This is a genomic window from Microcoleus sp. A006_D1 (genome assembly GCF_036702805.1).
Lineage (GTDB): Bacteria > Cyanobacteriota > Cyanobacteriia > Cyanobacteriales > Microcoleaceae > Microcoleus.
The window spans coordinates 57,672-115,342 of sequence record NZ_JAUBVZ010000005.1; the positions used below are offsets into that span (position 1 = coordinate 57,672).

Genomic DNA, 57,671 nt, shown 5'->3' on the forward strand with positions numbered 1-57,671 from the left:
GATTGGTGAGGCTTGGCTCGTTATTGATAATAACTAGCTGTCGCTTAACGTTAGTCATCGGAGCGTTTTGTTCACTTATCATACAGCACATCCCTAAGTTTAATTGAGTTATAAGATTGTTCTAGTTATGCCTTTCCGCTGCTATCTTAAGTTTAATGCCATTTGATAAAGTTCTACATCTTCACTATTGAGAGCTGCTGCTCTAAGAGTGCCTCTCGCGGCTTCTGCCAACCCAAAATCACCAGTTATTATGACCGAAAAGGTTGACACCGAAACCATAATTTAGTGTTTGGTTGAAAATCGGCACTCAAAAGTTATTCGATTTTGCATCTGCGATCGTCCACCATACATCCAATACCTTATATTGCAACTCCCGGGCTAACTTTTTTGGCCTGGGGGGGTTTCTTTTGCATAGGGCAATTTCCGTCGGTTTGTACAGACTAGCATCTATGGTTGTGTGTTCCCGTCAGTCTAGTCGCACATAAAAAAGATCGATCGCAAATTATTCTGCCGAGTGGCTGTACTTTATCACAATTAAGACTTACGCACAATTCTTTGTAACGCTGTCATCTTGACGGTTCCAGTACCGCCGGGAGGCAAGGTGTTACGTGAGTCGTACCAATTTAGTAGATTGGTGGAACTTTTGACTAACCAAGAAAAGTCATAGAAGACGATTGCAGTCTCGATCGAGGGGATTGACATCGATCCAGATTGTGATAATCTGGCAAAACTAGGTATAGTCTGACGAAGCGACTGCTGCGATCGTGCCCGAGAGCTTCGACAATCAAAATTTTAGGTAGCGAAAAAAAGAGGCTAGATGAACACTGAGACTGCTGTGACGGAGTTGGAGAAAGGTAATCAACTTCTAGAGGAAGGGAAACTAGAGGAAGCGATCGCAGCTTACCGCCGTGCTATAGAACTCAATCCTGACATCTCTTGGTCTCATCACAATTTAGGGGAAGCTCTAGCAAAACTCGGTCAATTCCAGGAAGCGATCGCAGCATACCGTCGCGCGATCGAACTCAACCCGGATTTCTCTTGGTCTTATCACCACTTGGGAGATATCCTCGATCGACAACAACAGTGGGAGGAAGCGGTGGTTGCTTTCAGCAGGGCGATTGAACTCAATCCTGAACATTTCGGGTCTTACTGCGGGTTAGGGCAGAGTTTGGTTAATTTGGGTCAGTTGGATGAAGCGATCGTGGCTTACCGTCGTGCCAGTGAGCTTGAGCCAGTGACCGATTGGATTCAGCATAGACTAGGGGAAGTGTTACAACAGCGGACTGAAGTGGATTTGGAGGGGGAGATTGCCTCGTACCATCCTGCTGTTGAACTCAATCCCGATGACGTTCAAGTGTACCGCAAGCTCTTAGAGATTGAGCCAGATAACTTGGAAGTATATTTAGAGTTAGGGAATGCCTTGGTCAAACAGGGGAATTTAGAGGAGGCGATCGCACTGTATCACAAAGCGATCGAACTTAAACCCCAAGAGGCTCTAATTCACCACGTGTTAGGAGAAGCTTTAGAACAACTAGGTCATCTAGAACAAGCAGTCGCCTCATACCGGCGGGGGATAGAGCTGCACCCATATTTTGTATCGGACGAACAGTTAGGAAAAGCTTTGGCTAAACTCAGTTATCTGGAGCAATTTCCCCCTGATGACACAGCATTTTTGCAACAAACCTGTCAACTCAACGATGCAGATTTTGTCGGAGAGCTTTTCCGAATCTATCTTAAACGCTATCTCAATGATGAAGGCATTGCAGGTTTTCTCGATATGATTCGATCGAGCGGTCGATCGCGCGAGCAGGCGATCGCCGAAATCGTCCGACCGTCAATAGAATTTCAATCTCAATACGAAAAGTTTTTCACAGCTTCAATTGAGGAAGTCCACTGGCATTTAGGAACCTTCTTTGCACAAAAGGGCAAATGGGATGAAGCGCTGAGTGCCTTTCACAAAGCACTGGTTCTAAAACCAGATATAGCCTTAGCATACAGCCATTGGGCTAAAAATTTAGCACTAAAAAACAAACATGACGCACAGGTAACTTTAAGAGCAACATTTTTGAACGCCTTGCTCAATAAGTCTTATTCAGCGGAGTTTTACGATTGTTTAGGTCAACTATTAGCACTCACAAGTCAGACGGGGGATGCTGTCCAGGCTTATCAAAAGTCACTTTTGATTCAACCAGATTCTCCAGATTCCGGCGAAATTTATGTCGCTTTAGGAAAGCTACAACAACAACAGAATAAAATAGAAGAAGCGCTTCAATGCTACCAACGCGCCATAAATATAGACCCTCAACAAGCGCAAATATATATTTATATAGGACATTTTTTGTCGGAGCAAAAACAATTTTATGCAGCTCTAAAATTCTATAATAAGTCCCTAGAATGTCAACCTGAACAGGGAGAAGTTTATATTTATATAGGACATTGTTTTTCAATTTTGAATCAAAAAGATGAAGCAATAAAATATTATCTCAAAGCTATTGCCCAACCCAATATTCATCATCACGCCTACATAGCATTAGCGAATTGCCTTGCCGAACAAAAGCGATTTGATGAAGCGGTCTTCTATTTAGAACAGTTGCTGGATATAGAACGGCCCGGAACTTATGTAGACACCATAAAAACTTTAGCAAATATTAGAATTCAACAAGGTAAAGTAGAAGAGGCAAATGCCTGTTTCCACAAGATACAGCCAATAACTACTCCGCAAGGATATTGTGTTTCAACCCAAGAGTGGGTAACTGAATCTAAATGGAATGCAACTAAGTATATTGATATACATCCCAGCCATCAAGTCAAAATAAATGCACCTAAAACAATAGATACAGATGTCCATCCTGTCTTAAAAAACTGGACTAAATTTGATTCGCCAGCTACATTCGTTGCCACAGTACCAGAAGGAAGATATTGTCAACTTGATGAAAGGAAGACAGCTTACATTGCACCCGACAATCAGGTATTGCTGGATGTTTCTAGTTTTATTTGCCCAGAAACAATGTCAGAAATAAACCTTTTTCCTATTCATGAAATAGACGGTACAGTAGCAGTTTTGGCAGGCAATACAAGTGCTATCTACTATCACTGGATACTTGATACGCTGCCCAGATTGGGGCTGATAGAATTAAGCGGCATCGAACTGGAGAGTATAGATAAATTTGTCGTTAGAAGTTATGAGGCGCCCTTTCACAAAGAAACACTGAGTATGTTAGGAATTCCCGAACATAAAATCATAGAGAGCCGCAAGTACCCTCATGTAAAAGCAGATAGGTTAATTGTTTCGTCTTACCCAGGCATAGTTTGCTGTCCAACTAAATGGGCTGTAGATTTTCTCAGGAGGAAATTTTTGCCTGCCACAGCCATATCAAAATCAGAACAGCCAGAGCGTATATATATTAGTCGAAACCTTGCGCCTACTCGAAGAATCATTAATGAAGATGAAGTTTTAGAAGTTTTGAATAAATTAGGGTTTGTAACTATCAATGCCGAATCTATTTCGCTAGCTGAAACTGGTTCATTGTTGAGGGGTGCTAAGGTTGTAGTCAGTATGCACGGCGGTGGAGAGACCAACCTGATATTTTGCAGTCCGGGAACCAAGGTGATAGAAATTTTTACACCTCACCACATGGCCATATGTTACTACATTCTCAGCCACCAATTAGAATTAGATTACTACTACTTGATTGGAGATAGTATTGAATGCTCTTACTTGCGTCAACTTATTTACCAGATAGATGGTTTTGAAGATACATTTGTCAATATTGACTCACTAAAAGCTTTGCTCAAGATGGCTGGAGTGACTTAGAAGTATCGCACATTCCGCTAAAAAGGTGAAAAAACTCTGTTTCTTGCCAGATACAGAGTTGAGACTTTTCTGAGTTCCGCCGTTGGCGGAACTTCAGATTAAGCCCATAAAAGATAACTTTCTCTCAAAACGGGAATACAAAGATAATTGCGGTTTGTCAGTGCAGCTCCTTCTCTAAAAGCCCGAACTACATCAGGACTCCAAGTTGTGTCGTCTACAGCTATAACCCCAGAGCAATGAGCAACAGTTTGTATGTCTTGCAGGCAGGCTTCATAGGTATGTAAACCATCTACAAACGCAAAACATAACTGCTTATTTTTGATTTTAGCAATAGTTTCAGGCAGCAAAGAATCTGAGCGCACAATATCTATGACATCTCTATATTGTTCGGTCGTTTTCAAGAAAGTTTCGTACTCCCCACCATGACAATTTTGAGTTCCCAGTTGCCACGGATCTAGAGCTATCATTCTTCGGTTATATTTCTTAGCTACTTCAGCTAGCTTAACCGTTGTTCCACCCAGAAAACAGCCAATTTCAATAAAGTCACCAGGCCACCCTTTAGCACAATATTCAGCCACGCTAGCTATCCTTGCACTTTGATGGATTGAACCTTGTAGAGCCAAAATCACATCCATGCGTTCTTGATGTATTGTTTCCCAAAGTATACCGATCAAGTTCTTGACATGAGCGCTGTAGTAAGCGAGGTTTTTTTCTGTGGGGTTCTGCATTTCTCTAAGTTGAACTTGTGTTTGCTCCAACAAGGCTTCGGTTTGCCTTAACTTATACTTGACTTGTTCAAGTTCGTCTTGATGTAGTTGTTCTGGCGACTGAATTTGTTCTAGTTCCATCTGTATTTGAACTCCATTGTATTTGGGTTAGATCGAGTATTGAAATTTTCGGTCTCTTTGTTTCAAATTCATTGTAATACTCAATTGTTTGAGCTGCAAACTACTTATAATTTTTCCACTTCGCCTCCACCCTGATCCGCACCACATCCATCTTGCATTTTATACTTCGCCTCCCAGGCTAACTTTTCCTTTGACTTACGCGGATTGCCATTCCTAACAGCAATCTCCATCGGTCTGTAGACTGGTATCTGTTATCCAATGTTCCCGCCAATCCAAACCCGCACAAACAAAAGCTGTGTGCAGAAAGTTTTCCATTAAACAGAACACCAGAACGCGCAAACAAATTGTAGGCATCAATGTATTTTACTTTGTTTTAATATCGATCGCGCCAAAATTCACTCATTCCCACAGCCTCCAAGGAGCATCACCATTATCCCTAAGTTCGTTCCAATATTTATACTCGCCGTAGGTATCATCGCAAAAAAAAAGAAACCTTCGTGCTGGTAAGCCATCAATTGCCCCGGGGCAGCTCACCGCCCTAGAGGCTCTCACTCTACTATACAATCATTTGCCTCCAAATAATCAATACGGTGTAGGAACGGCGGGGTCGAAAGGGGCTGCTTGCTCGTCGATCGCACTATATCTCACCTACCTCGATCGATCGCCCGCCCGATCGCTCCAGCATTAACAGCCTGTTTGCGTCAGTACCACATTACAATACTTTTGCAAAAAAGAGCGTCCGATCCTGCTGTTGGCTGGATAAGACCCGTAGGGCGTTGGCAGAGAGTTAAACTGCTGCTGTAGAGCTTCCTCCTTTTCTGTATATTGCACTCTACCTTCTAGCCGCTCCAGCATTTCCCACACCAACTCATTGATTTCTTCTGGGGTGTTATCTACTACTTGAATGCCCCAGGAGTAAAGAAGTTTGCTGTTGAGGTTGAAAAAGAATCGAGGAGCTAGTGCTTCTGCAAAGGTGAGATAGCGGTTTTCAACTTCCGACCAGGCGAGCTTCGGAATAAAGAGATCCTGATTCGACTGGGGACGCCCGGAGATAGGCCAAGTGTTGGTAATGGCGCTGGGAACGCCAAAGACCAAGGGAACACAGGCGAGACCTGAAGAACTACCCAGAAAGAAGCGACAGGAAGTGCACAGAAAAACATCCATCCAATCGCTTTTTACAGCATTGTGAGCGTAGTCAATTACGTGTTTCATCGGTTGCAGCGGTTTCATGGTACGGTCGCCCATGCGGATGACCCAGCCGCCGCGCGCTACGATCGACTCGATCGCTAATGAGTAAGTATCAACATCAGCACTGCGATGAGTAATCATTCCTTCTGCGCGGAAGCCATCTTCTCGAACGTGGAGACACACAAACCAGGCATTTTTAGGCACACCGAGGTCTTGCAAACAGTTCCATCCTCGCTCACAATCAGAGGGCGATAGGCTCAGCAGGGGCGGTTTTGCTTCTGTTTGCCACTGTTTTTGCACTGCTGAGAAAGCATAACCTAGATCTACCATCTCTCCGCTGGCAAGTTTGATGTGGTAAAGCGTATATTCCAAACAGCGCATCGTCTTCGCTAATGGCAGCAGGCGATCGATCAGGGAGGGATCGGTGATAATGTGGAGATAGCGCCGCCAGTAGTTGAGCAAACAGGGATTGATGACTTGTTCGGGAGGCGCTAAAAGAATTGTATGGTATTGAGGTCGCCAGCCTAGAATGCCCATTTTTATATAAATGTCTATATTGAGAGCTAGGTGGCCGATCGCTCCTAACCAAGGCCAGCTTGTAAAATATTCGGGCGTGATGAAGCGGATACCCAATTTTCCGAGGGGATGCTTTTCAAGCTGAGAGTTATATATGTCGATCGCGCGTTCAGTCGAGCTGATGGATTCGTGTAATTTACCCACATCGTAAAAATTCCAGCTCATTTTCATGTGAGCTTCTACTAGCTTGAGATAAACTTCTGTCCAATCTGGTTTGAGGGCGATCGCTCTTTGGTAAATCTCAATTGCTTCTTCTAATTTACCTTGCTGTATCAGTAAGTTTCCGAGGTTGACAAGCGCCTCTAGCTCAAGAGAGGGTTTGTTTTGCTTTTGAAGCGCCTCATCTAGTTCGGCTTGCTCTATGAGTAAGTTGACTAGGTTGATATGTGATTCTTCTCGGTCAAAGTTGAGGGCGAGCGCTTTTTGATAAGTCTCAATTGCCTCTATCCGTCTGTTTTGCTGTGTTAATATTTTCCCTAATTGGCTGTAAAGTTCAGCATTTTCTGGGGCTAGGTTAATGGCTTTGCGGGTTGTGGCGATCGCTTCTTCTATCTGCTCTTGTTTGGTCAGGCTTTCTGCTAAATAGCGGTAGGAATCCTTGACTGATGGGTTGAGCTTAATCGCCTGAAGGTAACAACTGTCTGCTTCATCCCACCGCTGCTGTTTTGCCAAGGATTCCGCAGCTTGACAGTAGAAGGCTGCTGCTTCTTCGCTACGGCCCTGCTTGCAGAGGGCTGCCCCTAAGCTGCTGTAAAATTTATAAAAATCTGGGGAAAGCTCAATGGCGCCACGGTAGGAGGCTATCGCATCTTCCCACCGGCACAGTTTTGCCAAGGATTCCCCTAAATTGTAATAAGACCAAACCGAGTTAGGGTTTAGTTGAATAGCGCGATCGTAGGAAGTGACCGCTTCCTCCCACCGGCCAAGCTTAGCTAAGGTTTCCCCCAAGTTGTGGTGAGACAAATAAAAATTGGGGTTTAGCTCAATTGCTTGGCGGTAGGAGGCGATCGCTTCTTCTAAGAAGCCTTCCTGTTTAAGTTTGTTTGCTGTCTGAAAATAACTTGCTGTCATTAATTACCGAACTATCAACTTCTGTTTCTGGTAGCGAACCTTTCATCAACCCATCTAGAATACAATGACAGATGCACAAATGGGTAATTTCTGCAAATCCATAGGCCATTGTCGGGACGTAAAAGTTGATATTTCCTAATTGACGGAGGGGATTATCTGGCTTAAAGGCTGAAAGGGTGATGACGTGGCAGCCCATTTTAGTCGCTTGACTAGCCCCAGCTATAATATTAGCCGACTTTCCAGAACTGCTGATGGCAAATACAATATCCCCCGCTTGGGCAAATGTGGCAATCGGTTTGCTGAAAACTTGTTCGTAGCCGAAATCGTTGCTGATGCAGGTGAGGAGAGCTCCGTCGTTGAAAGCCATTGCCGGAAAGCCTCCATTTCGCCAGTAATCTATTGCTTGGTGACTTGCTACCGCCGCACTGCCACCGTTGCCAATGAAAATTACTTTTTTTTGCTGTTTGCTTTGTTGAGAAACTAAAGCGGCAGCCCGACTAATTGCTTCGGGAAAGGTGAGGGGCCCAGATGATTTGTCAGTCGCTTCAAAGCTTTCGCTTAAAGTTGCAAGTTGGCGGAAGTAATCGGTACCAAAGGGTAGTTTTGAGGCAAAAGTTTGCATAGTTTATGTTCGATGCTTGAAGTTTTAATTAATCAGAAACAGACCAATTTATTTTTTTTGCTGTGAATTCCTGCCAAGCTACAGTTAGTTCGGGAGAAGCAATGGCTTCCACAACTTGTGGCAGCATCCGAGGAATTTTAGGCACTAAAAGAAGTTGAGTCAATTCCTCAAATGTAAATAGCTGCAAGGCTTGCCCTTCGGTTAAGGTTAATTCGCCAGTCTGTACTGTCAAGGGAATGCCAAAAATATAGGTTGTGCAAGCTCGTTCGGGTGCTTCCCAAGTCAGCAGGTATTTGGGTTCGGGTGGTGTCCAGCAGAGTTCTTCTTCGATTTCTCGCTTCATGGCTGCGGCTGGAGTTTCCCCTTCGTCCACAGTACCGCCGAACAGTCCCCAGCGATCGGGATAGATGATCTCAGGTATATTGTCTCGCAGTTGCAGTAACAGGCGACTTCCTTGATAGAGGAATGCTTTGGAAACCTCAAGTGTGACGGAAGAAGGGGTGTTTAGCAGCATAAATTTTAGGTTTTTCCCAAATGTTCAAACCATGCTTTTGTGGCTTCCTGAATGGAATCAGGTGTCCAGACTGGTGCTTCTTGCCAGAGGTCAATGTTTGCTAGCATCTGGGCTACGCCTTCTGGGAAAGGAACTTTTGGCTGCCATTTCAGAAGAGTTTGCGCCTTGGTGATGTCTCCCCAGGTGCAGTCTGGTTCTCCGGGGCGCTTGGGGATGTGGACGATGGGGCCGCCTAATAGTTCCACTAATGTTAGGACACTTTGGGGGTTGCCGGAGCCGATGTTGATGATTTCACCCGTTACATCCGACGCTGCTGCGGTGACAAAGGCTTCTACCACATCGCTGACGAAGGTGAAGTCTCTGGTTTGGGTGCCGTCTCCGACGAGGGTGAAGGGTTGACCTGCTAATTTTTGAGCTAAGAAGACCCCGAAAACAGCACCGTAGGCCCCTGTGGTTCTGGAACGCGGCCCGTAGACGTTAAATAAGCGCAGGGAGATGGCCGGGAGGTTGTAGACTTTAGCCCAGTGCATGACCATTTGCTCGCCTAAATATTTGGTCAGGCCGTAGGGGTGTTCGGGAGCGCAGGGATAGGTTTCGGGTGTGGGATATTGGTCGGGGATGCCGTAGCAGGTGGAAGATGCGGTGTAGAGGAACCGTTGGATTTTGGCGTGGCGGCAAGCGTCTAGCAGGGCAAAGGTTCCGTGAACGTTGGAGTGGTAGTATTCACTGGGGTTTTGAATGGATGGTACGAGGTCTGCCAGTCCTGCTAGGTGGAATACCCAGTCTATTCCTTCTAGGGTTGACGGTGCGATCGTCGCTACGTCTTGCTCGATAAAGTTAAAGGTCTTGTAGGTTTTGGCTTGTTCTAAGTTGGCGAGCCGGCCTACAATTAGGCTGTCGAGGCCTGTGACGGTGTGGCCGAGGGAAAGCAGGCGATCGCATAAGTGGCTACCGATAAAACCGGCGGCACCGGTTACTAGGCAGTGTTTAGAAGTAGTCAATCTGTTTCTCCTTAAATCTTGACATCATTTGACTTGCTGGAATTTTACAATAAACCCATCTTTTACAAGCTTTGGATCAATTCCCAATACTTGTTTCCCGCTTCCAGTTCCAAATTAAAGATTTCCCTGAGCATTGAGCGTGCCATATTCCACTGTACGTCTTCTGGATTGACGCGATAGCGTCCCAGATATTCTGTACAGATTCGCCTCAATGCACGGTAAATTTTAGTTTCAACCGTTGAAGGACTAAAGTTGTGTGTACCAATAAAGCTCATTAGGGTGTCTAGAGCCACATCAGTGGCAGAGTTCAAAATACAGAAATAAGCATACTTGAGAGTAGCTAGTTCCAAGCTTTCACCTTTGTAGCGATCGCATACCCAATCGTACTTCCTCAGCCATACACCATCTGTACCAATCAAAGCTCCATAGCGATCGTTATCTGGAACTAAGGGATTGGGATTGCGAAACAAAGCATGGCGGGGCACTCCCCGACCGAAGTAATCAAGATTTAGAAAAAAGAAATCCCGTGCTTGTAGATGATTGAAAATTTCTGGAAAAAGAGGAACATCCTTGTAAATCTGCTCAAATAGGACTTCTACCCGCACACCAAGTACGTGAGATGAAATCTGCCTTTCTGCTCCTTCTAAAATTTCTAATTCAGAACCTTCTGTATCAATTTTAAGAAAGTCAATATCTATTTGCCGATCGCTTGCCAGACTATCGAGAGATGAAGTTTTAACACTAATTACAGATTCAATTTCTCCTTCACCTGGTCTGTATCGCTTGAACCATTCTGAGTCGAGATTGGGCGGATAAAAAGAGCAATATCCCCGGTGTTTGGTGATATAAAAGTCTCTTTCTGCTTCTTCTTTTGCCAGCGCCAGCTCAATGACTTCAAAACCCGGTCTAGAATTATACTGTCTCAGGCGTTCTGCCTCTTCCGGGTCTGGCTCAAAGGTCAGGTAGAGTAATTCTCCAGCAAATCCTGACCAAGATGGGTGCATCCCATAACGACCACCCACATCAACGACGATGGTCGTGCTTTCATGAGGTTTCATACAAACACCTATTTTGAACAGCTATTGTAGCAAGCCTTACATACTTTAGGGAGATTTCCGTCTAAATGAGAGCGTCTAAAGGCAATCATTTGTTCGCTATTCCACTCCTCTGTTAACTTTCGCGCATCCCCCAGTTCGTAAACTTCAGGATTGGCAACCATACAGCAAGGAACTATTTTCATGTCCGAGGAGATATAAAGGCGATCGAACGGCCAGGGGCAAAGTTTTTTGGGGTCGGTGGTATCATATTTTTGGTCAATGAACCAGAAAGTAACTTCGACGTTGTGTTCTTTGCCAATAGCAATCAACCGTTCTGCCATTGACAAATCGAACTGTCGGTGAATGTCTACTTTTTCGTTAACTTCTCGCCACTCGTCTTGACCCCAATCATTCACGTCAAGAGACAAAGTTAAACGCTCAAAACCTAAGTCAGCAGCTAGGACGGGAAACTGTTCCAATTCGGAGAAATTATCTTGCTGAACTACTGTCCACATTCGAGTGCGCTTGCGGTTAGTGTCACGACAATACTCATTTAGTAAGCGACAATTTTCTACAACTTTTTCAAAACGACCCCCTCGGCGAATTTTTTCGTAAGTCTCTTTCGTAGTTCCATCAACAGAAACCTGTAATTCACTGATGTCTGCATCTATCAGTCGCTTATAATTGTCTTGGAAATGCAAGATTGAAGCATTGGTGGTTGACCTTACCCAAATATTTTTGGCTCTGGCATACTCAATCATTTCAAAGTAGCACTTGCCCAGCAATGGTTCGCCCATTCCTTGCAATTTGATTTCAATCAATCCGTACTGGCTATCAATCAGGTCTTTGTAATCCTCAAAAGACATATCATCAGCCCGCTGATAACCCTCCCAATCACTGACCTGGCACATTGTACAGTGATAATTACAGCGACTTACATTTTCAATGTCAAGCATGACGGGTAAGTAGTCAAGGACTTCACCCCTTTGAGCAGCTTGGTACTTGACGTAATTCTGTTGTCGCTGTGGAAATGTTTTGAATCCGGCTTCCAGGGTCGCTTGGTATAAGCTAGCGTCGCGAAATGGTCGGGGCAGTGTATTAAGTCTATCCATAATTTCTCCTTTTATTTACAAATCCGCGCTAAAGCGCAAGGCTTCATCAACAATCATGCCGATGTCGTAATAGCGGTAATTCCCCATTCTACCTACAGAAAAAACGTTGTCGGGCATTTCGTTGCGATAGCGATCGGCAATTTCCTGCTGTTCTTTTATGGGATAGGGGTAAAGCTTGTTGCTGGTAGAAGGAATTTCTATTCCTAAGAGAGTTGTAGGAGATTGGTAGCCGGTAAGTTTCTTATATTCAACTACACGGGTAAAAACTTCATCGTTGGCATAGTGCAAGAAAAAAGTCGGGTCAGGAATGACTTGTTCTACTGGCAATACCAGCTTGATAAAATCACGACCGATATACTTTAGTTCACCATACTCGAAGTCAAACAGGAGGTCTGGCGAAAGAGAACTTACCAAAATATCTGACTTTATCCACTCTCCCTTAACTTGCACTGCTGCGTTTTGTACGTCAAAAGCTTCTATCTGGCAATTCATCCAAAGATTTACCCCAGGAGTATTTACACAGATGTCGAAGTAGTCGTCCCAACCGCGCAGGGAGATGGGATAAGAGATGAAAAACTCAGGGCGAACCTCTTTCGTTCCTGTCCGCAACTGTACGCCTTTACCATCAAATTTGAAGTCAGTCAGTGCCGTGTTAGACTCAATCTGCCACATTTTTTGGGAGTAGTTTTTAACAAACTTGTCATACAGTGTTGCACCAACTGAGTAAATCCAATATTCCTCAAAGTTCCGTGCCGTGCTGGGGTCTGGTCTGTCGCGCAACTCCTGGTCTATTTTCTCTTTGTCTGGCATCAAGGGGATGTCATCGGCATGGATTGGGTAGGAGTAAAATTGGCCGTCCCGTTCCACATAGGTTAACAGGTAATGATTGAGTATTCGTTGTGGAACTCGTTCGTGTAAAAAGTTGAAGACGGACTCATGGGCTGTGAACAGGTGGCGCGGGCCAAAAGTGTAAGGATGACCCCCATAATATAAGGTTTGACATCCGCCCCCGAGCTGGGATGTACACTCAATTAATGTAACTTGCCATCCTTTCTTAGCTAGTATGTGAGCCCAGGTACAACCTGCAAAACCACCACCTATAATTGTTGCCGTTTTCACTCGTTCGTCCTCTTGTTTAACTAAAAAATTGTGTTTCCAGGGAAGTTTCTTGATGTTTTACCTAAATGGCTAATGATCCAAGTAGGTGATAAAAGACCGACCCCACCATCCTACTTGGATGTGCGGGGCAAAGTTGAATCGACTTTTTTGCTGGAACTCTGTAAAAGCTTGGGCGACTCCTTTAACAGGTGAACCTTTGTAACCTGTAAATAAGTCGTCAATATATAACAAACTACCTTCTTGTAGCAAGGGTTCTATAAATTCAAAAACAGGAACCGCTGATTCGTATAAGTCGCAGTCAATACAAGCTAAAGCTATTTTCTTATTTCTCTCGAAAAAACTTTGTTGTAAATCTGTGGTGAGGCTTTCTTTATAGAATCCTTTAATGGTTTGACAGCTATCTACATAAATCCCATGCTCTTTGATTAAATGCCAAAATTCTGCTTCGGCGGTTTTGAGAGCGCCTTGTTGCCAAACTTGGTGACTGGGCTGCGATTCAACTTCTGGAAGCCCCTCAAAACTGTCGAAGGCCAAAAAATTCATTGATTCTAGGTTATGTCTTCGCGCTTCCGTTAGAGCCATTCTAAAAGTTCTCACCCGATGGCAGCCGTATTCGTGATAGTCCCCTTCTATTTTGTTGTCTGTCAAGAAATCAAAAGCTTGTACAAAAAAAGCGAGTTTTTGGCATTGACGGTTGGTTTGATTGTAAGCTATCTCATCGTTACGGCTCCAATTTTCTAAGTCAGAGCCATTTGCCAGTTTTACCCAAGGTTCTTGTGGTAGGGGACAGATTTGCATAGATTCATAATTTGTCATTTGAATTTTCCTCTTAGGTTAATGGGACAAATTTTAGAGATAGGACTGGATTCCTTCTTCTAAATCAGAAAACCGGAAGTTGGGAACTAGAGATGATATTAAACTAATATCAAACATTAGATCGAATTCTCTGACCGGAGCTGCTGATTCATAGATTCTTTCAAATTCTATGCTTAATATTTTACCTGCCAGTTGAACTATATCATTAATAGATACAGAGTGACCAGTGGCAACATTAAGGATACCTTGATATTGTAAGGGGAGCAATGATTGCAATAATAAGCATAAGTCATTGATGTAAACATAGTCCCTCTGATTTTTACCCGTACCTTGAATCACTACTTTTCTATTATTTTTTAGGGAGGATACCATTTTGCTAACTACGCTTTTATCATTTGTTGACTTACCATAAATACCAGGAATGCGAAGAACTGTTACTGGACATTGAATTTGACCTGATGATAGTAGTACCCATTCACAAGCATATTTAGCCAAGCCATACCAACTATCAGGATTAACTTTTGTCTCTTCTGTAATAGGTAAGATTGGTTTACTGCCATAAACATCGACGGAACTGAAATATATGATAGATTGAATATTAGCTAGTTGACAACCTGTGATTAAATTGTTGACTATTTCTAAGTTTTGATTGAATGAATTAAAGGAGTTGTCCACCCAACGGTTGATGGTTGCTAGAAACACAATTGTGTAAGTTTCAGTATTACTTAAAGACGTAAAGAATTGCTTTACTTCAGTTACTTCTAAGAAGTTGCAATCTAGTGATGATAGGGAAATTACGTTACTTCCTATGCTAGAAGCATATTTACTAAAGTAACTACCTATATAGCTATTTTTGCCGATAATAATTAAACGATTACTAATCAACTTGATTCACCTCCTGTAAGTAAATAAGCATATTCACGCAAAAAACTACGTCCCACTCTTGCACTGCCGTAACTTTCATAAGATTCTGCTATAGCGTCAAATTTTTGCTGTAGATGATCATCTTCTGGCATATAATTTAGTTTACCATCTAATCGTTCTAACATTTCTAAAACTACATCATTGATTTGTTCTGGTGTATTATCTATTTGCTTGATGTCTAGTGAATCTAAGTGACTAATTTTCTCGATAAAACCTATCTTTTCAATGGTTTCAGCAAAAGTTAGATAACTCTTTTTTGTCTTATTCAAAAATAGTTTAGAGATAAAAATATCCCTACTTGACCAAGGACGAAAACCTAACTGTGACCAGTTAGTTAAAACACAAGGAACTCCAAACGTTAAGGCAACGAAATAGGGGGCTGAAGGCATCCCTAAAAGAAACCGGCATTGCGAAAGTACAAAAACATTCATTAATTCATTATTTAGATCGCTATGGGCCAAGTCAATTACTTGAGGCATTGTTAGTAATGGGGGCATATTTCCATCGCCTATGCGGACAACCCAACCTCCTAGAGCAGTAATAGACTTAATAGCTAACAAATATGTATTAATATCACCCCTGCGAGATGGAGCATATCCTTGACTACTCCATTCCCTGACGTGGAGAGTAACAAACCATCCGTTCTTTGGTAAGCCTAAATTATGCAAACACTCCCAACCTTTATCGTAGTCTTGTACTGACAAAGTTAATAAAGGTGAACGATTCTCTTTTTCCCATTGTCTTTGAACTAATCCACCGACTTGAGAGTGATACATCCATTGTCCTTTACAGCACTGATAGCCCACTCGGTTTCTCAAGTATGTTGCTAATGGTAATAAACTATTTATTAATACCGGGTCAGAAATAACTGTTATGTATGGGTTCCAGTATTTAAGAAAACATTTATTCGTAATGTTATCTTGACTTGTCAAAAGAATGGTCTGGGTCACCGATCGCCACCCTAAAATACCCATTTTTATATATATGTCTATTAAAGCTATATGACCAATGTTTCCTACCCAATCAGCTAGAAAAAATTGCAATCCCAGTCTGGTTAATTTTTTGATTTCGGCGAGTTTTAGTTGAAACGACATCGCCAATTTTACGATTTTAAAGTAACCATGAAAATCGCCTTTATTCCAACAAGTGTTCACCGTATCAATATCTATAGCATCAACAATATTAATTATTTCAGCATCATTTTCAATTAATTCTGGCTTAAGGCTTATAACCTTTTCATATTTTTTAATCGCTTCTGTAAATCTTTTTTGATCTTTTTGTATATTTGCTAAACAGTAATAAGCTTCCGCCAGGTTTGGATTAAATTCTATTGCTTTATGGTAGCATTCAATCGCCTCAGCCAAAGAACCATCTTCTATTAAAGAGTTCGCTAAGTTGTAATAGTATTCTGCTTTTTGTGTTGGGTGTTGGAGTATAGCTAATCTTTTTTGTATTATTTGATTGTCATCTCTCAATAAATGAGCGTAATGAGCGAGGAAATCTCGTCCAACTCGACTGTTACCATAACTGTTACATTTTTTACTTAAGTTCTTAAATTTTTGTTGCAAAATTTGGTCTTTTTCAGTATATTGAAGAATACCGTTGCAACGGTTTAGCATCTCTAAAACGGCATTTTTGATTTCATTCGGGGCATTGTCTACTATCCGAATACCTAACTTGAGCAGTTTTTTAGTGTAATAAATGCTACTTATAGGAGTCGACATAAATTCTGAAAAACTTAAGTATCGTTGTTCTGTTTCAGACCAATATAATTTGGGAATAAAGATATCTTGACTATGAGGTGAAGTCAGTCCCATAGGAGTCCAGTTAGTTAGAACACAAGGAACTCCAAAGGTAGGCGAAACAAAACTCATTCCTGATGCGGTTCCGATAAAAAAGCGGCAGCTACCACACAGAAAAACATCCATATAATCAGCTTTTTGAGCATTATGAGCATAGTCAATTACTTGTTTCATAGGAGGTAAAGGTTCCATAGTTGAGTCCCCCAGGCGAATTACCCAACCTCCTTGCGCTACAATAAATTCTATTGCCTCTAAGTAGGTATTAATATCAGCACTCCGAATCTGAGATAAATGAGAAGCTCCTTCTTTGTGAAAACCGTCTGTTCGGACGTGCAAACTAACAAACCAAGCATCTTTGGGGACACCTAATAACCTTAAATATTTCCAACCTCGTTCATAGTCTTCTGGTGAGATGGCTAATAATGGATCTCGATGTTCTTCTTCCCATTGTTTTTGAACGAGTGCCAACGCCTCACCATAACGGATGGTACGTCCATCAGGTAAATTGATCAGGGAGATCGGCATATCTTTCAAAAAGTTAACTTTGTCAGGAAATCCATCTATGGATGCTGAATCAAAAACAATTTCAATATAGGATTTCCAGTAATCAAGATAACAGGGGTTAGCAATATTTTGTGAGCCTACTAACAAAATTGTATGCTGTGCAGATCGCCAGCCTAGCATACCTAGCTTGAGATAAAAGTCTATAAGAGCGGTGTGACCGATTGCGTGTGTCCAACCATCATAGAGAAATCGGATGCCTAGCTGATCAAATTGATGCAATCTAGCCAAGTCAGATTGTATCTGATAGGCTTTTTTCATCCATTTTTCCCACTCATCTTGGTCTCCTTTAAAATAATAATGATAGGCAATACTAAAGTATGCCCCTATAAAATTAGTGTTAATAGCAAGCATCTTTTCCCAACAATCTTTTGTGGCTTCTTGAAGATTCATTTCGTCAAGCACTGCCCCTAAATGAAAGTATGACCAACATGAGTTGGAATTTAGAGTAATAGCTTGCTCATAGCTTTTTCTTGCCGCTTGCAGTTTGTCCAGGTGGCGTAAGGCATGACCACGAAGAAGATATGGATAGTCCCATTCTGGCTTTAAAGCGATCGTTTTTTCGTAGCTTTGTATTGCATCTTCTAGTTTACCTTGCTGCAACAGTGCATCTCCAATAGTGACGTAAGCTTCCGCCCAGTCTGGTTTGATGGCGATCGCTTTTTTATAGCTCTCAAGTGCTTCATTTATTTTATTATATTTGACTAATATATTCCCTTGTTCATAATAGGGTTCTATCAAGTTAGGATCAACGTTGATCGCCTCCTGATATAGTTCTCTTGCTTGCTCTAATTTTCCTTGATTAGCCATGACCTTACCCAACTGATTTAGAGTTTTTGCTAAATCTTCGTAGGATTTTGCAAAATTGGGATTAAGCTCAATTGCTAGGCGGTAGTTAGTTATTGCTTCGTGAAGATAATCTTCTTTGATTGAAAAAATAAATGTTTGATTGAATTCCTGTGAATTTTTAAAAGTATGAATAAGCTCCTTTCGAGTCATACCTTGGGAAAGATGATTAAGATGGTTGATTTTTCCTCCTTCGTCTGCTTGCCTTTGAAAATATGTGCGATAAACCTCTTCTATAAAAGTTTCATCGTTCTTTGAGTTGGTTGAGCGTAAAAATACATCATCGCTTATGGAAAGTGAATCACGTGAATACTGTGTTGCTTCACCTGGAAATAAAATCTCTAATATTTGCTTGTGTTTTTCTAAAAAACTTGGAGAGAATTCTGAACCAAGTTCTATAGCAACCTGGTAAAGACAGTCTCCTAGCTTTTTATAAGATCCATAATACTTCTGATTTAACTCGATCGCACGGCAGTAGGCAGGAATAGCTTGATGCCAATTACCCATTTTCGCGCAAACATCTCCTAAGTTGTGATAGGATGAGAAGAAATTTGGGTTGATTTCTATGGCGCGTTTGTAAGAAATGATGGCATCTTCAAGCCGACCAATTTTTGCCAAGGATTCTGCCAAACCGTGATAAGACCAGTGAAAGTTTGGATTTTCCTCAATTGCACGCTGATAAAAGGTAATAGACTCATCCCATTTACCATCATGTTTAAGCTTGTTTGCTCTTTGAAAATTGCTTTCTGCTTGTATTTTCATTTTTTTCTCCTTAACCAATAAAATTTAAATTTTCTAAGACTAATTCTAAATAATCACTTGCTTCACTCAACCTTTGCTTAATCAAATTGTCGGCAGAAGTGAATTTTTGTTCCGGTATCTTTAGATTTTTTAGTATAGGGTGTGATGTGATCGCACCGTCTCTCCTCAAATCTGAGGGTAGAGCAATTTTGGTATCTTGATTTGCTTTACTATCTGATGATACCAAAAGAATGGCATACTTACGCAGAAAATCTCGACCAATACGACTAGAACCATAACAATTATTTTGCTCTAACCAAATTTTATATTGAGCTTGCAATTGATTATCAGCTTCAGTATATTCTGCTTTTCCTTCTAGTATATCGAACATTTCTAAAACCAAGCTATGAATTTCTTCTGAAGTATTATCTACTACTTCAATACCTAAATCCGAAAGCACTTTACCACTAAAAATGTGAATTATCGATGCAGAAGGAGCCGTTAACTCAGTAAAATTTAACAAGTGTTGATCTTCTATTGACTTGTATAGTTTTGGTATATAAATATCTCGTCCCGACCAAGGTATAATAACTCCCATTGGTGTCCAGTTAGTTAAAACGCATGGTCTTCCAAAGGTGGGAGGAACAAAACAGAGTCCTGAACTTGTACCTACTAAAAAGCGGCAATTAGCACATAGAAAAACATCCATCCAATCACTTTTTAATTCACTGTGAGCATAATCAATCACTTGTTTCATTTTGGGCAGGGGTTTCATAGTAGTATCTCCCATACGGATTACCCAGCCACCTCGATCGATGATCGACTGAATTGCCAAAGCATAGGTATCAATATTGGCATTGCGATAGCTCTGGGACATGAGACCATAATGTAGATGGTCGTTGAAACCTGCCTCACGAACATGAAGACAAACAAACCACGCATTTCTAGGTACACCAAGTAATTGTAAGCAACGCCAGCCCTTTTTACGATCAGAATCTGACAGTGTAAGTAAAGGTGAACGTCCCTCTAATTCCCATTGTTTTTGTACGATTGCTCCTAATTCAGCATAAGGCACTGTTTGACCATTGGCAATGGTCGAAAAATATACATCTTCTTCTAGGTATTCTGTTAAGGGAGAAAGTTGTTGGACAGTTTCAGAAGCGGATATAAAATCTATATGTGAACGCCAGTAATCCAGATAACAAGGATTGGCAATAATTTGATTAGGAGAAAGCAATAAAATCTGACGGTTTGAAGTCCATCCTAAAAGGCGCATTTTTACATACCAATCAATTAAAGCTATTTGACCAACTAATCCTGTCCAGAAAGGTGCTATAAAACGAAAATTTAAATTTTCAAGCTGATATTTTTTCACTCTATCTTGTTGTATCCTAGCCGATCTTTCCAGCATCGGCCACCAAAGTTTTTGCTGTCCTCGAAGTAAAAATTTATGACCAATGTAAATGTAACCTTTTATCCAGTCTGGCTTGAGGGTTAGGGCTGTTTTCCAATAATAGATTGCTTCTTCTTGACGATTTAATTCATCTAAGGCAACGCCTAAATAATAATAAGCTTCCACTAAATCTGGTTTAAGTTCAATCAACTTTTTGTAAAAGTCTACGGCTTGTGTAAATTTTTCTTCTCTTAAAAGACTCAAACCTTGATGAAAATCAAAATTTTCCTGATTAGTATCTAATTCTCTATCTGATAGCCCTTGTTGTGTTAATGCTTGGCTTAACTCATTCAGAGACTTTGACATTTTTTTTTGTAAATAATGATAGTTTTGTCCCGTAGTCCTTGATTGACTATAAGCTTTCACCGACGCTTCTAAATAAACTACACGAACTGAGGCTACAAACTTAACAAGAAATTCTGATGATTGCCTAATTGATACAATTATTTGATCTCTACTCATGGTTTTACTTAGGAGGTAGTTTAGATAATATTTTTTACCTTCCCTATCTGACTCTCGTTTTAAATAAGTGTAATAAACTTCTTCTACAAAAAGTTCATCGCTTAGTTTTCCAGTTTGCGTTAGGAATACTAAGTCATCTAATTTATATAATTCTATTGTGCGCATAGATGCAAATAATCTGGCTGCAAACTCTTCGGAGTTTCGGAAAGCTGCTAGCACTTCTATCCTGGTCATTTTTTCACTTAGCAAGTAAAGATAATTACGTTTACCTACTTCATCAGCTTCTCTATTTAGATAAGCATCATAAACTTTTTCTACAAATTTTTCGTCAATTAATTTATTTGTTTCCTCTAAAAATAGCTCATCATCAATAATATAGCTTCTTAAATTTATAACCTGATTTTTAGTCAGACCTGAATTTTGAACAATCGTCAACAATTCCTGATGTGTTGCCCAAAGTTCTTGTATGGTTTCTTGATTGACCTGAGTAGATAGATGATAAAGCACCTCGCCTAATTTGTTATAATAACTGTAACCATTGGAAGTTAATTCTAACACACGGTAATAAGATAGAAGTGCCTCCTTCCACTGACCCAGTTCAAAAAATACGTCGCCTATATTACAATAAGACCCAACAGAATTAGGATTAATTTCTATCGCGTGTTTGTAAGCGACGATCGCTTCTTCATGGCGACCAATTTTGGCCAGTGCTTCTCCGAGATTATAATGTGAATAGTAAAATGTCGGATTTTCATCAATAGCTTGCTGATAGAATGCGATCGCTGCTTCTAATTTTCCTTCTTTTTTCAGTTGGTTTGCTCGTTGCAGGTAGCTTGTTTTCATTTTTTTGTATTTATAATTTATTGATTGTTGACCATTTTTTAACTTTTGGTTTAATTACTCTGTTGGCCACCCGAATTTATCTAACAACCTTTGAGGTATCATTTTAGTTGCTTTTTCTTTTTGCTCAGGCGTGAATACTTCTCGCCACTCATCAGTCCTTCCTTTTCTATAATGAGTTCCCTCTTTAAACTGAGGTGGTTCTGGAAAAGTAAAGCTAGATTTTTCGATTTCATAAAAATCTAAAACTTTTTCAAAAAATGCTTTGGGGTTAGTGGCTAAATCTTCAAACTTTGTCAAAAGTATCTCCGGGTAAAAATCTGGGTCTTTCGATGCATCTAGCCATCCTTCTATCCATTTGATAGCTTTGAAAAAATATCCATTTTCATTTTCTAGTTGGAAATCAATTTCATTTTTCAAGGATTCGCTTTGAAAAAATTCATTAACCGTCCATATTCTGTACATTTCTATCTGAGTATTATTATTTGCTGAAAATCTTTTAATGTGTTCTATCCAAGATATTAAAGACTGACGGGGATCTCGAACATTAACTACTAAACGATCAAACATTAAACTAATTGCAAACAAATTCCATTGATTAGGAATCATGTGTACAGTATCTAGGCTTGATAAAATAGGTCTATTAAAAATTTCTTCTGCTGGTGATTTTATCTCTATATTAAAACCTAGCTCATCAGACCAGTAAAACTCTATCCATTGGCGAAGTGGTGATAATTTTCCTGATAACAAGCCTAATCCCTTAGCCAAACTATTATTGATGTACACTGTTCCTGATTTTGGTAAACTGCATAGCAATATTGAACCTACAACTCCTTTGCTCTTTACTTCAGCAAATCTTAGTTGATTAGCATGATGCCAAGTACGCATTGCTTCACCGCGATTGCCCTCTAATAAAAAATTCTTACCTAGTTGGAAGTTCGATAAAACAGACGAATTTGGCTGTAACTGAGCTAATTTTGTGTGTGTTAGTATATGTTCAGGATTTAATCGGATAACTTCTTGATAACAGTTGATCGCCCTTTCCGTCTCACCTCTTCCTGCTAACTTGTCTCCTAGTACCAACCAATTTCCCCAATTACTCGGTTGTAATTGTGTTAATTTTTCATAAGCTAATATGTACTCAGCATTGAGTTTTATGACCTTTTGATAACAGTTAATTGCCCTTTCTGTCTCCCCTCTTTCTGCTAACTTATCTCCTAGTACAAACCAATGTTTCCAATTATTTGGTTGTAGATGTGTTAACTTCTCATAAACTTCTATATAGTCGGTATTTAATTTAATCACTTCTTGATAAGAAGCGATTGCCTTTTCTGTTTCCCCTTTTTGTTCTAATTTTTGACTTAAGATCAGCCAATTTTTCCAATTACTCGATTGTAGCTGAGTTAATTTTTCATACGCCGCTATATAGTTAGAATTTAAACTTATTAATTTTTGGTAACAAGCGATCGCCCCATCCTTATTATAATTTTCCTGTAACTCAGCAGCACGACTGTAAGCCTGAAATGCCTCATGGTTGCGTTTCAGCTTGAGTAAAGCATCTCCTAAATTTTGGTAATAAATAGAAAACCTATAATTTGGAGAGACACTGGTGGGAGAACTGTCAATCCTGGCTTGTAATTTACCTTCTTCTTCAATAATTTGATTTATTATTTCTTGAATACTCATATCGTAAAAATTAACTCCCTTAAAATTGGTTTGTCTATTTCAATTTAATTATTGAGGCCAACCAAAACGTTCCAAGATTTTTTTTGGTATTATGCTAGATGCTTTCTGCTTTTGTTCTGGCGTAAACACTTCTTGCCATTCATTAACACTACCTTTTCGGTAGTGTGTACCTTGCTTAAATTCTACTGGTTTAGGGTAAGTAAATTTAGACTCTTCTATTCCATAGAAATCGAGAATTGATTTAAAGAATACGTTGGGATTAGTGGCTAAATCCTCGAATTTTGTAAATAATATCTTCGGCTTAAACAATGAATTCTCTTGTGCATCTAGCCAACCTTCTATCCATTTAATAGTGTATGGTAAAAAACCATGTTCTATTTGATAGTCAATTTCTTCTTTCTGATTTTCACGTAAATAATGTTCACTATACTTGAAATTTCTACTCAATTCTACTTGGTGAGCGACGATCTTAGAATACCGATTAAAATGTGATATCCAAGAAATAAGACCTTGGCGAGGATCTCTTACGTTAACCAGTAATCTATCTACCATCACATTTATTGCCAAGAGGTTCCATTCACTAGCATTTAGGTGATCGACTAATATACCATATACATCACTATAATAAATTTCTGGGAAACCTAATTCTAAGTGTATATCCATTGCTCCACTAGCTCCTGTACGGATAAACTTAAGTTCTCTCATTGATGAAATTTTCAACCCCTTTCTTAAGCTATCTTCAATGTAAACTGTTCCTGATTTTGGTATTGAACTTATTAAGATAGGCATAAGTTTATCAGTAGTCTTAATCTTAGAACATTTTATTTGAGATGCTTTATGGTAGTAACTCATTGCTTCGTCACGCTTACCTTTAGTAAGAGATAGGTTGCCTATCATAAATAAATATTGAGGTGAATTAGGATTGATTTCTATGAGGCGTTGACTGTGAATCATTGCCTTCTCCAAGTTGTTGTTATTTCGATGTAACACAACTAATTGATACAATGCTTCCTGGTTTTCAGGTTGTATCTCAATTACTCTCTCATAGCTTTGAATAGCTTGACTGTACTTTTTTTTGCCAGCAAAAATATTTCCCAGGTGAGCCGATATTTTTACCCAGATTGGATTGATTGAGATTGCTTCTTCATATCTATGAACTGCTTGTTCAAGTCGATCGTTTTGCGCTAGACTTCTTCCCATTTGAAAGTTAGATTCAGCCTTAGCGTTGAGATTTAATATAATTTTTTGGTAAATATCGATGGCTCTTTCTATTTCTCCTTGTTGCTCTAGCTTCTGTCCTAATTGCCACCACAAATCCCAGTTATCTGCTGGTAAGTCAGTTAGTTTATCACAAACTGGATTTAACTCAATCACCCGCTGATAAGCGGCGATCGCCTCTTCTGTTTGCCCAATTTTTACTAAAACGTTTCCTAACTGCCACCAAATTTCCCAATGATCTGGCTGAAGTTGCACTAGACTTTGATAAGCTTCCACAGACTCAGGATTTAACTCGATCGCCCGCTGATAAGCGGCGATCGCCTCTTCTGTTTGCCCAATTTTTACTAAAACGTTTCCTAGCTGCCACCTAATTTCCCAACGATCTGGCTGAAGTTGCACTAGACTTTGATAAGCTTCCACAGACTCAGGATTTAATTCGATCGCCCGCTGATACATTCCGATCGCCCGATCGATATCCCGCTGAGTGCGCTGCCTCAAGGCCTCTCCCAAACCAGATTGAATTTCCAACTCATCAGGAGCAAGCTCGATCGCCCTTTCACAACACGCGATCGCCTCATCCAACCGACCCAATTTAACGAAAGCTTCCCCTTGATTGCAATAAGACCAAGCCGCATTAGGGTTAAGCTCAACCGCGTGACTGTAAGCATTCACCGCCTCATCCCAGCGCCCCAATTTAGCCAAAACTTCCCCTAAATTGTGGTAAGACCAATAAAACTTGGGATTCTCCTCAATAGCAGAACGATAAGAGGCGATCGCCTCCTCAAATTTACCTTCCTGCTTGAGTTTGTTAGCAGCATCAAAATAGCTTACAGTCATTGCCTTGCTCATATTTCCCCTAAATCTTCGGCTGAAATTTCGACCCTTAATAATAGATAACTTTTTACCTTAGCTACGCTTTATGGACATAATCCAAAGGCTGCTTCAAAATCTCATCCCAAAAACTTTCTACCCAGTTTATTACACCAGTGACACCCTCTGTCAAGCCGATCGGCGAACTCCATCCCAACTCATTGCGAGCCTTAGTGGAATCTATCACATAAGCGGCATCTTGTCCCAACCTTTCCGCCACCGTCTCCGTCGCTTCAGCAAAGGACAAATTAGCAGCCTCGCAAATAGTCTCAACTACCTCCCTGACAGCATAGCCGCGATCGGGAGAAAGATGATAAATCTCTCCAACCCGTCCTTTTTCCATCACCGCCAGTTCCCCCTGCGAGACATCGCGGATGTGAATGTAGGACTTCACCGCGTGTCCCCCGCCGTGCAACTGAATGATTTTGCCCAACTTTAAGTAAATCACCGATCGCGGAATAATTTTAAATAGCTGCTGGTAAGCTCCATAAACATTTGTAGCACGAACAGTCACCAAAGGAAACTTAAAATTTTTATAATAAGTAGACAACAGCATATCCGCCGCCGCCTTAGACGCTGCGTAAGGCGTAGAAGGATTCATCGGAGATAGTTCAGTCACATTTCCTTCGCAAGTGCCGTACACTTCAGGAGACGAAATGTGAACGTAACGCTGCAAGTATTTCTGGTCTTTTAAGTGGTTAATCAATTGAGCCAATGCCACAGTATTCGTTTGAAACCAATGATCCGGATGCACCCAACTGGGAGCCACCTCACTTTGAGCCGCAAAATTAACAATATATTCCGGTGCAAACTCGTCAATCACCTGTAAGATCCGAGGCATATCCCCGTTAAAGTCCAATTGATGAAACTTAAAATTCGGGTTAGTATGGCGCAGATACGGTAAAAATAGCGGCCCTTTTTCGGCAGAACGACTGATGCCCAAAACTTCATTTTGACCGTCTTCTAAAAGCAAATCAACGAAATCGCTTCCTGAAAAAGAATTGCTACCAAGCACTGCTATTTTGCGCCGACTCATTATTTCCCCTGATTATTCGCTGTGTTTTTGACTTGCTAACCGAGTGCTTTTTTGCTTTTACTCAAAGTAAATAAAAGAGTGATCGCCCGTATAGCCGCAGCGGTCAAACCACCACTGCCACTCATCAGGCGTATAGAAACTTTCACAAGTAAGCTGCCAGTAAAGCAGATTCGCTTTTTCTGCTTCGTTCCTATAGGACTCTACCACAATATATTTGTTCCCGTTGCCAACTCTTTCTATTTCCCGCAGAGCTCGGTCAAGCTCAAAACAATACAAATTGTGTAAAGTATTGAGAGAAATCACTAAATCAAAGCTGTTGTCTGCAAACGGAAGTTCGGTAGCGCTGCACGCTTGCAAAAACGGGCGTACTTCTTCCTTAGCGTGAGCAATCGCGTATTCGGAAATATCAATCCCAGTTACTTCGACTCCCGGTACAGCTTGTGTGAAGTCGTAGAGCAAAAAAGCCTTGCCGCACCCGACATCCAAAATGCGATCGCCCGGTTTCAAATTGTAGTGCTCAACGATAGGATCGGCCACCGTCCGCCAGCGACCATCGTATGTATAACCACCGTAGCCAACTTTGCGATCGCCATCCCAATAATCAAAATCAAACTTTTTCGCCAGTTGCGCCGCCTCAGCTTTCGGAAACTCGTTCACCCGCCCCAAATAATCACGTTTTGTCCGTTTGTGAACTGCTGAGAGAAAATCAATATAAGCCATTTTATCTTACGTCGCCCATGTTTTTGTCAATTCTTGAAGAGCGCCGCGCGCCTTCTGCAATTGTGCAGCTTTCAGATATTCTCCCCCGTCAGCACTGCGAGCAAAATTGCGCCGCTTGCTACCGACTGGCAGAAAATTGTTTAAAATAATGCAACACCATTTTACTCGATAAACGGGCAACAAAATTGCCATGCGCTGCCGGTGTATGTCTGAGTCGGACAGGTTTGCCACCACTGCCTCAACAAACTTGTGATAGTAATTCCCGGAGACGGGAACAGCAGGTTGACAAAAAAAGTCGCAAACCATTTTAGCAGGGTCGTCCCATCCTGCATACTCAAAATCAATAAATCTTAACTCGCCAGATTCGCTCAAAATCGCGTTGTGGAAGCCAAAATCTGAGGGAGACAAACATTTATCCTGTGGGGGAATTTCTGCGTCTAAGGTTAAACCCGATCGGCTGGCTCGATCGACAACTAATTCGATCGCCCGAATCCAGACTTCACCAAGCTGATTGTGGATAAAATCAGCAGCTTCGCGATCGCACTCAGTCGCAGCGCCCACAGCTTTGAGTCTTTCCAGACGGCGCTCCACGCACTGCAAATGTTCCGCAATACTAAAACAAGCTTCCGAAGCCTTGGGGAGAACTTGAGCCTCCGGCAATAGCTTACAGCGGTTTAAGTCTCGGTAAAAGGCGATCGCTCGATCGACTGCTGCTTCTGTCACCTCATCCGGTTGTAGCTGCCGTCCCCCCACAAACTCGTACAGCGCCAGATTGTTTTCGGAGTCGCTGGCGATCGCTTCCGGCAACCCTCGCACCCCATTTTCCCAAGCAAAGCGGGAAAAAGCAAACTCCGTTCCCAACCTGTCTCTGGGATCGTCAGGATGCTGAAAATAAGCCTTTAGCAAAAAACTCTCCCCCTTTGCAGCAATGCGGAAAACTCGATTATTGCCACCGCCAGCCAGAGGTTCCAGACTGACATCGCCACAGTACCCAGCCGCCGCCATCAAATCAACGGCTGCTGCATAAAGCGTTTTTGAAGTCGGGGAAAAGTCTGTCAGCATGGAATTAACTGCTCGATTTCGGCCCAGGAAGAGGCGCGGCGAAAAGGATGTCCCGACAGGTGGTGATTCTGGGGATCGAACAAGATGCGATCGACACCCGCAGGAAAATTCGCTTCTCCTAGAAATTCCGGCAAGTCATCAATAAACTCGCTGCACCCGTTTTTACCAATTCGTTCGAGTTTTTCCTGCTTGGTCAATTCAAAATATACTTGGTCAGGTGACAGGTTAATGCGATCGGGGTCAAAAAAACCTTGATTTTCCAACCACCCCCGCGCCGCTGCGTGCAAATCGTATTTGGGGCCGATATAAGGGTGGCGCGTCTTGTGGCTGACAATGCAGATTTTGACTCCATCCTGAACGCAACGGGTAAAAAATTCCAGTACCCCCGGAAATGGTTCAGCTTCCTTCATGCGATCGCCATAAACATAACCCTGCATTTGCGTCCAAGCATCTTCCTTCCCACACTGGCGCAAATAATCCCGCACTTGGCCTTTACTTACAGGCACTTCTAAAGGAATTAAGCCCTGTTCAACAGCCACGCGGTGAAACAGGCCGTCGTAACAGACGATCGTGTTGTCGAAATCAACTCCAATTAACATCGTTCACTCCCCAGTAGCTTGTAGAAAAAAATTGTTGAGTTTTGGGTTTTCTGACTTATGATAATAACCTCCCATTGGTGTATTGGGTAAAGTTAAGACAGCCTGGATCATTTCCTCAAAACTTTCTATCTCACTTCTATCTTTCAGTACCATTTCTTCTAAAGCTGCGTGCAACTCGCATCGAGCCTCTAAAATCCGGTCGTAGATTGCCCATCGCTCTTCTGCTCTCTGGGGCAAAACAAACAAGCTAAATAGGATTATGCCCTGTAGTTGTGGCAATTGAGCCAACACATCGGACAACATCATATAACATCCAGGCATTGCGTATTCAGTTGCACTAAGTTTATAAAGTAAATTATGCCTGGTAGCGCAGTCACGAACTACCAAATTTTGCACGCGGTGCGGGTAACTTACTCCCCGCACTGGACGGCTGACAATGTAACCCCGATAACCTGATTTTTCACTCATTAAACCCCCCTGGCATTGTAAACTTCATACCAATTTTTGAGGCGGCACGCACGGCAATCGGAGCGAAATATTCCCCCAGACGTTTATCAGAGTAAGGTGTAAATAAACCTTTAAATCGAATATTCATCGACCATCTGGTTGTAGATTCTTGGTTGAGCCGATTGCCGTGCATAATCGTCGGAGTAAATAGAACGACATTACCGTAGGGAACTTCCAACCATTCAATTTCTGGCTCGACAGCTCGATAAAGACTTTCTGTCCCGGCTCCGGCAAATTCCTTGACTCTTTCCCGCCATTTAGCATCAGCAGCAGGCGGTAAAATAAACATACTTTTTGTTCGATGGCAATCTACTAAGGGAATCCACAACACTACTTCAAAAGGAGAACATTCCGAACCCCAACTATCAGAATGTAGGGGCAACAAAGAACTGTCGTCACCGGGAAATTGAATGCTTAAACCGATATTGCGCTGCATCACCAGTTCGTTGCCGACAATGGTTTCTACTAGGGAACGAGCGCAGGAAAAATAGGCTTCCCGAAACCAAGCTTCCGCCATTAAACCTGATATGATATGCAGGCGAAAAGAGTTGAGTTTTTCGACAGGTACTAAAGAGAAAATTTTATCTAAAAATTCTCCGGCATCTTCAGGATATGGAACTTCTAAAAAATTTGTCGCTAAATCTACTGTTTTGTGCCTAATTTTATCCAAAGCAGATAGATTTTCACACTGCTGGACTATATAGCCATTTTGAACAAAAGCAGCACTTAAGTCTGTCTCTATTTTTTTCAAGAAGTCCATATTTTTTATCCTTTAAATGAGCGGTTTCCCCGCTGCAACTAAAACGGCTGCTGTTATTTTCATGCTTTCACAGGTTGAGGCGCGACGGCTTGATACATCTGAAATGTTTTATCGGCGATCGCCCTGGGAGTAAGACCAAAATATTCGCGGGCATATTCTTGTTCTCCAGCTTCGTGTAAGAACTTATCTGCCACACCAATTCGCAGGAGGCGTGCTTTTTGAGGGGCGCGATCGCTCAACCACTCGGCTACAGCGCCCCCCAGTCCACCCATAATGCTGTGTTCTTCAACCGTCGCCACTACCCAAAACTGTGAAAACGCCTGGGCCAACAGTTCCTCATCCAACGGTTTAACAGTGTGAAAACTAACAACTTGAACAGAAACTCCCTGTTTGCTAAGTTCCTCTGCTGCTTCCAATACATTCGGTAGCATATTGCCGGTACTCAGCAAGCAAACGTCACTTCCGGGGCGCATCACAATTCCCTTGCCGATCGCAAAATCCGGCATCCCCTCATGGACAAGAGGTTCACCTTTCTTACCCATGCGAATATAGGCAGGCTTATCCTGTTGTAAACAAGCTCGCATGGCCGCCCGCACTTCCCAAGCATCGCCCGGACAAATCACCGTCATATTGGGCAGCATCCGCAGCAGCGCAATATCTTCACAGGAATGGTGAGTAGCCCCGTTTCCGGCATAGGACAAACCCGCCCCGACTCCTACAATAATCACAGGGACATTGTGATAACAAACATCTACCCGAATTTGCTCAAAGCAGCGAGTTGTAGTGAAAGGTGTAATCGTATAAGTAATAGGGCGGAGACCAGACATTGCCATGCCAGCGGCCACACTCATCATGTTCGCTTCCGCAACGCCGCAGTTATAAAAGCGATCGGGAAAACTAGCTTTATATTTATCAAACAGGCGGTTGCCAATATCGCCAGATAGCAAAACAACCCGCTCATCTTCCGCCGCGATTTCGTTTAGTTCTGCTGCAAATTCATTTCTCATAGGAGTTTAAGTTCCACTTTAGCTTTTTCAACTTCTTCAGCATTCGGAACGCGGTAGTGCCAATTGTTGTCATCTTCCATAAAAGAAACCCCTTTTCCTTTCACAGTATGAGCAACAATAGCAACCGGTTTACCGCTGCCATCGGGTACGTTACGCAAGGTATCGACCAAAGCTTTCATATCGTGACCGTCAATTTCGTAGGTACTCCATCCGAAAGCTTCCCACTTTTCTTTCAGAGGATGAAGAGCCATGATTTCGTTACTGCGGCCGGTAGCTTGCCACTTATTGTAATCAATGATGGCAACCAGATTATCTAGTTTTTGAGCGGGAGCAAACATGGCAGCTTCCCAGACTGAGCCTTCATTGCATTCGCCGTCACTCATCGTCACAAACACACGGTAAGAACGTTTTTGAATGCGTCCCGCCAGTGCCATTCCGATTCCTACAGACAACCCGTGTCCGAGGGAACCAGTTGCTACTTCTACCCCAGGCACACATTTCACGCTGGGGTGTTCTGGCAAGTTGCTACCCGGTTCAGCATAGGTATCAAGTAATGCTTTCGGGAAAAATCCTGCTTCTGCGAGGGTGGCATAAAGCGTGGTCGCTGCGTGTCCTTTACTGAGGATGAAGCGATCGCGATCGGGATTTTCTGAATCTTGGGGATCGATGTTTAAAGTTCCCCAGTAAGCTGCTACTAAAATATCAGCACAAGACAGGGAAGAACCTAAATGAGCAGTGCGAGCCTGGTGGGAAAGCTCCACAATTTTGCCCCTAATTTTTCGAGCAATTCCTTCAATTTCAGGAATATTCATATTTATTTTAAACTCAGTCCTTGCATAGTCTTAATATTGTAATAAAGGCTATCCGTCATCGGATTGGGAATCAAATTAGCATTAAACGCCTTCACCAAATCCTGCACAGCATCTTCAATTGTATGCTGCGGCACAAACCCCAATTCTCTCTTAATCTTCTCCGATGAAATGTGATAAGAGCGGTTGTCATTGGTCGGCGTGCTGACAATCTCTACCTGTTTCCCTACGACATTTTGCACCATTTGAGCAATTTGCATCACCGTATGATTTTCATAACCAGCGTTAAAAATCTTACCGTCGATCGCCTCATCTGGCAACTGGAGCGACTTGATATAAAGGTCGGTCATATCCTCAATGTGAATATTTGGCCGCTTCTGATCGCCACCAAACACCGTAATCTTACCATTATTAACCGCATGGTTAGTGAGGATATTAACTGTCAAATCCAGCCGCAATCGAGGCGAATAACCGCACACCGTCGCCGGTCGCAAAATCAAGGTAACAAACCCCGGTTCGCGGTTTGCCAGCAACACATCCTCGCACATTGCTTTGTATTTAGAATAATCTGTTAAAGGTTGCAGCGGCAATTCTTCGCTAACATTTTCGGTTTCTTTGATGCCGTAAACGCTGGAAGAAGAAGCATAGATAAACCGCTTGACTCCATTGTTTTTAGCAACATCTACCAAGTCAACAAAAGCATCGTAGTTGATCGACTTGCCGAGGTCTGGGTCTAATTCAAAACTGGGGTCATTAGAAATACAAGCTAAATGGATGACAGCATCGCATCCCGGCATGATTTTTTCTAAAAGGGCGCGATCGCGAATATCTCCTTTAATCTGTTCTAAACCAGGATTTTCTTTAACAGCAGCTAGAACATCATCACCGTAGATGTAAAGGTCAATCACCTTTACCCGATATCCAGCTTGCAGGAGCTTAGGAACCAAGACAGCTCCCACATAACCCGCTCCACCCGTCACCAGAACTTGTTGGCTTTGAGTCACTTTTACCTCCGCAATTTTTTTACATCTTCTGGCACAGTCATGATTCTCTCACAGAAGTTGCAGGCAACATCTCTGACCTATCAAAATTTCTGCTATCTTGTATGAAATAGAGCAGCTCAGGCATTGACGAAATGACAGTCACTTGCTCAAAGTACGCACTTTGAGACAACTCTTGCCGCGCTTCTACTCCACTGCCGGTTTCCACCAGAAATGCTTTCATTCCTAATTTCAAACCTGGTTCTAAATCTCGCAGTCTATCTCCAACAACCCAACATTGAGCAGGTGTCAGTTTATGATCTCGCAATGCTTGGAGAAACATCCCTGGCTTGGGCTTGCGACATTCACAATCGTAACTATACTGGATAACTTCACCTTGAGGGTGGTGGGGACAAAAATAAAAATCTGCGATCGCGCCGTTGGCCACCTCAGCATCCCGCCGCATTCGATCGTTAACTGCCTCCACAGATTCTTCTGAGAAATATCCTCGGGCTACACCCGATTGATTTGTCAGCACTAGCACTTTAATTTGCAGTTCCTTCAAGACTTTTAGCGCCGCCAACACCCCTGGAATCCATTGTATTTGGTCGGGAGAGCTGAGAAAGTGACAATCTTGGATGAGAGTACCATCGCGATCGCACAAAATAGCTTCAGGCTTCAGTAAATTACCCATCATCGTTAAAACTTCAACAGAGTTGTTGCAAATTTCAACAAGCGGGCTTTTTCCACTGGTTCAGCATTCCCCAAAACATTAGCTGCCATCGAGCCTGCCAAATTGCCCAGCAGTGACCCTACAGCTAAAGGTAATTCCAACTTAGCACTCAAACTTGCCAGAGCAAAATACGCATCTCCCGCCCCAATTGTATCCTTAACTGCCAGCGTCATCGCTGGACTCAAATCTTCTTCTCCCTTAGCATTTATTCCCAGCGAACCAGACGAACCCAAAGTCAGCCAACCTTGCTTAGCCCCTAGATGTTCGTGCAAGCGCTTCAACAGATGGGAATGATCTCCGTGACGGCTGGAAAAAGCAAGGCGGAGTTCTTGTAAGTCCAAACAAAACGTATCCGTTCGCTGGTACTTAGTGATTAAGTTGTAACCGTGATTGGCGCTGTTCGTTTGACAATTCAAAGCTAAAAATTGAGCTTTAGTTTGCACCAATTCCATCAGCGCTGTGTCTAACAATCCGTGACCGTAATCGGCTACTACTACAATGTCGTAATCCCCAATTGTTTTCCGCAAGCGATCTAACAGTTTTTGGCGTTGGACTGGAGAAGGTTGCTCTTCTTCTAAGTAGTTAATAGAAAAGAGTTTGGTATAATCTTCTCTCATCCCTTGCCGCTCAATATAGCGGCGTTTGACTACTGTTGGCGAACCGTCTTCATATTGCAAATCCAGCCTGATGCCGCCATTAATGTTATTCAAAATCAAGCTGTGAATGTCTGGCTCGTTCCCCACGACGCCTGCGACTGTCACAGAGTCTACAAAGCTCGCAATGTGGCGGGCAATCGCTAAAGAACCGCCTAAATGCTGTTCTTTTTTAATAAAGCGAGTTGAAATGACTCTCCCTTTCGATGTCAATCCCTGCACCGTACAGTGAAAGAATTCGTCAATAATTACATCGCCCAAAACTAAAACTTTTAGCTTCTGCATCGCATCAACACCCTTTCTGATTTCCTCAAAAGGGTATTGCTGGCTTAACTGACTGGCATAGCTTTTGATCTGCGGCGGCAAAACATCCATGTAGTTGTTGAGCAGCTTCGTTGAGCTAAAAACAATCTCGCCCGTGTAGGCAAGTTCACCGCCGTAGGCTTTGACTCGTTCAGCTTCCCGATCAATATTTTGGGTGACATCTTTGCTGGGGTCGGAATACTCGTGACCTTTGCAGTAAAAAGCTGGCTGCACGCGATCGAGTACCTCCAGTGCTGTAGCTACAGGAGACAGTAGCACGTAGTCTACGCAAGCGAGAGAAGCAAGGGAATAAAGGCGCAAATCATCCGAAAAAATTGGTCTTCCGGGGCCCCGATTGACGTATTGTGCTGCGGTAATCGAAACTACCAGCAAATCTCCGAGTGCTTTAGCTTCCTGCAAGTGGGTAATGTGACCGGGGTGAAGCAAGTCGAATACGCCGTGACATAGAACTATCTTGCGGTTCTGTTCTCGCAAATTAGCAAATACCTCTTGACAGGTTTCAAAATCAAGATATTTTTCCGTATTTTTTGTTAGCATCTTTGGAATAAGTTGTACATTTTCCTGTTTTGATCCTCTGCTTGCCTAACCGCACTATACGGCTCTTGGAGAGTGGCTTTCCGGCGGTTATTTCAAGTATAAGACACCCCGCCCCTACTGTTCTCACCACCTGAACTACATTTTTCCGACTAGACTTTTCACGGTAAGAACACGCCTCATCAAATCTTTCCATTCCGGTGAATTGCTCAGGGAATTTGTATCAAAGTATGCGCCATTTTCTAATGAAAACCGACCAAAAGTTTCTAACCAGTTCACAACTGTTTCTGTTGAAGAAAAAGGCGTACAAGTCAAAGATTTTTGTAAAGTTTGAGACATTCTAGGCAGATCGCCATTGTTATAAGCATACCAGGCTTCCCATACTAGGACACCGTACTGTACAGGCTTGTTTTCATCCGTTTTATTTTTGATGGCGGTGTGCTGAAAACGCGATTTTTCCAATTCCTCCGCAGTTTTATGCAGTTGCGACTGTGACTGTTCTAATTCTTGTCGAGTCGAGTGTAATTGGGACTGCGACTGTTCTAATTCTTGGCGAGTCGAGTGTAATTGCGACTGCGACTGTTCTAATTCTTGTCGAGTCGAGTGTAATTGGGACTGCGACTGTTCTAATTCTTGGCGAGTTTGATGATGTTGGGCTTGGCTAAGTTCCCATTCTCCGTGAATTTGATGCAGTTGCGACTGTGACTGTTCCAATTCCTGCTGAGTTTGATACAGTTGCGACTGTGACTGTTCCAATTCTTGCCGAGTTTGATGATGTTCTGCTTGGCTCAGTTCCAATTCTCCATGAATTTGAGCCACTTGAATTTGGTTTGATTCCAACTCTTCCTGAATTTGATGCAGTTGAATTTGTGTTGATTCCCAATCTTCCTGAGCTTGATACATTTGCGACTCAAATCGATCGCACTCTTCCTGACTCTGATAGAGTTGAGCTTGCGTTAATTCCAACTCTCCCTGAGCTTTGTGCAGTTGTGACTGGGATATTTCCAACTCGCTTTGAGCCTGATGCAGTTGGGGATGGAGTTTTTCCAACTCTTCCTGAGCTTGAAATACTTGCGCCTGCAATCGATCGCACTCTTCCTGAGTTTGATAAACTTGAGCTTGGGCCAGTTCCAATTCTCCTTGAACAGGATAAATTTGACCTTGAACTACTTCCAATTCTTTCTGAGTTTGATGCAGTTGGGTCAGGGATTGCTCTAACTCTGCCTGAGTTTGATATAGTTGCGACTGTGACTGGGCCAACTCTCTTTGACTCTGATGCAGTTGGGCTTTGCACTGTTCAAACTCTCTCCGCTGTTCGTAGGTCATATTGTAATATAAATCAGTTGGTTCTACGTTTAAGTTGAGATTAAAGTCGCTTGAAACCTTGGATAATTCTATTATTGCAATTGAATTTGCCTGTGACAAAGGCCATCCGTATTCGCTATCGCTAAGTTCTCGCACATCTACTTCTTTCCAAAGCATATAATGCTTCTCGTCCGCTGTTTCTCTATCTATTAGCTTTAAATAGTTTGCCGATATAGCATCTTTCGGAATCCCATGTTTTTTCCATAAAACCTCTAAATACTCTTTGCTAAACTGAATGTACCATTCTGCATCTGTAAGTTTTCCAAAAGGAACGGTAATCAAGGCTTTTCCATTAAGAGCGAGTAGATCGTATATTTTGGCGATCGCCTTCAGCGGAGCTTCCCGATCGCGGGACTCTGTTTGTTCGCCATAGCCTCCAGAAGGATCGTCGCCTTGCCCTACGTGTTCTACACTAGAAATTGATACTATTGCATCATATTTTTCGCTCGCTGGCAGGTTCATCAAGTCTTCGTTCTCTACACCGAGATCGACTTCAAATTTATCTATAATTCGTCTCGTTCTCAGACCCAGATTTTCGCTCAATGAGTTTTCATAGTGGGAGAGTACGTTGCCCACTTCGAGGATTTTTTGAGGATTTTCCAGATTGGCAATAAAATCAAAGGCAATGGAAATTTCTACGGCTCTTTCTGTCGGATTATTAAATTTTATCCGATTGTAATATAGCTCTTTACCTTTAAAAGTAAAGGTTCTTGTCCACTTACTCATTTTTTCCTCAAAAAGCAAACTCTCAAGTTGTCCGGCGCAGCTAACGCCGAAAATAGGGACTTCTCGGCGGGAGTATGGAATGCGAGCGTTCAACCAGCCATTATAGTTCCCAATTGCACCACAACTTATAAAAATCAGCGCAGTTAACTATCGTAGATACAGTAACTGTACATACACATCTGCTCGGCTTTGGTTAGCTTTCTATTGGCTTTGGACTTCGACGTGGAGGGCGCCAAAATTCAGTCATTCCCACACCTTCCAAACAGCCTCCCCATTATCCCACAGTTCGTTCAAATACTTTATACTGCCGATAAGTATCGATCGCCAAACAGAAACCGCCCCGCCAGTCAGCCATCAACTGCCCTCAAATCATCTTTGCCTCCACCATCATCCGCACCACATCGGGCATCTTATACTTCGCCTCCCATCCCAACTTTTCCTTTGCCTTACCCGGATTCCCCATCCCAAGTGCAATCTCCGTCGGTCTGTAGAGACTTGCATCAGTTACCAAATGTTCCTGCCAATCCAAACCCGCAGAAACAAAAGCACTCTGCACAAACTCCTCCAAAGGATAACTTGCACCCGTAGCAATTACATAATCATCCGGTTCATCCTGCTGCAACATCAAATACATCGCCTCCACATACTCCGGAGCCCAGCCCCAATCCCGCTGCACCGAAATATTACCCAAATGCAGTTTTTCCGAACTACCCGCAGCAATCCGGCACACAACAGATACAATTTTTTGCGTCACAAACCTCTCTGGGCGCAGCGGCGACTCGTGATTGAACAAAATACCAGAACACGCAAACAAATTGTACGCTTCCCGATAATTTGCTACTTCCCAAAATGCTGTAGCCTTCGCCACCGCGTAAGGACTTCTGGGGCGAAACGGCGTATTTTCATCCGCTGCTGTGCCTCCGGTATCCCCAAAACATTCGCTGGAACTGGCATTGTAAAACTTAATTTTGCCACCTGTAAACCGAATTGCTTCTAACAGATTTAATGTACCTGTAGCAATACTTTCGAGAGTTTCTACGGGTTGTTCAAAGGATAGGCCGACGGAACTTTGACCAGCTAGATTGTACACTTCGTCCGGTGCAATTTTTGCCAATACTTGCAAGACGCTGCGAAAATCGTTGAGAGACATTGACTCTAGTTTTACTCTGTCCCGGATTCCCAAACGGGCCAGGTTTCCGAAACTCGACATTTGCGCGTCCCTGGAGGTGCCGGAAACTTCATAACCTCGATCGAGCAACAGTTTAGCTAAATAAGCTCCGTCCTGACCTGATATACCACTAATTAACGCTTTTTTCATATCACAATTTTGTTTTCAAAACTCTACCGTAGAAGACTGGGCGGTTGAAACCGCGTCGATACAGACAAAACCCACCTCCGTGGGTTGAAGACTGGGCGGTTGAAACCGCGTCTACACAGACAAAACCCACCTCCGTGGGTTGAAGACGCGGCACTTACTATTCGGTTATTCTTCCGTCCGCAGGCGAGTGGACTACCCTTCGGGAAGGCTAACACGTTTGTGTAGATGCGGTTTCAACCGCACGTCTGCATCTACCAAAACATTTCAGGACTAACGGCGGGGGACTAGAGAAACCGGGTTTTTTACCGATATGAAGGTTTTGAACCAAATATTGGGAAAAAAAACCCGGTTTCTGCTCACCCGTGCGCCGCGAAATCTCGCTGATAGCCGAGGCCAGATCCCCCTAAATCCCCCTTAAGAAGGGGGACTTAGAGAAGACTCCTGTCCCCCCATTTTTTAGAGAAGACTCCTGTCCCCCCTTTTTAAGGGGGGTTAGGGGGGATCTGGGCCTAAGAAGACCGGGCGGTTGAAACCGCGTCTATACAGACAAAACCCACCTCCGTGGGTTGAAGACCGGGCGGTTGAAACCGCGTCTATACAGACAAAACCCACCTCCGTGGGTTGAAGACGCGGCACTTACAATTGGGTTATTCTTGAGTCCGCGGAGGCGGACATCATTTGTGTAGACGCGGTTTCAACCGTACGTCCTATCTAGCCTTCCCACCTGGCGGCGACCAATTCAGCCAAGTCAACTACCCGCTGACTGTAGCCCCACTCATTGTCGTACCAAGCCAAAACCTTCACCATGTCGCCGTCCATCACCAGCGTCAAGCTAGAATCCAGGATCGAAGAAGCATCATTTCCGCGATAGTCGCAAGAAACCAGAGGCAAATCGTTGTATTCCAAAATGCCCTTCAGCGGGCCTTCGGCTGCTTCTTTGAAAACTTGATTTACTTGCTCGGTAAAAGTCTTTTTCTCTACCTGAGCCACAAAATCAACTACCGACACATTCGGAGTCGGCACCCGCATGGCGATACCATTTAACTTGCCCTTCAATTCTGGAATCACCAAAGCCACAGCTTGAGCAGCACCAGTAGAAGTTGGCACAATATTCATCGCCGCAGCCCGTGCCCGCCGCAAGTCGCGGTGGCTAGCATCCAGCAAGCGCTGGTCGCCAGTATAGCTGTGGGTAGTGGTCATCATGCCTTTGACGATGCCAAAATTTTCGTGCAGCACTTTCAGCACGGGAGCTAGACAGTTAGTGGTACAGCTAGCATTGCTGATGACTGTGTAGTCACTGTGCTTGTAGTTGTGGTGGTTGACTCCCATCACGTAGGTGCCGACTTCAGGCCCCTTACCGGGTGCAGTAATCAGCACTTTTTTCGCGCCTGCTGTGATATGCTTCGATGCACCAGCTTGGTCAACGAATACACCAGTCGCTTCAATAATCAGATCAATACCCCAATCTTTCCAAGGCAAGTTCAGCGGATTACGATCGCTCACACATTTAACTGTCTTGCCATTGAGAATAATCGAATTTTCATCCGTACTGATGTCCACACCCTTTAACGTTCCCATCATGGAATCGTATCTCAGCAAGTGGGCATTAGTTTTTGGATCGGAAGTGTCGTTAATAGCTACCAGCTCAAGCTGACTATTTTCTCGGCCCAGCAAGCAGCGGGTAAAACTGCGCCCAATACGTCCAAAACCATTGATCGCGACTCTAATCACCTTGTACCTCCTAACGATGGCAGCCCTTAGCTCAGGCTTAAATTTTGGAAAAATTTAAGAATTGACTTATGAGACAAGATCATATCGCAAAGGCTGATCCTTTCTAACTTTTCGTCTTTATCAAAAAAGCTCAAACTTTTGTCTAAGGCAGAAATCTCAACACATAAGGCATTCAGCTTTCGGCTGCTGGTTGCTGGTAAAGGCTGTGAGTCGCAATATAACTTCGGACACTTTCCGGGACTAAGTAGCGGAAGTCGCGATTTTCGGCCGAGCAGCGACGGATGTGGCTTGACGAAATCTCGATCGCCCGCATCGCCAAAACCTGCCACCGAAGTTGCACTCCCAAAACAGCCATCTGTTCAGCAACTTTACAGCAAACAGCGTTTGTCTCAACCTGGATTGTATCTCGGGCCCAATCATCAATGCTCGACTTTCCCATCTCCGACTCCCCCACTCCGACACTCTCCCGTCCCGCCACCAACCAGTCACACAAACCGGCAATTTCCGCACAGCGGGGCCATTTGGCGAGAGTTTGGAGTGCGTCAGCACCGATAATCCAGTAACGCTGAGCCTCTGGATACAAATTTTGCAAATACAGCAGCGTGTCAATAGCAGAAGTTCCAGAGGGATTGGTATCCACTGGCAAAAGTCCAAAATCCGACCGCCCGGCCGTCGCCAGAGCCACCATTTCCCGCCGTTGGTCAAAACTTGCCAAAACACTGTGCGACTTGTGAGGAGGGGTGCGATCGCACGCCCAAATGACTCGATCGATCCCAAATTGACTCACCGCCGTCTCGGCCATCAACAAATGCCCGCAGTGAACCGGATCGAAAGTCCCCCCCAAAATCGCTACTTTTTCCATACAAAGTGGTAGTCTTGGTAAATCTTTGTGGGTTTCACCCCACATCGGGCTTAATTCAGTTGACAGTTGACTGTTGACTGTTGACTGTTGACTGATGAGGGCGACCTCTTCCTTTTAGGTAGAGGATTGGAGTAATGAATAGTTTTCTTTTAATTTCTCCCGATCAGGCTTCCGGCTTTAAACCAATTCTTTGGAGTAAAAACATCGCGGGGCCTTTGCTGACGTATCCCAGCACAGCAAGGGGATGGAAAAAATCATACAGGAATATGCGATCGCCCAAAATCAGTCTGTTGCCCCAGACCCCAAACCCCATCCTCTCTAACCTGCAATTTTATAGTTATGACTATTCCGGAAATCGACTCGGTACTAAGTCAAATAGGATACAAGACAAACCTCTCTACAAATCCCGAAATTTAGGGAAGCGCAGAGAATTGTATACAAAAATCTCTAGCGAACTGTATCCTGAAAAAACAATTCTTGATATGATATCGCGTGTTATTGGCGTGGCGTGGTGTGTGAGGAGCGAAGATGCCGAGTTCTGTTGATTTCAGCGGTAGACCATTTCATTTCATCGGCATTGGTGGGATTGGGATGTCAGCCATTGCCTATATTCTAGCTAAACGCAAGTTGCCTGTGTACGGCTCCGACATTAAATCGAGTCACATAACCGAGCGCTTGCAAGGAATGGGAGCTCACATTTTTTGGCGTCAAGATGCCAGCAATTTTGAAGTATTTCAAACAGTCCTCAACGGTAGCAGTCCTAACCTCGGGCCGCAGGAAAAAGCCGTATCCTCAGCAGTCGCTGGCACGGTAGGGACTTCCGTGGCGACAGCCGAATCTCTCAAATTGAACGGCAACGGTTCGGGCACTCAAGCAATTGGGGGATTGCCTCAAGTAGTCTGTTCGACGGCAATTCACCCGGCAAATGCCGAATATCGAGCTGCTTTAGATTTGGGCTGTCCGATTTTTCATCGATCGGATGTGTTGGCAGCCTTAATTCAAGATTACGAAAGCATAGCCGTAGCGGGGACTCACGGCAAAACTACTACTAGCAGCTTAATCGGCTTCATGCTGATGGCTGCGGGTCTAGATCCGACGATCGTTGTAGGAGGCGAGGTAAATGCTTGGGAAGGCAATGCCCGTTTGGGGCAAGGCCCTTACTTAGTTGCCGAGGCTGATGAATCCGACGGTTCTCTCGTCAAGCTGGTAGCCAAAATAGGCATAGTGACGAATGTGGAACTGGATCATCCAGACCATTACGATACCCTCGACCAGGTAATAGACACATTTAAAGTGTTTGCCCAAAACTGTCAAACTTTGGTGGGCTGCATTGACGACGAAATCGTCAAAGACTGCCTGAGACCTCATGTAAGTTATAGCTTGCAGCCGGAGAGAGGTGCTGACTACACGGTTTCGAGTGTGGAGTACGGTTCTGAAAGCACCAAGGCTCAAATTTGGGAGCGAGGAACTCTGCTGGGGGAAATGGAGCTGAAGTTGCTAGGCAAACACAATCTCAGCAATGCACTAGCTGCGGTAGCAGTGGGTCGATTGTTGGGGTTGGAGTTTTCGGCGATTGCGAAAGCGATTGCCGGCTTTGAAGGCGCTCGCCGCCGTTTTGAGGTGCGGGGTTTTCATAATGACATCCTGTTTGTGGACGACTACGCCCACCACCCGAGCGAAATTCTAGTCACCTTGGCTGCGGCTCGCTTGCGGATTGAAGGTAGCCAAAAGAATCCTCAATCCCGAAGAGTAGTTGCTATTTTTCAACCGCACCGTTACAGCCGGACTCTGACGTTTTTGCCAGAATTTGCTCAGTCTTTTGGGGATGCAGATTTGGTTGTGGCTTGCGATATTTATAGTGCTGGGGAACCGAATTCAGGAGAGATTACCGGGCAGCAGGTTGCTGATTTGATTGCTAAACAAGGCTCAAAAGTTGTGTTTGCGCCTTCCCTAGAGTCCGCACGCAAGTTTTTAACCGAAAATCTGCAACCGGGGGATTTGGCTCTGTTTTTGGGTGCTGGCAATCTAAATCAGATTATTCCAGAGGTTATGGCTTTTTATCAAGAAGCCGATCGCCCGGATTAGCTCTCAGAGCCCCGGATTAGCTCGACAGCCAGGGCGGTGCAGGTTGTACCGACACTGCTGGAAGAGCGACTCGCTCAAAATGGCGACATAAGTTAAGTAAGTTACGTAAATCAAATTTCAACCGCGTCGATCGTAGGTATTTTTAAGGATTTTCAAGATGGTGACTATCTCGAATGACTCCTCAGTTAAGGAAAATCGGCGAGTGTATTCTCCTATTTCTTTGCGGGGAACTGACTGTCAGATCGACTCCCAAGTTTCGCTGGCCGGTCTGACTTCCTTCCGAGTCGGCGGCCCGGCCGAGTGGTATATTGCTCCCCGCAGCATGGAGGCTTTGCAAGCGAGTTTTGCCTGGGCACAGGATGAAGGCGTGCCGGTGACTCTGCTGGGTGCGGGTTCTAATTTGTTGGTGAGCGATCGGGGTTTGTCCGGTTTGGTCGTCGCCACTCGCTACCTGAAACAGGTAAATTTTAATGCAGAAACAGGTCAAGTTACAGCCGGGGCGGGTGAGTCAATCCCTCGCCTCGCTTGGTTGGCGGCTAAACGCGGCTGGAAAGGTCTAGAATGGGCAGTCGGCATCCCAGGCACCGTGGGAGGGGCTGTGGTGATGAATGCGGGCGCTCACAGGGACTGTGCTGCCGATATTCTGGTCAACGCTCGCGTGCTATCCCCTGGCGGTAAGGTGGAAATTCTGACTCCCCAAGAGTTGGAGTACCGCTACCGGACTTCGGTGCTGCAAGGGGGCGATCGCCTGGTAACAGAAGCGACTTTCCAGTTGCAACCGGGATTCGATCGATCGCAAGTCATGGCAGAAACTAATAACAATTTCAGCCAGCGGCGGACGAGTCAACCCTACCATCTGCCTAGTTGCGGCTCAGTCTTCCGCAACCCCAGCCCAAAGGCAGCAGGTTGGCTGATCGAACAAGCGGGACTCAAGGGATATCAGATCGGCGGCGCTCAAGTAGCTCAGCGCCATGCTAATTTTATTCTTAACTGCGGGTCGGCCACGGCCAATGATATTTTTCAAGTGATCCGCCACGTTCAACAGCAAGTCGAACAGCGGTGGTCGCTGTTGTTGGAGCCAGAAGTTAGAATACTGGGAGACTTCCCATTCTAAGGCATGATTGAAGTAATACGGAAACGGCACACTGCCAGCCCACACACCATCACAAAGTAGTTATGACAAAATCAGGACAAGGATTTGGCTTCGGCCTAGGTAAAATGAAAGAACTGACTGAAGCTTTCAAAAAAGCTCAGCAGGTTCAAGAAGGAGCTAAAAAGCTCCAAGAAGACTTGGATGTAATGGAAATTGAGGGAACTGCCGGCGGCGGCTTGGTTAAGGTTTTTCTCAGCGGCAACCAAGAACCTCGCCGGGTGGAAATCTCACCGGATGCGATCGGTGAAGGTGCTGATGTGGTTTCTGAACTCGTCACGGTGGCGATGCTGGATGCTTACACTAAGTCTACGGCTACGATGCGGGAGAAAATGGAAGAACTCACTGGCGGACTAAATCTCCCCGGTTTCGGTTAGTAATTAGCGATCGGTCAATTGTTGACTGTTGACTGTTGACTGTTGACTGTTGACTGTTGACTGATTAAACTTTCTGGAAAACCCCTATATAGCCTTTCTCAGGTACATGAGGTATGTAATAAGGCTTGAAAGTCCCGATATTCATGGAATCTCGTGTACCTCATCTTTCTAAGAAAGGCTATAGTAAGTGTCCCTACAATGCTATTTTGGGTAGGGACACGGCACTGCCGTATCCTAATTCCGGTTACTAATAATTCCGATGCAACCGGAAACAACAAACAACAAATAACTAATAACTAATAACTAATAACTAATAACTAATAACTAATAACTAATAACTAATGACTAAATTATTGTTTGTCTGCCTCGGAAACATCTGCCGATCGCCCTCAGCAGAAAATATTATGAATCACTTAATAAAAAAAGCTGGTTTGGGCGATCGCATCACCTGCGATTCTGCCGGAACTGGCGGCTATCACATTGGCAGCCCCCCTGACAGGCGGATGGCATTGGCGGCGAGGAAGCGAGACATTGAATTGTTAGGCGCAGCCCGCCAATTTCAAAGGAAAGATTTTGAAGATTTTGATTTAATTCTGGCGATGGATCGCGACAATTATCGGAATATTCTTGCTGTTGATACTGCGGGAAAATATCAAGATAAAGTACGGCTGATGTGCGATTTTTGCCAGAAACACGACCTTAAAGAAGTGCCAGATCCTTACTACGGCGGCCCGGAGGGATTCGATCGAGTAATTGATTTGCTGCTAGACGCGCAAGCAGGTTTGTTGGAGTACGTTATCAGTCAGGAAAAATTAACAATTAACAATTAACAATTACCAATTCCCAATTCCCAATTCCCAATTCCCAATTACCAATTACCGACCAAATGATGTTCCATCGCAAAGCGAACGAGTTCTGCACGGTTGTTACTTTCAGTTTTTCTGAATAAGCTGCTGACGTGCTTTTCGACGGTTCGAGGACTGAGGTGGAGCCGATCGCCAATTTGAACATTAGAAAGACCTTCTGTCACCAAATCTAGCACTTCTTGCTCTCGCTGCGTCAAAGTCAGAGCATTTTGGTGGAGAGATGCACGCGCGGCGGAGCTACCCCGTAGGGAATCGCCCGTTTTTGACTTTTGAGTTAAAAAATCGACTTCAGGATTGCCATTGGCTCTGCTGCGTGCCTCTGCTGGCATCTGTTCGGGTTCCGGGGAACGAGACGGTGCCTGAGCAATTAGAGCATAGCGATCGAGCAAAGAGCGAATTACCGCCCCCAATTCCTGAAGTTCAAAAGGCTTAGCCAGATAATTGTCACACCCCATCTGATAGCCGCGAACCCGTTCCTCCGTGCTCGTGCGTTCCGTCAAAAAAATCACCGGTAACAAGCGGAAAGCGGGACGAAGCCGAACTCGCCGCACGAATTCGTAGCCGTCCATCTGGGGCATTGTAATGTCGGTAACAATCAGGTGGGGCTGAAATTCCTGTACCAACCCTAAAGCTTCTTTGCCGTTCTCAGCAGGAATTACAGAGTATCCGATAATTTCCAAATAATCGGTAATCGACAGGCGAGTCGCGAAATCGTCGTCAGCAACCAGAATCGTCAAGGGCATGGGGAGACATTAAAAATTAAACATGAAAAATTAAAAGTGAGTAATTTCACTTTTAATTTTTTATTCTACTGTTTAATTTTGATAACTTGCAGTTAAAGTAGCAGGCTGCGCTAATTTTCCCTGCAAAGCTACGCCGCGCCCGTTGGCTGCCAAATGCCGCAGAGTTTTGTAAATTGTCTCAATTTGCTCTGGGCTTCCGGCTTTTTCGGCTAATTCTGCTACAGATAGAGGTGTTTGGGCGTCTTTGAGCACTTGCAGTACCCGTTGCTGCAAGTCCAAGACAGCAGCAGCCGCTTTTTTGCCTGCTTCCACCCCTGGCTGGTGATAGGCATTGACATTCACCAAGGAACCGTAAAAACCTACGGCTCTTTCGTAGAGGGCGATTAATGCTCCTACTGTCCGAGGGTTGACTTGGGGAATCGTGACGGTAATTGAATCTCGGTGATTTTCGTACAAAGCTTGTCGAGTTCCCTGCAACAAACCAGATAAATAATCTCCGCAAGTGACTCCGGTTTCTACTTCTGGGGAACTGCCTTGTCTGTCTTCCAATACTTCGATAAATGTGAGGAAGAAATTCGCCACGCCGTCTCGCAGTTGCTGGACGTAGGCGTGTTGATCGGTTGAACCTTTGTTGCCGTAAACTGCGATTCCTTGATGAACTGTGTTGCCGTCTAAATCTTCCTGTTTGCCGATCGATTCCATGACTAATTGCTGCAAGTAGCGGCTGAACAATAGCAGTGAATCTTTATACGGCAAAACTACCATATCTTTTTCGCCGCGTCCATTGCAGGCATAATACCATGACATGGCTAAAAGGGCGGCAGGATTGTGTTTAATGTCGGTAATTCTGGTAGCTGCGTCCATAACTTTCGCACCTTCGAGCATCGCCCGAATGTCAATGCCTTGCAAAGCTGCTGGCAAAAGTCCTACTGTTGACAGTTCCGAAGTGCGCCCTCCCACCCAGTCTGCCATCGGGAAGCTGGCAATCCAGCCTTGTGATTTGGCTAGTTTGTCTAGTTGGCTGTCTGTGCCGGTGATGGCAATTGCTTGTTTGGCGAAGTCGAGTTTTTGGGCGGCGAAGGCTTTTTGAACTTCGATCATGCCGTTGCGGGGTTCGGGGGTGCCGCCGGATTTGGAGATGGTAATTACTAGGGTGCTGGCGAGTTTGTCTTTGATTTTGTTGAGGATGCGATCGATCCCCGCCGGATCTGTGTTGTCGATAAAATGAATTGCTAGGGGTGGAATGTCTGGGGATAAAGCTTCGGCGACAAATTGGGGGCCCAGGGCGGAACCGCCAATGCCGATCGAGATTATATCGGTAAATTGCGGAGCAAATGGCGGCTTGATATCGCGGTTTTGAACTTTTTTGACAAAATCTTCGACTTGTGCTATGCCTTCGACTATTTCTTGTTTTAATTCTGGAGTGGGAGCTAAATCGGGGTTTCGCAGCCAGTAGTGGCCCACCATACGGTTTTCGTCGGGATTGGCGATCGCACCTGCTTCCAAAGCTGCCATGTCTGTGAAAGCTTTGTCAAACTTGGGCTTTAATGCTGCGGCGAAAGCGTCATCAAATCCCATCAGGCTGATATCGAGGTAAAGTCCCAATCCCTCGTGATAGTAAAGCCAGTCTTGATAACGTTGCCAGAGTGCTTTGGCGTCCATAGGAATCTCTACAATTTTTATAATGTTCGATCGGCATCGTCGGGAATCCAACAATTGTAGTTTAAAACGATCTGATGTCAGGATTTTGCAGAATCCCAATAAATTTAAGCATTAGTCGCTTGAAGGCTGAAGGCTGCGTGCGGCAGAATTAAACAATAAAAATATGACTTGGGTGGCACTTTTCGTAAGTAGATCGCCCATAGGTGGTAACGCCCCATAGATCGATCGAAAGTCAAGCAACAGCGGCATATAGATTTAAGAGTTGTCGGGTTGGGCTTTGGGTTCTGGTTTGACAATATTCTAATTCTGGCGATCGCCCGCTGTAAAATAGACATTGCAGTCTGGTTAAATATACTTTTAGCTGCCACTCAATAATTCACTAAAAATACAATTAACAACTCTCCATTACCGAAATTGTAGTATAATATACAGCAATACGGTTCACTTAAGACTGATCCCCCCTTAGCTTGCCCCCTACTCCCCCTTAAGAAGGGGGGGACAAGAGTATTTTCAAAGTCCCCCGACTATCCGGGGGATGCGAGGGGGATCTCCGGGCAATAAACAGCGCTAACTGAAACGTATTGGAATATACAGATATTAGAATTTAAAGTGCGATCGACTATGCTTACCCTATCTCCCGAATTAAAAGAAAGATTAGCAACTCCGCTCAAAATCGGCGACTTTGAAGTTAAAAGCCGCGTCTTGCAATCGCCCTTATCCGGCGTTACCGATTTAGTATTTCGCCGCCTGGTGCGCCGCTACGCCCCGGATTCGATGATGTACACCGAAATGGTGAACGCTACGGGTTTGCACTACGTAAAGCAACTGCCGAGAATCATGGAAATTGACCCAAATGAGCGCCCGATTAGCATTCAATTGTTTGATTGTCGGCCGCATTTCTTGGCAGAAGCGGCGCAGAAAGCTGTGGCAGAAGGAGCAGATACTGTTGATATTAATATGGGTTGTCCAGTTAACAAGATTACTAAAAACGGTGGTGGTTCTTCGCTGCTGCGAGATCCCGAAAATGCCGAGGCAATTGTGCGGGCGGTTGTGGAAGCTGTAGATGTTCCTGTGACGGTGAAAACTCGCATCGGTTGGAGTGACAAAGAAATCAATATTTTGGAATTTGCCAAGCGGATGGAAGATGCGGGAGCAAAAATGATTACCATCCACGGCCGCACGCGATCGCAAGGTTACACTGGCCCGGCAAAATGGGAGTGGATTCGTCGCGTTAAGGAAGTGTTGTCGATTCCAGTGATTGGTAACGGAGACATTTTTTCAGTGGAAGCAGCGATGCGGTGTCTGGAAGAAACCGGCGCTGATGGAGTGATGTGCTCGCGGGGAACTTTGGGTTATCCATTCATGGTGGGAGAAGTTGATTATTTCTTGAAAACTGGTGTGGAAAAGATACCTCCGACACCAATTGAACTCCTTGAATGTGCTAAGGAACATCTGCGGGCTTTGTGGGAATATAAAGGTGAAAGCGGTGTCTGTCAAGCGCGCAAGCACTTAACCTGGTATGCTAAGGGCTTCCCCGGTGCTGCGGAATTACGGGGTGTGTTGGCTGTGGTAGAAACGGTTGAGCAAGGTTGCAATTTGATCGATCGCGCGATCGAGCAATTGCCCGCATAAACCTTGAAACAAAACCCGCCTCTGCCGGCTAAAATTTAAGACACAGTTAGAATTTTGTGTGTGGGGAAAGCATGGATTCATTAAAAGGGCGAGATTTATTAAGTCTGGCAGATTTAAGCATTGATGAATTAAATTATTTGCTGGATCTAGCAGCCAGTTTAAAATCAGGAATGGTCAAGCTGAAACGCAATAAAGTTCTCGGCTTGTTATTTTCCAAAGCTTCAACGCGAACGCGGGTGAGTTTTACGGTGGCAATGTATAAATTGGGAGGGCAAGTAATTGACCTCAATCCCAACGTTACACAAGTCAGCCGAGGTGAACCTTTAGTCGATACAGCGAGGGTTTTAGACCGATATTTGGATGTTTTGGCAATTCGGACTTTCGATCAAAAGGATTTAGCAACATTTGCCAATTATGCAAAAATTCCTGTAATTAATGCGCTGACAGATGACGAACACCCATGTCAAGTGTTGGCGGATTTGATGACAATAAAAGAGTGTTTTGGTAAGCTGGAAGGAGTGACGCTGGCTTATTTTGGCGACGGTAACAACATGGCAAATTCGCTGATGTTAGGCTGTGCAATGACAGGGATGAATGTCAGAATTGCTTGTCCTGAAGATTTCAAACCTAATTCTGAGATTGTGGAAAAAGCTCAGGCAATTGCTAATGGAAAAACAGAAGTTATTGTGACTGCTGATGCGGCAGCGGCGGCGAAGAATGCTCAAGTTATTTATACTGATGTTTGGGCGAGTATGGGACAGGAAGAAGAAGCGAAACTCAGGATTCCTTTGTTTGAGCCTTATCAGGTAAATGAAAAACTGCTAGAGTTAGCCGATCGCCATGCAATTGTACTGCACTGTTTGCCGGCACACCGGGATGAAGAGATTACCGATGCGGTGATTGAAGGTTCGCGATCGCGCGTTTGGGATCAGGCAGAAAATCGGATGCACGCTCAGCAAGCTTTGTTGGCTGCCATTCTCGAAAGCGATTAGGAATAGAGAAGAGAAGAGAAGAATCAGAGAAGAATCGGCGGTTGAAACCGCGTCTACACAAACGAAGTCCGCCTGCGCGGACTGAAGAGTTAAAAAAAAGCCAATTATCTCTATCTTTCTCTCTTCTCTTTCTCTGCGCCCTCTGCGCCCTCTGCGGTTAAAAAAAATCTAATTCAAAAATGAATAGAATTGAGAATACTCGGCGGTTGAAACCGCGTCTACACAGACAAAACCCGGATGGTGCGCGGGTTGAAGAAAAGATGATAATTTAGGCGGTAAGGTGGGCAGCGCCCACCATACAGACTGATTAAGAGGCTCCGAAATTCACTTTTGTGACTTCACCGGCGACAACATTAACTGTTTGTTGAACTTGACTTCCATCAACTTTTAACTGATAAGTTCCAGGAGAAAGCTCGATCGCGCCAAACCATCCTTTACCATCAGCGCGCAGTTGATGCACCTTGCTATTAGCATCGATCGCCTGCAATGTCAAGTTCGCACCGTCGCAAGTTCGTGAAGCGAAGCTATCCCGTAGGGAATCGCACCGCTGCAAATTTCCGGCGATCGCCCCAGCAGTCGGCCGCGACTTCCAAGGCATATCGGGAATCCCCACCGCTGTCGCCCACACAGGCTGAGTTTCAATAGTTTTACCCGTCGCGCCATCAACGTATTGACTCGGTTGCGACAGCGCCGTATAAAACCAATCATTACTCTGCGACACGAATTTCCAAGGCTGGCGGGGCAAATCACCGCTGCCGCCCGATCGCCATTCGACGTTGGCGTACACGTTGCTGCTAGCGTAGGAATACAGCACCGTACCCGCGACGTTATTTCCTTTCGCAGAAGGCTGTTCAGCGCGGCGGATTTGCGCGAGGGTGTCTTCGATGTAGTTGAGATAGTTGCCGGGGCCGATCGCAATTTGGCGGTTATATTGGTGGTCTTTAGCGTACTCGATCCAGTGGTTGTAACCCATCTTCTGCTGAGGCTTGTACTCGCGCTGGTAAGTCATCGGCATCGCCATGTCGATAATACCTTCTTCCAGCCAAGCGCGCCAATCCTGCAATACTTCTCTGTACGGCTGCGTTTTATACCAGCCTGCATCGTTTTTCGGGCCGTCTCCCCAGGCGATCGTCGCCGCCGTAATTTTAACACGCGGTTTAATTGCCAGGGCTTCCACATAAAGCTTCCGCACTAAATTTGTCACCTGATCGCGCCGCCACTGCATCCACAGGGGATCGCTGGCTGCCGGTTTGCCCGATCGACCGTTTTGCTGGTTGAAACGGGCGATCGAAGTAGGATTGTAGCCCCAATTAGGCCCGCCGTAGCGCACATAATCGAGCTGTACGCCGTCCACATCGTAGCGCTTCAGCAAGTCCAAATAGACGGAAACAGTATAATCTAGCGCGTCTGGATGGCCGGGATCAAGAAAACCTTTTGCTTCGCCGCCCGAAGTCAGCATCGCCCAATTGTCCTTTCCTGGGGCATCGGGCCCGTGTTGTTGCCAAACGTGATTGGCGGGAAGTTTGCCACCGGAAACTACTGGTAGCGTCACCATCCAGGCGTGTACTTCTATACCTGCGGCGTGGGCTTTGTCAATCAAATCTTGGAGGGGATCGAAACCTGCTGGAACATTCGGATCGGTGGTGCGGGGTTCGATCGCACTCGTGTAAAAAGCATCGCCGCGGCGGCGGACTTGGGCGACGATCGCGTTGGCATTGGCTTTCTGTGCGTCTGCAATCAACTTTGTGACTTCTTGAGGGGTTTTGAAACCTGGGTTGAATGCGTCCACCCAGAAGGCGCGAAATTCGCTAGTTTGGGTTTGTGGCATAAGGGCGTTAGCCCGTGAAGGGAAAAAGTTTGATAACCAACCGGGAGTCAGCAGAAAACTGATTGTTAAGCCGATCAGGAACAGGCTTGACAAAAAGAAGGTTTTGGTCTTTCGCATGAGGAATGTGTGAGAGAGCGTTTAACTGTCCTTTACGGACTTTTGGTTTGAGCGTCCGCTTGACATTTTGGCACATCTTTGAGTTAAAAAAACTGATGGCGTGAAACTGTGTTCTGGAATAGCGATCGCTTATACTGAACTCTGGTATTTTCTATACAATCTCCCAAATTTTTAAATGTACGAACGCACTGATACTGAGATTGAAGCAATCCAAGAACTGATATCGCCACACTTTGGAACTGACTTTGAGCCTGACGAACTGACAAATAGCGAACAGACAATCATCCAACAAGTATTGGAATACGTAGGTAGCAGGTTTACCCGGATGAAGTATATCCTCGGTCTTGCCCTTGATTTTGCGATCGTCGCACAGCGTCTATCTAATGTTGATGACTCTGCCAAAAGATTAAGAGAGCATCTGACAATTGAACAATTATTCCAACGTTATCAAGTTGTCACTGAACGGGGAGAACAACAGGCAAATACACTAAGTTTAAAATTTGGTCAATCTACTCAAGTAGGTATCCGACGTATAGAAGAATCACTTGTTCAATTTTTTCACACTCTAAATCGTTCTAAATATCCCAGTGCTTATGTTTACAATACAGGTCAATGGCAAAAGTTTCAAGACCTACTGATTCTCTGTTTTCGTCTGTCCGAGTCTGGACGATTTCAACTCTGCCAACAACTTATTGATTTTGGTCTTGAACGATTGCCAAAGAACATATTTGTTACTAGAGACTCTTTACGAGTTCGTTTATTTTCCGAGATAGTAAACAATTACCCGCGCAGCGCTCCAGATGAGAATGGAGGTTTAGTTTTTCAAGCCATTGCTTGCGGTTATTTTAAAGCCGATCGACCTCATCTCAGCTTTGCCGTTGATAAGGTACGCACAGGTTCGTCCAGACAGCGGCGTTTTGGAGATATTGACTGTTATTATGGTCTGGATCTAGAAATATCAATAGAAGTAAAAGACTGCCACATTTCCCTGAAGAACCTCAAGCAACAATTGGGAAGTTTCCAGAAACAAGTAACAGGCAATCAAATCCTTGGTGTGGCTTTTGTACTCTCCATAGATGGGGAAGCGAGTTCTGTACTTAGCGACAGCGGTATCATTTCCTTCGCACAAGACGAGATCATTAAATCCGTGAAGATCTGGGATTGGCAAAAGCAGGATGCAGCCGTGCATGAAATGCTTCACTATCTTGCTCACGTTGAACAGAATCCTAGTGCTGTTGGCAGGCTGCTGGCATTTATTGGCGATCGAGATCCCCAACACAACTCTCTTACTTATTTTCAAAGTTAAACTGTGATTTCAAGAGCAAGCTGAATCGGAAAATTTAACTCTGAATTTAGTTGCTTTACTTTTTGCGATCTGGCTCTAACAATTTCATCATCTGAATGGCTTTGATAAGCCTTGACAACTTCCTTTCCTACCGCAAATCCGAGTAGTGGCGGTACGGCATTTCCGACTTGAAGATACTGTGATGTTCTCGAACCAATAACCTCAAAATCATCGTCAAAAGATTGCAGCCTCAATCCTTCACGGACAGTCAATCCCCGATGCTGGCTGGGATGAGTGGCTCGTGCAGACGAAGGTTTTCTCATGTTAGATGTTACAGCAATAGCTGGTTTATCACTAGCTAGTCGAGCATAGCTATTGTGAAAACCGCTGGCTGGTTGAAGGCGATCTGGAATTGACTTTCTGTTGCCACCATCTGGGATATACTTCAGAATTTCAATTAAATTTTGTGAATGATTTGCCGCCTCGTGATGTAACAGTATATTGGCGGTTTTCCGCCTAGCTATTTGATAGTCAGTTTGCGGCGTAATCTGGTAAATTTTACATATTTCTCCAGCATTTAATGGCGGCAAATCTGAAATTGCATCAGCTACATTCACATAATAGTGAGAACTTGGCAGTGGAAACTCAGGCGGCAACAATCCATCAAGCCAACCTATAAAAAAAGCACGTTTTCGCAGTTGTGGTACGCCGTAATCAGCCGCTTTTAAAATGCGACATTTCATGTGATAGCCGATATCAGCAAAGCTAGCAATGACTGAATCACGCACCTTGCCTCCCTGCATTACCAGCATTCCTTCAACATTCTCGATAATCACATAAGCAGGACGAATTTCAGCCACCAAATCGCGAAAATTACGCCATAAAGAATTGCGAGGATCTGCGCTTTCTCGCTTGCCAACGGTGCTAAATCCTTGGCATGGTACTCCCCCAGTAATAATGTCGATTTCTGCTACCGAAATTTCAAAGAACTCCTCTATCTCGGAAACGGTTGTCTGTGTTAAGTCAGATAGCAAACAGGGAAGTGGAGATAGGTTGCGTTCAAAAGTTTGTTTGGCGTTTTGACAGTAATCTATGCCGCCGATTGCTTGAATGCCAGCACGTTTAAAACCCAGAGTTAACCCTCCAATGCCACAAAACAAGTCAAGGCTACGCGGAAAATGCTTTGTTTGAGTTTTTGTCATCGTTAACTACCTCTTGAGAGAACTATATGGAAAGTCAACATACTTTTGCGAACTTACGGCACTTCTGACTGGGATAAGAATGTCCGCGCTGACTTCGTTCATTTTAACGGACAACATCTGTTGCAGGTTTATTGAAAAAATGAAAATATTTGTGAGTCAGAATGATGCTAAAATACACTGTTTGTATGGCTGCCGCTCGCCTCAGAATAACATATACTGTGATGTCAGCGGTTTAATTGACCGGAATTGTCGATCGCACTCAGTAAACCAGATCAGTAAATCAGATCAGTAGTTAGCCCAAATATGTCTGCAATGGAAAAAAAACAAATCGATGGATTGTGGGTCTCAGTATTGTACTTTGCTCAGGGTCTCCCGTACACCGTCGTTAATTTAATGTCGGTGATTTTTTTGAAAGGTATGGGAACCAGCAACGAGATGATCGGATTGACAAGTCTTTTGTCTTTTCCGTGGGTATTAAAAGGTTTGTGGGGGCCCGTCGTTGATATGTATTCCACTAAACGCAAGTGGATTTTAACGACGGAAATTATTTCTATTTTTCTGTTTGTGTTGCTGACTTTTGGTGTATTGACGCCACAACCGGTTATCATATCACTGGTGCTCTTTACGGCGATCGCCTTTGTGTCCGCTACTCACGACATCGCCATTGATGGATTTTATTTAAACACTCTGAATAAAGACAAACAAGCGCTATTTGTCGGCGTTCGCAACACCGCCTACAGGGGTGCAGTTATTGCCGGAAGCGGTGTATTGGTGTTCTTAGCCGGGAAACTGGCAGAACAGCATTTAGTAACAGGAACTGCGGGCGATACGAAAGTATACCAGGATATTCAGTTGTCATTTTTGGGCTCGTCTTTTAGCGTGTCTGCACTTAAATATGGATGGGCGACAGCATTTGGCATTTGTGCCATTATATTTGTGCTGATTTATCTGTTCCAGCGCTGGTATCTTCCCTATCCTAAAAATTATGCTGTCGCCGACGGCGCACCCCAGCAGACAACGAGCTTTATCGAGGCATTTAAGACTTATTTCCAGCAAGATAAAATTGGTTGGATTGTGACTTATGTCTTAATTTTTCGGTTGGGCGATGCCTTGACATTCAAAATGGCTCCTCCATTTTTAATGGATAAAGTTGAGAAAGGAGGGTTAGCTGTTTCTACGTCGGAAATGGGTTTGCTATCGGGTACTGTCGGGGTAATTTTTCTGTTAATCGGAGGGTTGCTGGGCGGCTATTTGATTGCCAAACAAGGATTGAAAAAATGGATGTGGCCGACGGCAATTCTCCAAAATTCGACTAACGTGCTGTATTGGCTGTTGGCAATAAATCAACCGGGGATTGAATGGGCCTATGCTGTAAATTCGATCGAGCAATTCACCTACGGACTTGGCGTAGCTGCCTATACAGTGTTCTTAATGCGGACTGTCAGGCCTGAATACGAAGCATCACACTACGCGATTACAACGGCTTTTATGGCCGCAGGAGTGCTGATTCCTGGGGTTTTTAGCGGCTACTTACAGGCAGGACTGGGCTATCAAAATTATTTCTTGTTTAGTTCACTGGCTGTGATTCCCGGTATGCTAACCATTTTCTTTCTGCCGCTAGAAGACGAGAAAAAATTAGCATCCATGCCCAGGCCAGGACTCGACGATTTCGATTAATATACAGCAGATTGCAGGTCGAACGAGCATACCTCAGAAATCAGGACACAACATTGTTGTGTCCCTACCGAATATCTGTATTGGTAACTGCTAACTAAATCGCAATAAAATCGCTAGCTGTCAGCGGACTTCTGCGGAGGCCGGGAATATTGGCAAGAGCTTGACCGTTACTTGCAAGTTCGATGGTTGTTGAAATATCGCCTTGAGCGATTGTCAGTTGGTTGAAGGTCAAACCTTTACTTAAACCGATTAAATCTTGACCCTGTTGAAAGTCTAAAATTGTGTCTGGCCCCGCGCCGATTCCTAACACTAATACGTCGCGTCCTGCGCCGCTAATTAAGAGGTCTGCACCCAATCCTCCAATTAGCGTATCGTCTCCTTCTCCACCGTTCAAAACGTCGTCTCCTTTGCCACCGTATAGCAGGTCGTTGCCAAGGCCACCGCTGATATTATCCATGCCACCGTTGCCGCTGAGAGTGTCGTTTCCGCCATTGCCAATGATAATATCGTCTCCTGCTAAACCTGATGCTGTATTGTTGCCATCGTCGCCTACTAATTTATTAGATTTCGACGGATCGAGAGCAGTTTTGATTGCCACAACGTTTCCGATAAAGGAGCCTCCCGGAGCGGTTCTGGATTGCTCTAAACTGCTGCGCGATCGCAGCGATGTTCCCAGGGGTGGCAGTGCGTACTCTAAGCCGGCTAACAGCTCTAAATAATCGGAATCTGTGAAAGTGAAATCCGGGCGGTTCAACTGGTCTACAGAGATATCTGTTTTAGTCAAGCCAGGAGGAGGAGAGCTTAATAAACCAGTTTGTGTGTGCTTGTCCAAGACAAGTAGCGGGTTGATAATTGGGCTTGTATATGTTTCTAAAACTACTTTCCCCGGGATGAAAGCTTCTCCTCCCAAGCTGACAAAATCGCCGCTAACTACGTAGTGAGTTACATTTTTGCCGGCGCCGGCTTTTTGCTTAAATGTATTGACGCTACTCTGAGCGATTCCGGGAGAATTGAAGGTGACAATATCTCCGACTGTAGATGTGAATTCGGTGGCTGCTAGCTGCGTTAAAGCACCGCCCAAGCTGTGCCCGAGCAGGTCTGGTGGCAAGCGTCGGGGGTTTTTTGTGGTATCTTGACTGATTTGTGTCAGCCAATTTCCTAAGGCTTGTTTGTTGGCTTCAAATTGGTTGAAACCGACGCCGCGCTTG

General features: G+C 44.1%; 45 protein-coding genes (2 of these 45 cut by a window edge). 10 read left to right on the top strand and 35 right to left on the bottom strand.

The features are described from left to right. A protein-coding gene (locus QUB68_RS10710; RefSeq protein WP_332992051.1) for a class I SAM-dependent methyltransferase crosses the window boundary here: on the bottom strand, positions 1-82 show its start. Its footprint begins 782 nt before the window's first position; only the first 82 of its 864 coding nucleotides appear in the window; the start codon lies at positions 80-82; its stop codon lies beyond the left edge, outside the window. A gap of 735 nt (positions 83-817) precedes the next feature. Here QUB68_RS10710 and QUB68_RS10715 point away from each other — a divergent pair. Beyond that, the gene (locus QUB68_RS10715; RefSeq protein ID WP_332992052.1) at positions 818-3,814 is read left to right on the top strand and encodes a tetratricopeptide repeat protein; all 2,997 of its coding nucleotides are present in this window, start codon (positions 818-820) and stop codon (positions 3,812-3,814) included. Positions 3,815-3,912: 98 nt separating this feature from the next. On the opposite strand, the gene QUB68_RS10720 is transcribed toward QUB68_RS10715, so the two are convergent. The 29 genes from QUB68_RS10720 to nadD form a co-directional block, all read right to left on the bottom strand. Further along, positions 3,913-4,662 carry a class I SAM-dependent methyltransferase gene (locus QUB68_RS10720; protein WP_332992054.1) on the bottom strand — a complete coding sequence of 250 codons (750 nt, stop codon included), beginning with the start codon at positions 4,660-4,662 and terminating at the stop codon, positions 3,913-3,915. Between the two features lie 684 nt (positions 4,663-5,346). Continuing rightward, positions 5,347-7,497, bottom strand: coding sequence for a TIGR04372 family glycosyltransferase (locus tag QUB68_RS10725; RefSeq protein ID WP_332992055.1), 2,151 nt, complete (start codon positions 7,495-7,497; stop codon positions 5,347-5,349). Then, a complete protein-coding gene (locus QUB68_RS10730) occupies positions 7,460-8,119 on the bottom strand; it encodes an SIS domain-containing protein (protein WP_332992058.1) in 660 nt (219 codons plus the stop codon). Before QUB68_RS10730 ends, QUB68_RS10725 begins: the two co-directional genes overlap by 38 nt. A gap of 28 nt (positions 8,120-8,147) precedes the next feature. Then, positions 8,148-8,633 (bottom strand): NUDIX hydrolase, encoded by a 486-nt coding sequence (locus QUB68_RS10735; protein WP_332992060.1) that lies wholly within the window; start codon positions 8,631-8,633, stop codon positions 8,148-8,150. A 5-nt stretch (positions 8,634-8,638) separates the two neighbouring features. After that, a complete protein-coding gene (locus QUB68_RS10740; RefSeq protein WP_332992062.1) occupies positions 8,639-9,634 on the bottom strand; it encodes an SDR family oxidoreductase in 996 nt (331 codons plus the stop codon). A gap of 62 nt (positions 9,635-9,696) precedes the next feature. Further along, the gene (locus QUB68_RS10745; protein WP_332992064.1) at positions 9,697-10,692 is read right to left on the bottom strand and encodes an FkbM family methyltransferase; all 996 of its coding nucleotides are present in this window, start codon (positions 10,690-10,692) and stop codon (positions 9,697-9,699) included. Positions 10,693-10,700: 8 nt separating this feature from the next. After that, a complete protein-coding gene (locus QUB68_RS10750) occupies positions 10,701-11,783 on the bottom strand; it encodes a radical SAM protein (RefSeq protein ID WP_332992066.1) in 1,083 nt (360 codons plus the stop codon). A 15-nt stretch (positions 11,784-11,798) separates the two neighbouring features. Then, entirely contained in the window at positions 11,799-12,902 is a 1,104-nt protein-coding gene (locus QUB68_RS10755; RefSeq protein ID WP_332992068.1) for an FAD-dependent oxidoreductase, read from the bottom strand. Between the two features lie 69 nt (positions 12,903-12,971). Continuing rightward, positions 12,972-13,718, bottom strand: coding sequence for a TylF/MycF/NovP-related O-methyltransferase (locus QUB68_RS10760; RefSeq protein WP_332992071.1), 747 nt, complete (start codon positions 13,716-13,718; stop codon positions 12,972-12,974). A gap of 33 nt (positions 13,719-13,751) precedes the next feature. After that, the gene (locus tag QUB68_RS10765; protein WP_332992073.1) at positions 13,752-14,603 is read right to left on the bottom strand and encodes an NAD-dependent epimerase/dehydratase family protein; all 852 of its coding nucleotides are present in this window, start codon (positions 14,601-14,603) and stop codon (positions 13,752-13,754) included. Further along, positions 14,600-18,613 (bottom strand): TIGR04372 family glycosyltransferase, encoded by a 4,014-nt coding sequence (locus QUB68_RS10770; protein ID WP_332992076.1) that lies wholly within the window; start codon positions 18,611-18,613, stop codon positions 14,600-14,602. Before QUB68_RS10770 ends, QUB68_RS10765 begins: the two co-directional genes overlap by 4 nt. A gap of 10 nt (positions 18,614-18,623) precedes the next feature. Next, positions 18,624-21,350 (bottom strand): TIGR04372 family glycosyltransferase, encoded by a 2,727-nt coding sequence (locus QUB68_RS10775; protein ID WP_332992078.1) that lies wholly within the window; start codon positions 21,348-21,350, stop codon positions 18,624-18,626. Between the two features lie 54 nt (positions 21,351-21,404). Next, entirely contained in the window at positions 21,405-23,033 is a 1,629-nt protein-coding gene (locus QUB68_RS10780) for a tetratricopeptide repeat protein (protein WP_332992079.1), read from the bottom strand. A gap of 48 nt (positions 23,034-23,081) precedes the next feature. Beyond that, positions 23,082-25,088: a tetratricopeptide repeat protein gene (locus QUB68_RS10785; protein WP_332992082.1), complete on the bottom strand. Its 2,007-nt coding sequence runs from the start codon at positions 25,086-25,088 to the stop codon at positions 23,082-23,084. A 73-nt stretch (positions 25,089-25,161) separates the two neighbouring features. After that, entirely contained in the window at positions 25,162-26,157 is a 996-nt protein-coding gene (locus QUB68_RS10790) for a GDP-mannose 4,6-dehydratase (RefSeq protein ID WP_332992084.1), read from the bottom strand. 57 nt (positions 26,158-26,214) lie between these two features. Next, positions 26,215-26,877, bottom strand: coding sequence for a class I SAM-dependent methyltransferase (locus tag QUB68_RS10795; protein WP_332992086.1), 663 nt, complete (start codon positions 26,875-26,877; stop codon positions 26,215-26,217). A 6-nt stretch (positions 26,878-26,883) separates the two neighbouring features. Continuing rightward, the gene (locus QUB68_RS10800) at positions 26,884-27,939 is read right to left on the bottom strand and encodes an aminoglycoside phosphotransferase family protein (RefSeq protein WP_332992088.1); all 1,056 of its coding nucleotides are present in this window, start codon (positions 27,937-27,939) and stop codon (positions 26,884-26,886) included. Then, positions 27,933-28,538, bottom strand: a complete 606-nt coding sequence (locus tag QUB68_RS10805) for a hypothetical protein (protein ID WP_332992090.1) — start codon at positions 28,536-28,538, stop codon at positions 27,933-27,935. The genes QUB68_RS10800 and QUB68_RS10805 overlap by 7 nt, the downstream gene beginning before the upstream one ends. 3 nt (positions 28,539-28,541) lie before the next feature. Then, on the bottom strand, positions 28,542-29,006 hold the full coding sequence (locus QUB68_RS10810; RefSeq protein ID WP_332992091.1) for an LIC12192 family sporadic carbohydrate cluster protein: 465 nt from the start codon (positions 29,004-29,006) through the stop codon (positions 28,542-28,544). Beyond that, positions 28,999-29,805, bottom strand: coding sequence for a sporadic carbohydrate cluster 2OG-Fe(II) oxygenase (locus tag QUB68_RS10815; RefSeq protein ID WP_332992093.1), 807 nt, complete (start codon positions 29,803-29,805; stop codon positions 28,999-29,001). The genes QUB68_RS10810 and QUB68_RS10815 overlap by 8 nt, the downstream gene beginning before the upstream one ends. A gap of 59 nt (positions 29,806-29,864) precedes the next feature. After that, positions 29,865-30,812: a transketolase family protein gene (locus QUB68_RS10820; RefSeq protein ID WP_332992095.1), complete on the bottom strand. Its 948-nt coding sequence runs from the start codon at positions 30,810-30,812 to the stop codon at positions 29,865-29,867. Continuing rightward, on the bottom strand, positions 30,809-31,624 hold the full coding sequence (locus QUB68_RS10825) for a transketolase (RefSeq protein WP_332992097.1): 816 nt from the start codon (positions 31,622-31,624) through the stop codon (positions 30,809-30,811). Before QUB68_RS10825 ends, QUB68_RS10820 begins: the two co-directional genes overlap by 4 nt. A 2-nt stretch (positions 31,625-31,626) precedes the next feature. Further along, complete coding sequence (locus tag QUB68_RS10830; RefSeq protein WP_332992099.1) at positions 31,627-32,625, bottom strand: NAD-dependent epimerase/dehydratase family protein; 999 nt, start codon at positions 32,623-32,625, stop codon at positions 31,627-31,629. A gap of 37 nt (positions 32,626-32,662) precedes the next feature. Further along, positions 32,663-33,298 (bottom strand): D-glycero-alpha-D-manno-heptose-1,7-bisphosphate 7-phosphatase, encoded by a 636-nt coding sequence (locus tag QUB68_RS10835; RefSeq protein ID WP_332992101.1) that lies wholly within the window; start codon positions 33,296-33,298, stop codon positions 32,663-32,665. Positions 33,299-33,300: 2 nt separating this feature from the next. Next, positions 33,301-34,848 carry a PfkB family carbohydrate kinase gene (locus tag QUB68_RS10840; protein ID WP_332992103.1) on the bottom strand — a complete coding sequence of 516 codons (1,548 nt, stop codon included), beginning with the start codon at positions 34,846-34,848 and terminating at the stop codon, positions 33,301-33,303. Between the two features lie 135 nt (positions 34,849-34,983). Then, on the bottom strand, positions 34,984-36,936 hold the full coding sequence (locus QUB68_RS10845; protein ID WP_332992105.1) for a hypothetical protein: 1,953 nt from the start codon (positions 36,934-36,936) through the stop codon (positions 34,984-34,986). A 364-nt stretch (positions 36,937-37,300) separates the two neighbouring features. Then, positions 37,301-38,254: a GDP-mannose 4,6-dehydratase gene (locus tag QUB68_RS10850; protein WP_332992108.1), complete on the bottom strand. Its 954-nt coding sequence runs from the start codon at positions 38,252-38,254 to the stop codon at positions 37,301-37,303. Between the two features lie 711 nt (positions 38,255-38,965). Further along, positions 38,966-39,985, bottom strand: coding sequence for a type I glyceraldehyde-3-phosphate dehydrogenase (locus QUB68_RS10855; protein ID WP_332992109.1), 1,020 nt, complete (start codon positions 39,983-39,985; stop codon positions 38,966-38,968). Positions 39,986-40,157: 172 nt separating this feature from the next. After that, a complete protein-coding gene (gene nadD, locus QUB68_RS10860; RefSeq protein ID WP_332992111.1) occupies positions 40,158-40,892 on the bottom strand; it encodes a nicotinate (nicotinamide) nucleotide adenylyltransferase in 735 nt (244 codons plus the stop codon). Between the two features lie 89 nt (positions 40,893-40,981). Between nadD and QUB68_RS10865 the strand changes: the two genes are divergently transcribed. The 5 genes from QUB68_RS10865 (at position 40,982) to QUB68_RS10885 (ending at position 45,289) form a co-directional block, all read left to right on the top strand. Beyond that, entirely contained in the window at positions 40,982-41,392 is a 411-nt protein-coding gene (locus QUB68_RS10865) for a hypothetical protein (RefSeq protein WP_332992114.1), read from the top strand. After that, positions 41,376-42,932 carry a UDP-N-acetylmuramate--L-alanine ligase gene (gene murC, locus QUB68_RS10870; RefSeq protein ID WP_332992117.1) on the top strand — a complete coding sequence of 519 codons (1,557 nt, stop codon included), beginning with the start codon at positions 41,376-41,378 and terminating at the stop codon, positions 42,930-42,932. Before QUB68_RS10865 ends, murC begins: the two co-directional genes overlap by 17 nt. A gap of 157 nt (positions 42,933-43,089) precedes the next feature. Continuing rightward, positions 43,090-44,046 carry a UDP-N-acetylmuramate dehydrogenase gene (gene murB, locus QUB68_RS10875; protein ID WP_332992119.1) on the top strand — a complete coding sequence of 319 codons (957 nt, stop codon included), beginning with the start codon at positions 43,090-43,092 and terminating at the stop codon, positions 44,044-44,046. 62 nt (positions 44,047-44,108) lie between these two features. Next, positions 44,109-44,459, top strand: a complete 351-nt coding sequence (locus tag QUB68_RS10880; protein WP_332992122.1) for a YbaB/EbfC family nucleoid-associated protein — start codon at positions 44,109-44,111, stop codon at positions 44,457-44,459. Between the two features lie 341 nt (positions 44,460-44,800). Then, complete coding sequence (locus QUB68_RS10885; protein WP_332992124.1) at positions 44,801-45,289, top strand: low molecular weight protein-tyrosine-phosphatase; 489 nt, start codon at positions 44,801-44,803, stop codon at positions 45,287-45,289. Positions 45,290-45,327: 38 nt separating this feature from the next. On the opposite strand, the gene QUB68_RS10890 is transcribed toward QUB68_RS10885, so the two are convergent. Together QUB68_RS10890 and QUB68_RS10895 are read right to left on the bottom strand one after the other, a co-directional pair. Next, the gene (locus QUB68_RS10890; protein ID WP_332992126.1) at positions 45,328-46,068 is read right to left on the bottom strand and encodes a response regulator transcription factor; all 741 of its coding nucleotides are present in this window, start codon (positions 46,066-46,068) and stop codon (positions 45,328-45,330) included. A gap of 72 nt (positions 46,069-46,140) precedes the next feature. Then, the gene (locus tag QUB68_RS10895) at positions 46,141-47,730 is read right to left on the bottom strand and encodes a glucose-6-phosphate isomerase (protein WP_332992127.1); all 1,590 of its coding nucleotides are present in this window, start codon (positions 47,728-47,730) and stop codon (positions 46,141-46,143) included. Between the two features lie 621 nt (positions 47,731-48,351). On the opposite strand from QUB68_RS10895, the gene dusB reads away from it, so the two are divergent. Both dusB and argF read left to right on the top strand, forming a co-directional pair. Beyond that, on the top strand, positions 48,352-49,362 hold the full coding sequence (gene dusB / locus QUB68_RS10900) for a tRNA dihydrouridine synthase DusB (protein ID WP_332992130.1): 1,011 nt from the start codon (positions 48,352-48,354) through the stop codon (positions 49,360-49,362). Between the two features lie 71 nt (positions 49,363-49,433). Beyond that, positions 49,434-50,354 (top strand): ornithine carbamoyltransferase, encoded by a 921-nt coding sequence (argF, locus tag QUB68_RS10905; RefSeq protein WP_332992132.1) that lies wholly within the window; start codon positions 49,434-49,436, stop codon positions 50,352-50,354. A 307-nt stretch (positions 50,355-50,661) separates the two neighbouring features. Here the strand turns inward: argF and QUB68_RS10910 are convergent, their stop codons facing one another. Beyond that, positions 50,662-52,182, bottom strand: a complete 1,521-nt coding sequence (locus QUB68_RS10910) for a family 10 glycosylhydrolase (RefSeq protein WP_332992135.1) — start codon at positions 52,180-52,182, stop codon at positions 50,662-50,664. 442 nt (positions 52,183-52,624) lie between these two features. Here QUB68_RS10910 and QUB68_RS10915 point away from each other — a divergent pair, with 442 nt between their 5' ends. Further along, positions 52,625-53,605 (top strand): hypothetical protein, encoded by a 981-nt coding sequence (locus QUB68_RS10915; protein ID WP_332992138.1) that lies wholly within the window; start codon positions 52,625-52,627, stop codon positions 53,603-53,605. Here QUB68_RS10915 and QUB68_RS10920 read toward each other — a convergent pair. Further along, positions 53,602-54,786: a DNA cytosine methyltransferase gene (locus tag QUB68_RS10920; protein ID WP_332992140.1), complete on the bottom strand. Its 1,185-nt coding sequence runs from the start codon at positions 54,784-54,786 to the stop codon at positions 53,602-53,604. The genes QUB68_RS10915 and QUB68_RS10920 overlap by 4 nt on opposite strands. A 312-nt stretch (positions 54,787-55,098) precedes the next feature. Between QUB68_RS10920 and QUB68_RS10925 the strand changes: the two genes are divergently transcribed. Beyond that, positions 55,099-56,463, top strand: coding sequence for an MFS transporter (locus QUB68_RS10925; RefSeq protein WP_332992143.1), 1,365 nt, complete (start codon positions 55,099-55,101; stop codon positions 56,461-56,463). 94 nt (positions 56,464-56,557) lie between these two features. Here the strand turns inward: QUB68_RS10925 and QUB68_RS10930 are convergent, their stop codons facing one another. Then, a protein-coding gene (locus QUB68_RS10930) for a calcium-binding protein (RefSeq protein WP_332992145.1) crosses the window boundary here: on the bottom strand, positions 56,558-57,671 show its 3' portion. 245 nt of this gene lie beyond the right edge of the window; only the last 1,114 of its 1,359 coding nucleotides appear in the window; the start codon falls outside the window, past its right edge; the stop codon is at positions 56,558-56,560.

Bases quoted from the DNA above. Each gene is read 5' to 3' on its own strand.
- QUB68_RS10790 (WP_332992084.1), bottom strand. From the start codon at position 26,157: ATGAGTCGGCGCAAAATAGCAGTGCTTGGTAGCAATTCTTTTTCAGGA.
- QUB68_RS10750 (WP_332992066.1), bottom strand. From the start codon at position 11,783: ATGGATAGACTTAATACACTGCCCCGACCATTTCGCGACGCTAGCTTA.
- QUB68_RS10815 (WP_332992093.1), bottom strand. From the start codon at position 29,805: ATGGACTTCTTGAAAAAAATAGAGACAGACTTAAGTGCTGCTTTTGTT.
- QUB68_RS10795 (WP_332992086.1), bottom strand. From the start codon at position 26,877: ATGGCTTATATTGATTTTCTCTCAGCAGTTCACAAACGGACAAAACGT.
- QUB68_RS10725 (WP_332992055.1), bottom strand. From the start codon at position 7,497: ATGACAGCAAGTTATTTTCAGACAGCAAACAAACTTAAACAGGAAGGC.
- QUB68_RS10735 (WP_332992060.1), bottom strand. From the start codon at position 8,633: ATGCTGCTAAACACCCCTTCTTCCGTCACACTTGAGGTTTCCAAAGCA.
- QUB68_RS10865 (WP_332992114.1), top strand. From the start codon at position 40,982: ATGAATAGTTTTCTTTTAATTTCTCCCGATCAGGCTTCCGGCTTTAAA.
- QUB68_RS10775 (WP_332992078.1), bottom strand. From the start codon at position 21,350: ATGAAAACAAGCTACCTGCAACGAGCAAACCAACTGAAAAAAGAAGGA.
- QUB68_RS10720 (WP_332992054.1), bottom strand. From the start codon at position 4,662: ATGGAACTAGAACAAATTCAGTCGCCAGAACAACTACATCAAGACGAA.
- QUB68_RS10850 (WP_332992108.1), bottom strand. From the start codon at position 38,254: ATGAAAAAAGCGTTAATTAGTGGTATATCAGGTCAGGACGGAGCTTAT.
- QUB68_RS10805 (WP_332992090.1), bottom strand. From the start codon at position 28,538: ATGTTAATTGGAGTTGATTTCGACAACACGATCGTCTGTTACGACGGC.
- QUB68_RS10910 (WP_332992135.1), bottom strand. From the start codon at position 52,182: ATGCCACAAACCCAAACTAGCGAATTTCGCGCCTTCTGGGTGGACGCA.
- QUB68_RS10770 (WP_332992076.1), bottom strand. From the start codon at position 18,613: ATGAAAATACAAGCAGAAAGCAATTTTCAAAGAGCAAACAAGCTTAAA.
- QUB68_RS10715 (WP_332992052.1), top strand. From the start codon at position 818: ATGAACACTGAGACTGCTGTGACGGAGTTGGAGAAAGGTAATCAACTT.
- QUB68_RS10760 (WP_332992071.1), bottom strand. From the start codon at position 13,718: ATGACAAATTATGAATCTATGCAAATCTGTCCCCTACCACAAGAACCT.
- QUB68_RS10820 (WP_332992095.1), bottom strand. From the start codon at position 30,812: ATGAGAAATGAATTTGCAGCAGAACTAAACGAAATCGCGGCGGAAGAT.
- argF (WP_332992132.1), top strand. From the start codon at position 49,434: ATGGATTCATTAAAAGGGCGAGATTTATTAAGTCTGGCAGATTTAAGC.
- QUB68_RS10785 (WP_332992082.1), bottom strand. From the start codon at position 25,088: ATGACTGTAAGCTATTTTGATGCTGCTAACAAACTCAAGCAGGAAGGT.
- QUB68_RS10745 (WP_332992064.1), bottom strand. From the start codon at position 10,692: ATGAAACCTCATGAAAGCACGACCATCGTCGTTGATGTGGGTGGTCGT.
- QUB68_RS10845 (WP_332992105.1), bottom strand. From the start codon at position 36,936: ATGAGTAAGTGGACAAGAACCTTTACTTTTAAAGGTAAAGAGCTATAT.
- QUB68_RS10825 (WP_332992097.1), bottom strand. From the start codon at position 31,624: ATGAATATTCCTGAAATTGAAGGAATTGCTCGAAAAATTAGGGGCAAA.
- QUB68_RS10800 (WP_332992088.1), bottom strand. From the start codon at position 27,939: ATGCTGACAGACTTTTCCCCGACTTCAAAAACGCTTTATGCAGCAGCC.
- QUB68_RS10840 (WP_332992103.1), bottom strand. From the start codon at position 34,848: ATGCTAACAAAAAATACGGAAAAATATCTTGATTTTGAAACCTGTCAA.
- QUB68_RS10730 (WP_332992058.1), bottom strand. From the start codon at position 8,119: ATGCAAACTTTTGCCTCAAAACTACCCTTTGGTACCGATTACTTCCGC.
- QUB68_RS10880 (WP_332992122.1), top strand. From the start codon at position 44,109: ATGACAAAATCAGGACAAGGATTTGGCTTCGGCCTAGGTAAAATGAAA.
- QUB68_RS10925 (WP_332992143.1), top strand. From the start codon at position 55,099: ATGGAAAAAAAACAAATCGATGGATTGTGGGTCTCAGTATTGTACTTT.
- QUB68_RS10915 (WP_332992138.1), top strand. From the start codon at position 52,625: ATGAAGTATATCCTCGGTCTTGCCCTTGATTTTGCGATCGTCGCACAG.
- QUB68_RS10885 (WP_332992124.1), top strand. From the start codon at position 44,801: ATGACTAAATTATTGTTTGTCTGCCTCGGAAACATCTGCCGATCGCCC.
- QUB68_RS10895 (WP_332992127.1), bottom strand. From the start codon at position 47,730: ATGGACGCCAAAGCACTCTGGCAACGTTATCAAGACTGGCTTTACTAT.
- QUB68_RS10780 (WP_332992079.1), bottom strand. From the start codon at position 23,033: ATGAGTATTCAAGAAATAATAAATCAAATTATTGAAGAAGAAGGTAAA.
- QUB68_RS10810 (WP_332992091.1), bottom strand. From the start codon at position 29,006: ATGAGTGAAAAATCAGGTTATCGGGGTTACATTGTCAGCCGTCCAGTG.
- murC (WP_332992117.1), top strand. From the start codon at position 41,376: ATGCCGAGTTCTGTTGATTTCAGCGGTAGACCATTTCATTTCATCGGC.
- nadD (WP_332992111.1), bottom strand. From the start codon at position 40,892: ATGTGGGGTGAAACCCACAAAGATTTACCAAGACTACCACTTTGTATG.
- QUB68_RS10890 (WP_332992126.1), bottom strand. From the start codon at position 46,068: ATGCCCTTGACGATTCTGGTTGCTGACGACGATTTCGCGACTCGCCTG.
- dusB (WP_332992130.1), top strand. From the start codon at position 48,352: ATGCTTACCCTATCTCCCGAATTAAAAGAAAGATTAGCAACTCCGCTC.
- QUB68_RS10920 (WP_332992140.1), bottom strand. From the start codon at position 54,786: ATGACAAAAACTCAAACAAAGCATTTTCCGCGTAGCCTTGACTTGTTT.
- murB (WP_332992119.1), top strand. From the start codon at position 43,090: ATGGTGACTATCTCGAATGACTCCTCAGTTAAGGAAAATCGGCGAGTG.
- QUB68_RS10835 (WP_332992101.1), bottom strand. From the start codon at position 33,298: ATGATGGGTAATTTACTGAAGCCTGAAGCTATTTTGTGCGATCGCGAT.